General features: G+C 62.1%; 46 protein-coding genes and 3 tRNA genes (1 of these 49 cut by a window edge). 19 read left to right on the forward strand and 30 right to left on the reverse strand.

Going from position 1 to position 53,067, the window contains the following annotated elements; translation table 11 throughout:
- The 8 genes from ccoG to queG all read right to left on the reverse strand — a co-directional run.
- Positions 1 to 1,294 carry the 5' portion of a cytochrome c oxidase accessory protein CcoG gene (gene ccoG / locus ACDA63_RS12755; RefSeq protein ID WP_373663637.1) on the reverse strand. 173 nt of this gene lie to the left of the window's left edge, so 1,294 of the gene's 1,467 nt are visible here — the first part of the coding sequence; its start codon is at positions 1,292 to 1,294; the stop codon falls past the left edge of the window.
- Positions 1,295 to 1,403: 109 nt separating this feature from the next.
- Positions 1,404 to 2,300: a cytochrome-c oxidase, cbb3-type subunit III gene (gene ccoP / locus ACDA63_RS12760; protein ID WP_373663638.1), complete on the reverse strand. Its 897-nt coding sequence runs from the start codon at positions 2,298 to 2,300 to the stop codon at positions 1,404 to 1,406.
- Between the two features lie 6 nt (positions 2,301 to 2,306).
- Entirely contained in the window at positions 2,307 to 2,486 is a 180-nt protein-coding gene (locus ACDA63_RS12765; protein ID WP_373663639.1) for a cbb3-type cytochrome oxidase subunit 3, read from the reverse strand.
- A 1-nt stretch (position 2,487) separates the two neighbouring features.
- Positions 2,488 to 3,093 carry a cytochrome-c oxidase, cbb3-type subunit II gene (gene ccoO, locus ACDA63_RS12770; RefSeq protein ID WP_373663683.1) on the reverse strand — a complete coding sequence of 202 codons (606 nt, stop codon included), beginning with the start codon at positions 3,091 to 3,093 and terminating at the stop codon, positions 2,488 to 2,490.
- A gap of 19 nt (positions 3,094 to 3,112) precedes the next feature.
- On the reverse strand, positions 3,113 to 4,534 hold the full coding sequence (gene ccoN / locus ACDA63_RS12775; protein WP_373663641.1) for a cytochrome-c oxidase, cbb3-type subunit I: 1,422 nt from the start codon (positions 4,532 to 4,534) through the stop codon (positions 3,113 to 3,115).
- A 449-nt stretch (positions 4,535 to 4,983) separates the two neighbouring features.
- Entirely contained in the window at positions 4,984 to 5,181 is a 198-nt protein-coding gene (gene ccoS, locus ACDA63_RS12780) for a cbb3-type cytochrome oxidase assembly protein CcoS (protein ID WP_373663642.1), read from the reverse strand.
- A gap of 17 nt (positions 5,182 to 5,198) precedes the next feature.
- Entirely contained in the window at positions 5,199 to 5,516 is a 318-nt protein-coding gene (locus tag ACDA63_RS12785; protein WP_373663643.1) for a DUF2322 family protein, read from the reverse strand.
- Between the two features lie 39 nt (positions 5,517 to 5,555).
- Complete coding sequence (gene queG, locus ACDA63_RS12790) at positions 5,556 to 6,641, reverse strand: tRNA epoxyqueuosine(34) reductase QueG (RefSeq protein WP_373663644.1); 1,086 nt, start codon at positions 6,639 to 6,641, stop codon at positions 5,556 to 5,558.
- Between queG and tsaE the strand changes: the two genes are divergently transcribed.
- From tsaE to ACDA63_RS12825, 7 genes are all read left to right on the forward strand, one after another.
- Entirely contained in the window at positions 6,627 to 7,142 is a 516-nt protein-coding gene (tsaE, locus tag ACDA63_RS12795) for a tRNA (adenosine(37)-N6)-threonylcarbamoyltransferase complex ATPase subunit type 1 TsaE (protein ID WP_373663645.1), read from the forward strand. The genes queG and tsaE overlap by 15 nt on opposite strands.
- A complete protein-coding gene (locus ACDA63_RS12800; protein WP_373663646.1) occupies positions 7,088 to 8,461 on the forward strand; it encodes an N-acetylmuramoyl-L-alanine amidase in 1,374 nt (457 codons plus the stop codon). The genes tsaE and ACDA63_RS12800 overlap by 55 nt, the downstream gene beginning before the upstream one ends.
- A 110-nt stretch (positions 8,462 to 8,571) precedes the next feature.
- A complete protein-coding gene (locus ACDA63_RS12805; RefSeq protein WP_373663647.1) occupies positions 8,572 to 8,778 on the forward strand; it encodes a hypothetical protein in 207 nt (68 codons plus the stop codon).
- Positions 8,779 to 8,861: 83 nt separating this feature from the next.
- Positions 8,862 to 10,676, forward strand: coding sequence for a DNA mismatch repair endonuclease MutL (gene mutL, locus ACDA63_RS12810; RefSeq protein WP_373663648.1), 1,815 nt, complete (start codon positions 8,862 to 8,864; stop codon positions 10,674 to 10,676).
- 52 nt (positions 10,677 to 10,728) lie between these two features.
- A complete protein-coding gene (locus ACDA63_RS12815) occupies positions 10,729 to 11,472 on the forward strand; it encodes a pseudouridine synthase (RefSeq protein WP_373663649.1) in 744 nt (247 codons plus the stop codon).
- The gene (locus ACDA63_RS12820; protein WP_373663650.1) at positions 11,472 to 12,428 is read left to right on the forward strand and encodes a pseudouridine synthase; all 957 of its coding nucleotides are present in this window, start codon (positions 11,472 to 11,474) and stop codon (positions 12,426 to 12,428) included. Before ACDA63_RS12815 ends, ACDA63_RS12820 begins: the two co-directional genes overlap by 1 nt.
- A gap of 22 nt (positions 12,429 to 12,450) precedes the next feature.
- A complete protein-coding gene (locus tag ACDA63_RS12825) occupies positions 12,451 to 13,104 on the forward strand; it encodes an HAD-IA family hydrolase (RefSeq protein WP_373663651.1) in 654 nt (217 codons plus the stop codon).
- 85 nt (positions 13,105 to 13,189) lie between these two features.
- Here the strand turns inward: ACDA63_RS12825 and ACDA63_RS12830 are convergent.
- From ACDA63_RS12830 to ACDA63_RS12845, 4 genes are all read right to left on the reverse strand, one after another.
- Positions 13,190 to 13,266 (reverse strand) — tRNA-Arg (locus ACDA63_RS12830).
- A 283-nt stretch (positions 13,267 to 13,549) separates the two neighbouring features.
- A tRNA-Arg gene (locus ACDA63_RS12835) sits at positions 13,550 to 13,626 on the reverse strand.
- A 63-nt stretch (positions 13,627 to 13,689) separates the two neighbouring features.
- Positions 13,690 to 13,783, reverse strand: a tRNA-Ser gene (locus ACDA63_RS12840).
- A 47-nt stretch (positions 13,784 to 13,830) separates the two neighbouring features.
- Complete coding sequence (locus ACDA63_RS12845) at positions 13,831 to 15,060, reverse strand: aspartate kinase (protein ID WP_373663652.1); 1,230 nt, start codon at positions 15,058 to 15,060, stop codon at positions 13,831 to 13,833.
- Between the two features lie 589 nt (positions 15,061 to 15,649).
- Between ACDA63_RS12845 and ACDA63_RS12850 the strand changes: the two genes are divergently transcribed.
- On the forward strand, positions 15,650 to 15,940 hold the full coding sequence (locus tag ACDA63_RS12850) for a helix-turn-helix domain-containing protein (RefSeq protein WP_373663653.1): 291 nt from the start codon (positions 15,650 to 15,652) through the stop codon (positions 15,938 to 15,940).
- A 151-nt stretch (positions 15,941 to 16,091) separates the two neighbouring features.
- The gene (locus ACDA63_RS12855; RefSeq protein ID WP_373663684.1) at positions 16,092 to 16,571 is read left to right on the forward strand and encodes a 6-pyruvoyl tetrahydropterin synthase family protein; all 480 of its coding nucleotides are present in this window, start codon (positions 16,092 to 16,094) and stop codon (positions 16,569 to 16,571) included.
- Positions 16,572 to 16,628: 57 nt separating this feature from the next.
- Here the strand turns inward: ACDA63_RS12855 and ACDA63_RS12860 are convergent, their stop codons facing one another.
- Positions 16,629 to 18,032: a hypothetical protein gene (locus ACDA63_RS12860; RefSeq protein ID WP_373663654.1), complete on the reverse strand. Its 1,404-nt coding sequence runs from the start codon at positions 18,030 to 18,032 to the stop codon at positions 16,629 to 16,631.
- A 249-nt stretch (positions 18,033 to 18,281) separates the two neighbouring features.
- Between ACDA63_RS12860 and icd the strand changes: the two genes are divergently transcribed.
- Both icd and ACDA63_RS12870 read left to right on the forward strand, forming a co-directional pair.
- Positions 18,282 to 19,523 carry an NADP-dependent isocitrate dehydrogenase gene (icd, locus tag ACDA63_RS12865; protein ID WP_373663655.1) on the forward strand — a complete coding sequence of 414 codons (1,242 nt, stop codon included), beginning with the start codon at positions 18,282 to 18,284 and terminating at the stop codon, positions 19,521 to 19,523.
- Positions 19,524 to 19,663: 140 nt separating this feature from the next.
- Entirely contained in the window at positions 19,664 to 20,425 is a 762-nt protein-coding gene (locus tag ACDA63_RS12870; RefSeq protein ID WP_373663656.1) for a hypothetical protein, read from the forward strand.
- A 225-nt stretch (positions 20,426 to 20,650) separates the two neighbouring features.
- Here the strand turns inward: ACDA63_RS12870 and ACDA63_RS12875 are convergent, their stop codons facing one another.
- The 8 genes from ACDA63_RS12875 to rpe all read right to left on the reverse strand — a co-directional run bounded on the left by ACDA63_RS12875 (position 20,651) and on the right by rpe (position 33,808).
- Positions 20,651 to 23,161 (reverse strand): hypothetical protein, encoded by a 2,511-nt coding sequence (locus ACDA63_RS12875; protein ID WP_373663657.1) that lies wholly within the window; start codon positions 23,159 to 23,161, stop codon positions 20,651 to 20,653.
- Between the two features lie 965 nt (positions 23,162 to 24,126).
- A complete protein-coding gene (locus ACDA63_RS12880; RefSeq protein WP_373663658.1) occupies positions 24,127 to 28,149 on the reverse strand; it encodes a translocation/assembly module TamB domain-containing protein in 4,023 nt (1,340 codons plus the stop codon).
- A gap of 79 nt (positions 28,150 to 28,228) precedes the next feature.
- Positions 28,229 to 29,059: an indole-3-glycerol phosphate synthase TrpC gene (gene trpC, locus ACDA63_RS12885; protein WP_373663659.1), complete on the reverse strand. Its 831-nt coding sequence runs from the start codon at positions 29,057 to 29,059 to the stop codon at positions 28,229 to 28,231.
- 17 nt (positions 29,060 to 29,076) lie between these two features.
- Complete coding sequence (trpD, locus tag ACDA63_RS12890; protein ID WP_373663660.1) at positions 29,077 to 30,111, reverse strand: anthranilate phosphoribosyltransferase; 1,035 nt, start codon at positions 30,109 to 30,111, stop codon at positions 29,077 to 29,079.
- 10 nt (positions 30,112 to 30,121) lie between these two features.
- The gene (locus tag ACDA63_RS12895) at positions 30,122 to 30,685 is read right to left on the reverse strand and encodes an aminodeoxychorismate/anthranilate synthase component II (RefSeq protein WP_373663661.1); all 564 of its coding nucleotides are present in this window, start codon (positions 30,683 to 30,685) and stop codon (positions 30,122 to 30,124) included.
- Positions 30,686 to 30,711: 26 nt separating this feature from the next.
- Positions 30,712 to 32,217, reverse strand: a complete 1,506-nt coding sequence (gene trpE / locus ACDA63_RS12900; protein ID WP_373663662.1) for an anthranilate synthase component I — start codon at positions 32,215 to 32,217, stop codon at positions 30,712 to 30,714.
- A 187-nt stretch (positions 32,218 to 32,404) separates the two neighbouring features.
- Positions 32,405 to 33,073 carry a phosphoglycolate phosphatase gene (locus tag ACDA63_RS12905; protein WP_373663663.1) on the reverse strand — a complete coding sequence of 223 codons (669 nt, stop codon included), beginning with the start codon at positions 33,071 to 33,073 and terminating at the stop codon, positions 32,405 to 32,407.
- A 33-nt stretch (positions 33,074 to 33,106) separates the two neighbouring features.
- The gene (rpe, locus tag ACDA63_RS12910) at positions 33,107 to 33,808 is read right to left on the reverse strand and encodes a ribulose-phosphate 3-epimerase (RefSeq protein ID WP_373663664.1); all 702 of its coding nucleotides are present in this window, start codon (positions 33,806 to 33,808) and stop codon (positions 33,107 to 33,109) included.
- Positions 33,809 to 33,935: 127 nt separating this feature from the next.
- Between rpe and apaG the strand changes: the two genes are divergently transcribed.
- Entirely contained in the window at positions 33,936 to 34,319 is a 384-nt protein-coding gene (gene apaG, locus ACDA63_RS12915) for a Co2+/Mg2+ efflux protein ApaG (protein WP_373663665.1), read from the forward strand.
- A gap of 14 nt (positions 34,320 to 34,333) precedes the next feature.
- Here apaG and tal read toward each other — a convergent pair whose 3' ends face one another.
- Complete coding sequence (gene tal / locus ACDA63_RS12920; protein WP_373663666.1) at positions 34,334 to 35,398, reverse strand: transaldolase; 1,065 nt, start codon at positions 35,396 to 35,398, stop codon at positions 34,334 to 34,336.
- Between the two features lie 169 nt (positions 35,399 to 35,567).
- On the opposite strand from tal, the gene ACDA63_RS12925 reads away from it, so the two are divergent.
- A complete protein-coding gene (locus ACDA63_RS12925; RefSeq protein ID WP_373663667.1) occupies positions 35,568 to 36,260 on the forward strand; it encodes a Bax inhibitor-1/YccA family protein in 693 nt (230 codons plus the stop codon).
- A 63-nt stretch (positions 36,261 to 36,323) separates the two neighbouring features.
- On the opposite strand, the gene rlmD is transcribed toward ACDA63_RS12925, so the two are convergent.
- A complete protein-coding gene (rlmD, locus tag ACDA63_RS12930; protein WP_373663668.1) occupies positions 36,324 to 37,622 on the reverse strand; it encodes a 23S rRNA (uracil(1939)-C(5))-methyltransferase RlmD in 1,299 nt (432 codons plus the stop codon).
- Positions 37,623 to 37,712: 90 nt separating this feature from the next.
- On the opposite strand from rlmD, the gene ACDA63_RS12935 reads away from it, so the two are divergent.
- The 3 genes from ACDA63_RS12935 (at position 37,713) to ACDA63_RS12945 (ending at position 40,858) form a co-directional block, all read left to right on the forward strand.
- Positions 37,713 to 38,837 carry a JmjC domain-containing protein gene (locus tag ACDA63_RS12935; protein ID WP_373663669.1) on the forward strand — a complete coding sequence of 375 codons (1,125 nt, stop codon included), beginning with the start codon at positions 37,713 to 37,715 and terminating at the stop codon, positions 38,835 to 38,837.
- A gap of 120 nt (positions 38,838 to 38,957) precedes the next feature.
- A complete protein-coding gene (locus ACDA63_RS12940) occupies positions 38,958 to 39,185 on the forward strand; it encodes a hypothetical protein (RefSeq protein ID WP_373663670.1) in 228 nt (75 codons plus the stop codon).
- Positions 39,186 to 39,391: 206 nt separating this feature from the next.
- Positions 39,392 to 40,858: an NAD-dependent succinate-semialdehyde dehydrogenase gene (locus tag ACDA63_RS12945; RefSeq protein WP_373663671.1), complete on the forward strand. Its 1,467-nt coding sequence runs from the start codon at positions 39,392 to 39,394 to the stop codon at positions 40,856 to 40,858.
- A 33-nt stretch (positions 40,859 to 40,891) separates the two neighbouring features.
- On the opposite strand, the gene ACDA63_RS12950 is transcribed toward ACDA63_RS12945, so the two are convergent.
- The gene (locus ACDA63_RS12950; protein WP_373663672.1) at positions 40,892 to 42,022 is read right to left on the reverse strand and encodes a diguanylate cyclase; all 1,131 of its coding nucleotides are present in this window, start codon (positions 42,020 to 42,022) and stop codon (positions 40,892 to 40,894) included.
- A gap of 50 nt (positions 42,023 to 42,072) precedes the next feature.
- Complete coding sequence (locus ACDA63_RS12955; protein ID WP_373663673.1) at positions 42,073 to 43,080, reverse strand: oxidoreductase; 1,008 nt, start codon at positions 43,078 to 43,080, stop codon at positions 42,073 to 42,075.
- Between the two features lie 165 nt (positions 43,081 to 43,245).
- Between ACDA63_RS12955 and ACDA63_RS12960 the strand changes: the two genes are divergently transcribed.
- On the forward strand, positions 43,246 to 44,124 hold the full coding sequence (locus ACDA63_RS12960; protein WP_373663674.1) for an HDOD domain-containing protein: 879 nt from the start codon (positions 43,246 to 43,248) through the stop codon (positions 44,122 to 44,124).
- 51 nt (positions 44,125 to 44,175) lie between these two features.
- On the opposite strand, the gene ACDA63_RS12965 is transcribed toward ACDA63_RS12960, so the two are convergent.
- Positions 44,176 to 45,666, reverse strand: a complete 1,491-nt coding sequence (locus tag ACDA63_RS12965; protein WP_373663675.1) for a phospholipid carrier-dependent glycosyltransferase — start codon at positions 45,664 to 45,666, stop codon at positions 44,176 to 44,178.
- Between the two features lie 857 nt (positions 45,667 to 46,523).
- Between ACDA63_RS12965 and ACDA63_RS12970 the strand changes: the two genes are divergently transcribed.
- Positions 46,524 to 47,603 carry a pectate lyase gene (locus ACDA63_RS12970; RefSeq protein ID WP_373663676.1) on the forward strand — a complete coding sequence of 360 codons (1,080 nt, stop codon included), beginning with the start codon at positions 46,524 to 46,526 and terminating at the stop codon, positions 47,601 to 47,603.
- A gap of 118 nt (positions 47,604 to 47,721) precedes the next feature.
- Positions 47,722 to 48,948, forward strand: a complete 1,227-nt coding sequence (locus ACDA63_RS12975) for a pectate lyase (RefSeq protein WP_373663677.1) — start codon at positions 47,722 to 47,724, stop codon at positions 48,946 to 48,948.
- 36 nt (positions 48,949 to 48,984) lie between these two features.
- Here ACDA63_RS12975 and ACDA63_RS12980 read toward each other — a convergent pair whose 3' ends face one another.
- From ACDA63_RS12980 to ACDA63_RS12995, 4 genes are all read right to left on the reverse strand, one after another.
- Complete coding sequence (locus tag ACDA63_RS12980; protein WP_373663678.1) at positions 48,985 to 49,797, reverse strand: DUF2272 domain-containing protein; 813 nt, start codon at positions 49,795 to 49,797, stop codon at positions 48,985 to 48,987.
- A 237-nt stretch (positions 49,798 to 50,034) separates the two neighbouring features.
- Entirely contained in the window at positions 50,035 to 51,114 is a 1,080-nt protein-coding gene (locus tag ACDA63_RS12985; protein WP_373663679.1) for a WD40/YVTN/BNR-like repeat-containing protein, read from the reverse strand.
- A gap of 19 nt (positions 51,115 to 51,133) precedes the next feature.
- A complete protein-coding gene (locus tag ACDA63_RS12990) occupies positions 51,134 to 51,325 on the reverse strand; it encodes a hypothetical protein (protein ID WP_373663680.1) in 192 nt (63 codons plus the stop codon).
- Between the two features lie 217 nt (positions 51,326 to 51,542).
- Positions 51,543 to 52,382, reverse strand: a complete 840-nt coding sequence (locus ACDA63_RS12995; protein ID WP_373663681.1) for a THxN family PEP-CTERM protein — start codon at positions 52,380 to 52,382, stop codon at positions 51,543 to 51,545.
- Positions 52,383 to 53,067 lie beyond the last annotated feature (685 nt).

The raw sequence follows: 53,067 nt of genomic DNA on the forward strand, positions 1-53,067 counted from the left end.
CGATGCGTATGCCGTCCAGGCCGGTTGCCGAGACATTCAACGTGCGTGGCGCCTCGGACATGTTCATGAGATGCAGGATGTAGACATTCTCGATGAGACCATCCTCGACTTCGCGCGTCAGCGTCGTCCGATCCTTGATGACATCGACCCGGATATCCTCGCGGCTGACCAGCGCATAGGCAAATGCGAGCACGATGGCCGCGAGCACGCCGGCATATACAAGAACGCGCGGGCGTAGCACGTGACTGACGATCTCCTTGCGTCCCCAGCGTTTCTCGATGGCGTTCTCGGTCGAGTAGCGGATCAGCCCCGGCGCATAGCCCATCTTGTCCATGACTTGGTCGCAGGCGTCTATGCACGCTGCGCAACCGATGCATTCGTACTGGAGCCCCTGGCGGATGTCGATCCCGGTTGGGCACACCTGAACGCAAATGCCGCAATCGACGCAATCGCCCTTGCCGATGCTGCGCGGCTCCACACCACGTTTGCGTGACCCTCGCGGCTCACCCCGGGCGGTGTCATACGTAATCACCAGCGTATCGGGGTCGAACATGACGCTCTGGAATCGCGCGTACGGACACATGTACTTGCAGACCTGCTCGCGCATCACCCCGGCCATGAGGTAGGTGAAACCGCCGTAGAACAGAATCCAGAACGCCGACCATCCGCTCACGCCGAAGGCGGCGATATCAGAAACCAGCGGCTTGATCGGTGTGAAATAGCCCACGAACGTGATGCCGGTCCACAACGCGATCGCAGCCCACGCGAGGTACTTTGCGCCCTTGACCAGGACCTTGTGCCCGCCCCAGGGCATCTGATCGAGCTTCATCTGGCGCTGCCGATTGCCCTCGATCTTCTGCTCGATCCACATGAAGATTTCGGTATAAACCGTCTGTGGACAGGTGAAACCACACCATAGCCGTCCGGCCACGGCGGTGAACAGAAACAGGGACAGCGCGCTGATAATCAACAGCACCGCCAGATAGAAGACGTCCTGCGGCCAGAAGACCCAGCCAAAGATGTAGAACTTGCGCTCGACCAGGTCGAACAACACCGACTGCCGTCCGTTCCAGGGCACCCAGCACAATCCATAGAAGAGAAGCTGTGTTGCCCACACCATGATCCAGCGCCACGTCGCAAAGCGTCCCGTGACGGCACGCGGATAGACCTTCTTGCGGACCTCATAGAGATCATCGCCTTCCGCTGGCTGAATGGGGATTACATGGGCCTTCGCGCGGATCTTCGGCTTGCCGACTGCGTTGAAGGCTGATGAGGGATCGTCGGGTGCTGGCATTTCGCTGGCCTGGAATCATGCAAGAAAGGCCGTGCGGCGGCCCGAATAAGCGCCAACGGTGGGCGGCGCTTGCCGGCGGACCTCGGCCCGCCAGCAAATATACCTGTGCTTACTGCTTGCGAGGCAGGCTCAGCACATAGGCTGCAAGCAGATGCACCTTGCTCTCGCCGAGCAGCTCCTTGAAGGACGGCATCTGGTTGTCGCGGCCCTTGCTCACCGTTTCGATGATGGTCGCTTCGGACGAACCATACAACCACACCTTGTCGGTCAGGTTCGGGGCGCCAAGCGCCGTGTTGCCCTTGCCGTCCGGCCCATGGCAGGCCACGCAGGTCGTCTGGAAAATCTGGCGACCGCGGGCGGAACGCACGGAGTCGTTGGCCAGGCCAGACAACGAGCGCACGTAGTTCGCGACATCCTTCACGCCGTCACCGCCGAGTACCGCCCCCCAGGGCGGCATGGTGCCATGGCGCCCGCCCAGGATCGTCGTCTGAATGGTTTCGGGCTCGCCGCCATACAGCCAGTCGCTATCGGTCAGGTTGGGGAAGCCCTTCGCACCGCGCGCATCTGCTCCATGGCACTGCGCGCAATAGGTCAGGAACAAACGTTGGCCCATGGCGTTGGCCTCGGCATCGTTCGACAATGCCACGAGATCCTGCTTCGCGAACTTGTCAAAGATCGGGTCATAGCGCTTGTGAGCCACGTCCATTTCGGAGTCGTACTGCCCCACCGAGGTCCAGCCCAGTTGCCCCTTGAAGCCGGCAAAGCCATACAGCGCGAGGTAGCCGACGGCAAAGATGATGGTCATCCAGAACAGGTACATCCACCACCGCGGCAAGGGATTGTTGTACTCCTGCAGGTCACCATCCCAGACGTGCCCCTGTAATTCGGCCGGCCCCGCCTTGCGCTTGGTGTTGTTGGCAGCCAGCACGACAGCGCAGAAAAGCAGGCTCAGGGCAACGAGCCCAACCACGTAGTACACCCAGAAATCGCTGACGAAATCACTCATGATGGGTTATCCATGATTTTGGGGCCCGGCCTTGTCGTCGGCGGGTGCCTCATCTTCAGTAAACGGCGCTTTTTCCGCCTCATCGAAACGACGCTTGGCCGGCTTGCTGTACGCCCACACGGCAATGCCGATGAAGCACAGCAAGCCGAGCACGGTGAGCATGGAGCGGAAGAAATCCAGATCCATGTCAGCGGATACCCTTGATCGTCGTGCCCATGCCTTGCAGGTAGGCGATGAGCGCATCCAGCTCGGTCTTGCCTTCCAGTTGCTTGCGGGCTCCGGCGATCTCGGCATCGGTATAGGGCACGCCAACCGTGCGCAGCGCAGACATCTTCTTCTCGATGTCGTCCGCCTTGACCGGGCGATCCAGCCACGGGAAAGCCGGCATGTTCGACTCGGGAACCACGTCGCGCGGATTGATCAGGTGCGCGCGATGCCACAGGTCGGAGTAGCGCCCCCCAACGCGAGCCAGATCCGGGCCGGTCCGTTTGGAGCCCCACTGGAACGGGTGGTCATACACGAACTCGCCCGCGACTGAGTAATGCCCATAGCGCTCGGTCTCGGCGCGGAACGGGCGGATCATCTGCGAATGGCAGTTATAGCAGCCTTCACGCAGATAGATGTCCCGACCGACCAGACGCACCGGATCGTAGGGCTGGAGGCCCTGCACCGGCGTCGTCGTCGAGTGCTGGAAAAACAGCGGCACGATTTCTACGAGCCCGCCAACGCTGATCACGATCAAGGTCAGGATGATCAGCCAGGAGACGTTCTTTTCGACGATTTCGTTGTTCATCTTCATGTTCGGGGTCCCGTCAATGAGCCGCCACCGGCGTCAGCACCGGCGCATCGACAGCTTTGTTGCCCGCAATCGTGCGGATCATGTTGTAGGCCATGAGGAACATGCCCGCCAGGAACAACACGCCACCAGCCAAGCGCACCGTCCAGAACGGGTAGCTGGCCTTGACGCTCTCCACGAACGAATAGGTCAGCGTGCCGTCAACGTTGGTCGCGCGCCACATCAAGCCTTGCATGACGCCAGCAATCCACATCGAGGCGATGTACAGGACGACACCGATCGTGGCAATCCAGAAGTGTGCGGTGACCAGGCGCGGCGAATACATCTCGGTGCGGCCCCACAGGCGCGGCAGCAGGTAGTACACCGAACCGATCGAAATCATCGCCACCCAACCCAACGCGCCTGAGTGGACATGGCCGATCGTCCAGTCCGTGTAGTGCGACAGCGCATTGACGGTCTTGATGGACATCATCGGCCCCTCGAACGTCGACATGCCGTAGAACGACAACGAGGTGATCAGAAACTTGAGGATCGGATCGGTGCGCAACTTATGCCAGGCGCCGGACAAAGTCATGATCCCGTTGATCATGCCGCCCCAGCTTGGCGCCAGCAGAATCAGCGAGAACACCATGCCAAGCGACTGTGCCCAGTCAGGCAGGGCGGTGTAATGCAGGTGGTGAGGACCTGCCCACATATAGGTGAAGATCAGCGCCCAGAAGTGCACCACCGACAGGCGATACGAATACACGGGACGCCCGGCCTGCTTGGGCACGAAGTAGTACATCATCCCGAGGAAGCCCGCCGTCAGGAAGAAACCCACGGCGTTGTGGCCATACCACCACTGCACCATCGCATCCTGCACGCCGGAATATGCCGAATAGGACTTCCACAGCGAAACAGGGATTTCTGCAGAATTGACGATATGCAGGATCGCCACGGCAAGAATGAAGGCGCCGTAGAACCAGTTGGCGACATAGATGTAGGGCACCTTGCGCTTGGCGAGCGTTCCGAAAAACACGACGGCGTATGCGACCCAGACCACGGCAATCAAGATGTCGATGGGCCACTCCAGTTCTGCGTACTCCTTGCCCGACGTGAAGCCCAGGGGCAAGGTAATGGCGGCAGCAACGATCACCAGTTGCCAGCCCCAGAACACGAACGAAGCCAGGGCGGGTGCGAACAGACCCGTGTGGCAGGTGCGCTGCACGACGTAGAACGACGTCCCCATCAGCGCGCAGCCGCCGAAGGCAAAAATGACAGCGTTGGTATGCAAGGGGCGCAGGCGGCCGAAATGGAACCACTCTGCGAAATTCAGCTGGGGCCAGACAAGCTGTGCTGCGATGACGACGCCGACAAGCATGCCGACAATGCCCCAAACAACTGTCATCACCGCGAACTGGCGAACGACCTGATCGTCATAAGTCGCCTGAGTCTGCATGTGCGCTACCTCAATATTGGAGAACAGGGATACAAATGCTTTTCTTCCGTCTGCCAGCCACATCAGGATCGATGAACCGACACGAGCGGCGACGGCCTCTACGACAGCTCTCAAGATAGACGAGCCGCGTGATAGCGCGATAGCCGGAAGTTAATGAAGCGTGAAAGCCGGCACTTGATCTAAATCAAATGCCAAAAGTTCTGTGAAATTTGTGGGGATTTGCTGCGGTGCGGAGTGTAGCATCGGCGCCGAAAGCGCAGCGCCAAAAAAAAGGGTGCGACAAGCGCACCCCCAACCCCAACAGAGAGACTTAGCGGATCGAAAGCTGCATTGAAACTTGCTTCTGAGCGAAGCGCTTTCTTCACCGGCGCCGATGTGTGATCGGCATAGGTCGCAGTATCCCGATATCGGGGTTGGTATGCATTGATAGGGATCAACCCAAACAAGCGTCAGTTTTTCCGTTTGTCTTCGCCCTGCTCGATCTCATCCGTATCGGGCATCGGCCGCTCATCGTCCAGCAGCACTTTCCACGCAGGCCCTTCGAGATCATCGAACTGTCCGCTGCGCACCGACCACCAGAATATCCCGGCAATGATGAAAACCAGGACGATCGAGAGCGGCACGAGAATGTAAAGACTGCTTTCCATGAGGGCGGTGTCGCACCTTAGGCGGCGAACTGATGCTTGACGCGCAGCGTCTGGCCACGCTCGATCAATCCCTGCAGACGGTCGATGTTTGGATGCTTGCCTGGGTTCTCTTTTGCGTCTTCGGCATGCTCGGCATACAGCTCAAGACCCTTGCGCGCGGCGTCCGGCGAGATTGCCCCGAAAGTCTGCGCGAGATGGTTGTAGACGGCCAGCGACCCCGCCTGCCCCGGCTTGTTCTCGATCGTTGCCACGACTTCTCCTTCGGCATCGATCAACTGGATTGCGTCGAGGTGCGATACGCCGGGAAGTTGCTTGAGAGTGTCCGCAAACGCCATGGGCCTGTTCCTGTTCGTTCGTGATAGAAGGGCGCCATTCTAGTCTGTTCGCACCGCGTGCTGCGCCAGGGCCCAGGCCACATGCTCGCGCACCAGCGGTGACGGATCCTCGCGGCGGGCCTGCAGCGCCTGTATCACCTCGGTGGAACGTGGAGCGTTGCCGAGCGCGACCGCAATATTGCGAAGCCATCGCTCGTGGCCGATACGAAGAATCGGAGACCCCGCCATGCGCTCGCGGAACTCCGCCTCTGTCCAGGCGAACAAATCCGCCAACCGGGAGCCGTCCAATCCATTGCGGATATCAAAATCAGCCTCACCCGTATGACGGGCGAACCGATTCCATGGACAGACGAGCTGGCAGTCGTCGCAACCATAGATGCGGCTTCCCATCTGGCTGCGCAGCGCCTCCGGAATCGAACCCTGCAGTTCGATCGTGAGGTAAGAAATGCACCGCCGCGCATCCAGCTTGTATGGGCCGATGATCGCGCCGGTCGGGCAAGCGTCGATGCATCGGCTGCAGCGGCCACAGTGCTCTCCAATCGGTTCATCGACCGGCAGCGCCAGATCCACGTAGATTTCGCCCAGAAAAAAATACGAACCGGCCTCTCGATGCAGCAGCAAAGTGTGCTTGCCTCGCCAACCGATACCGGCCTTCTGTGCAAGAGCGACCTCCATGACAGGAGCAGAGTCTACGAACACGCGATGGCCGAATGGCCCCACGGCATCGGCAATCCGGTCGGCCAGCTTTTGCAGCCGGGCACGCAAAACCTTGTGATAATCGCGCCCCAGCGCGTAGCGGGCGACGTAGCCACGCCCTTTGTCTGCCAGGACAGCCTCGGCCTGCCCCTGTCCCGCCTCGGGCCAGTAATTCATGCGGGCGCTGATGACGCTGATCGTTCCAGGCACTAAGTCGGCCGGCCGCGTTCGTTTGCTGCCATGGCGGACCATATAATCCATGTCGCCATGAAAGCCGGCCCTCAACCATGCCTCCAGACCGGCTTCTGCCTCGGGCAAATCAATGCCCGCGAAGCCAAGCGCATCGAAGCCTAATTCCATGCCCCATCGGCGGATATCGTCCGCCAACGAGACACCATCGAGAGGTTGTTCTACATGTCTGCCATTCACGCCCCGGATGATAGTGCCAAGGTTCTCTACTTGCAGGACGAAAGTGCGACTGAGGCGCTTGGTGCCTGGCTGGCGGACGTGGTCGAACCGGGCTTGGTGATCTGGCTGTCAGGCGACCTCGGAGCGGGCAAAACAACGCTGACACGAGGGCTGTTGCGCGCTCTCGGACACGCCGGCAGCGTAAAAAGTCCAACCTACACCTTGATCGAACCTTACGTAGTTTCTAAAATCCCGCTGTATCACTTTGATTTTTATCGCTTCAGCGACCCGGAAGAATTTCTCGATGCCGGACTGGAAGAATATTTCGCTGGTGACGCAGTGTGTCTCGTTGAATGGGCCGATAAAGCAGGCCCTTACGTGCCGCGCCCGGACATCGAAATCCGCCTTGTCGTTGAAGGGAATGGGCGCCGCGCCGAATGCCGCGGGGTGTCGGAACGAGGGCGCGCATGTCTGAACACAAGCAAATCAATCCCTGCATCTATTCGAGGCGAGCCTTCCTGAAGGCCGGCAGCGCGGTGATGACCTTGATGGTCACGCCGCTGGCGCTTGGCGCAGAAGCCCGGATTCTCGCCGTACGGGTATGGCCGGCGCAGGACTACACCCGCATCACGCTCGAGGGCAAGGACGTCCTCAAGTACACACAGCAGATCGTCAAAGATCCCGAACGCCTCGTGCTGGACCTTGAAGGCGTAGAACTGAATAGCGTGATCGAGAGTCTTCCGTCCAAGATCACGGCAGACGATCCCTATATCAAGCTCATCCGTGCCGGGCGCAACCGTCCGGGCGTCGTGCGCCTGGTCGTCGAGCTCAAATCCGAGGTCAAGCCGCAGACCTTCACGCTCCCGCCCATTGGCGAATACGGCAACCGGCTGGTTGTGGACCTTTACCCCGCCGAGCCACTCGATCCATTGATGGCGCTGATCGAAAAGTCCAGCCCGCAGGCCGCGGCCTCCGGCGACCCTGGCCCGCACGACAAGACGATCGATATCACGCGCGCCACGCCGCAACCGGACAAGACGATTCCGGATTTCGCCGAACCCGCGAAGACAGTCGCAGACGCCCCTTCTGCCAAGGTCCCGGGGACCAAGAGCAACGTAGACCGGCTCATCACCATTGCAGTCGATCCCGGCCACGGGGGCGAAGACCCAGGAGCCGTGGGTGCCGCCGGCAACTACGAAAAACACGTCACGCTGCAGATTGCCAAGCGGCTCAAAGCAAAGATCGATGCCGAGCCCAACATGCGCTGCATGCTGACGCGCGATGCTGACTTCTTCGTGCCTCTGGGCATGCGTGTGCAAAAGGCGCGCAGGGTACAGGCCGACCTCTTCATGTCGATCCACGCCGATGCCTTCATCCGCCCCGATGCACGGGGTAGTTCGGTGTTCATGCTGTCCGAGCGCGGCGCATCGAGCACGGCGGCAAAATGGCTGGCAACCAAGGAGAATGCTTCCGATTTGATCGGTGGCGTCAACATTGCCACCAAGGACAGCCATCTGGCCAAGACGCTGCTCGATCTCTCGCAAACGGCAACGCTCAACGACAGCGCCAAACTCGCAAGAGCGGTGTTGACCGAAGTCGGCGGCATCAACAAGCTGCACAAGGGCGAAGTCGAGCAAGCCGGTTTTGCTGTGCTGAAGGCGCCCGATATTCCTTCGATCCTGGTCGAGACGGCATTCATTTCGAACCCGGAAGAAGAAAAGCGCCTGATTGACGATGCCTACCAGGACAAGATGGCCGACGCGCTACTGCGTGGGATCAAGCAGTACTTCTCCAAGAACCCACCACTATCCAAGTCACGGATGGCAATGCTTGACCGCTGACGGTCGCCAACATGTAAACCCGCATTAGCTGATCTGACTCAACTGCATTCCCGCCCCCTCGGGCGGGCAAGCGCTAGACTCAGGAATCGCTGGACACAGAAGATTCCGACATGAGTACTACACCAAAACATATCGACCCCCTCTACCCGGCGGCAAGCCGCCAGCAGCGGTTTACGCAGATGGGCCAAACGGGCGTCCGTCGCGGCTCCGGTACCTCCACAGTGCGTCCCTTGCAGGATCGTATCGGCCTGTGGGGCGACGTCGACCGGCAGGATCTCGATTCCCTCCTTCGCCAGTTGCGCGAACCCTCGTTCTGACCGAAGTCGTCGCGCGATCGCACGATCGCCCCAACAAGTCGCACGATTAGGGATAATGGCGGGATTCCGAATGCCAGCCCGCCATGCCCGTCATCCATCGCCTTCCTGAAGTTCTCATCAATCAGATCGCAGCGGGCGAGGTCGTCGAACGGCCTGCCTCCGTGCTCAAAGAGCTGATGGAAAACAGCCTCGACGCAGGCAGCCAGGCGATTGAGGTGCATCTTATGCAGGGCGGCATCAAACAGATCCGCATCGTCGACGACGGCTGCGGCATCGATCGCGAAGACCTTTCTCTGGCGCTCGAACGCCACGCCACCAGCAAGATCGCCAGTCTCGAAGACCTCGAGGCGGTCGGCACGATGGGCTTTCGGGGAGAGGCGCTGGCGGCGATTTCTTCAGTGGCGCGCACTCGCGTCACCAGTCGTGCCACCGACGCAGCGCACGCATGGCGAGTCACCGAACGCGAGCGCGAGCCGATACCCGCGGCGCTCAACCAGGGCACGGTGATCGAGGTCGAAGATCTCTACTACAACACGCCTGCGCGCCGGAAGTTTCTCAAGTCCGACAGCACCGAATTCGGCCACTGCGACGATGTGTTCCGTCGTATCGCATTGGCTCGCCCCGACGTTGGCTTTCTGCTGACCCACAACGGGCGCGTGAGTCTGCGACTGGCCGCTGGTAACGCAGAACGACGCACGCGCGAGTTGCTGGGCGACGATTTCATGGCGCATGCGCGCGCGGTCGATGTCGCCTCCGGAGCTTTGCGCCTGAGCGGATTCGCCGCCCTGCCCGCGTATGCACGCGCCACCCGCGACGCACAGTACTTCTACGTGAACGGCCGTTTCGTGCGCGACAAGCTCATCCAACACGCCCTGCGCGAATCGTATGCCGACATCCTGCACGGCAGCCGCTATCCAGTATTCGCCCTTTTCCTCGAACTCGATCCAACCGGCGTGGACGTCAACGTGCATCCGGCGAAGACCGAAGTCCGCTTCCGCGAAGGACGAGCGATCCACCAGTTCGTCTATCACGGCGTCAGCCGCACACTGGCAGTGCCGGTGCAGAGCGCGGCGGCACCGTCGAATTTCGCTGCCGCACCCGATGAGCAGGGTCTGCCCGTCGCGCAACAACAATCCATCGACCGGCCGTACGCCGTGCGCAGCCCTACCGAGCAGGTCGCCCTGGCGGTCGAAGAGCCTTCGCTTTCACGCTACTTCGCGCCATCAGCACCCGCGCAACGCATGCCGAGCCTCGACGCCATTGCGGCAGTCGGGCGAATCTCCGTCACGCCGACGAGCCTGCCGCAGACTTCGCAAGGAGCGCCGCTCGGCTACGCCGTCGCACAACTGCACGGGGTTTACGTGCTTGCGCAGAACGAAGCCGGCCTCGTCCTGGTCGACATGCACGCGGCGCACGAACGCATCCTGTATGAACAGCTCAAGCATGTACTGGATGGCAATCCCGGTATTCAGCGACTGCTGATTCCGGCGGTGTTCAACGCCAGCAAGGTCGAAATGGCAACAGCCGAAGAGCATGCCGATACCTTGCAGCAAATGGGCTTCGACGTGTCCCCGGCGGGTCCCAGCGAGCTGGCGGCGCGCAGCGTGCCGGCGCTTCTGGCCCGCGCTTCGATTGCCGACCTGCTTCGCGCCCTATTGGCCGAGTTGCGCGACTATCCGGCTTCCGACGTCATGTCGGCTCGGCGCAACGAATTGCTGGCGACCATGGCATGTCACGGCGCAGTGCGCGCCAATCGGCAACTGACGATCCCGGAGATGAACGCGCTGTTGCGCGATATGGAAAACACCGAGCGCTCGGACCAGTGCAATCACGGCCGACCGACATGGGTCCAGTTGTCGATGAACGATCTGGACAAACTCTTCATGCGCGGCCAGTAAGCGGCTCGCATGACTCACCTGCGCCACACGCGCAGCCAAGCAAGACGAAAATATGCAACTTGATCGAATCCTCCAGAGCCAGGGTTTTGGCTCGCGCCGCGAATGCCGGGCGCTCGTCCGTGATGGCGAAGTAAAGATCGGCGGTGAAGTCATCACCGACCCGTTCGGCGAATACGACACCGATGGCTTTACGTTCGAGATCGGCGAATGGGAATGGCGCTATGCCGAGAAGGTCTACATCGCGCTGAACAAACCGCTCGATGTTGAGTGTTCGCGCAAGCCCAAACACAATCCCAGCGTATACAACCTGCTGCCCGAACCCGTCGTTGGGCGCGATGTACAAAGCGTCGGGCGACTCGACGTCGACACCTCCGGCTTGCTGCTTTTCTCTGACGACGGCCAGTTCATTCACGCGCTGTCGTCGCCAAAGCGCCACGTCACCAAGAGCTATCGCGCGACCATCAAGCATGTCATCGATGACTCGCTCATCGAGGCGCTGCTTGGCGGGGTGCAGTTGCTGGACGAACCCAAACCTGTCAGTGCGATCTCCGCCAAACGTGTCGACGCGCACACGCTCGAGCTGGTGGTGGACCAGGGCAAATACCATCTGGTCCGTCGCATGGTGGCGGCGGCGGGCAACCGCGTTGAAGCGCTGCATCGCTTCGCAGTTGGCGAACTTTCGCTTGAATCCGGCGTGCTACCGCAGCTCGACACCGAAGACTGGTGTTACCTCACCGACAAGCACCTGGCATTGCTTGGCTACACACCATCCGCCGACGGAAAGGCAGGCAAGTGATGGCCGACGATCGCGCTCGCAAGACGCTATCCCTGCCGCAAAAGGCGGCACAGTCTGCACAGGACATGCCGCGCAAGCGCCCTGCTCGCGTCAACCCGACCTTGCGTGATGCCGAACGCAGGGATTTGACGCGCGCTCGTCCGCAGAGTCCCGGCCCGTCCGCCAAGACTGAAGCCGCACCGACCAGGCAGCCGCGACAGCGCCCTGCCGCAATCATCGACCCAAACGCGCCTTTGCGGCTTTCCAAACGCATGGCGGAACTCGGTCTGTGTTCACGGCGAGAGGCGGACGATTACATCGCCCGCGGCTGGGTAAAAGTCGACGGCGTCATCGTCAATGAGCTCGGCAGCAAGGTGCTTCCGCAGCAGAAGATCGAACTCGCCCGCGAAGCCTCCGCCGTGCAGAACCGCCGCGTGACGATCCTGCTGCATAAGCCGATCGGCTACGTGTCAGGGCAGGCCGAAGACGGTTATCAACCTGCGAGCGTACTGATCTCCCGCGAGAATCAATGGGACCAGGACCCTGTTCGGCGGGAACTCAACGCATCGCTCCTCATCGGGCTGGCGCCCGCAGGCCGACTCGACATCGACTCGACCGGCCTGCTGATCCTCACCCAGGACGGGCGCGTCGCCAAGAAACTGATCGGCGAAGACAGCCAGATCGAGAAAGAGTATCTGGTACGGGTGCACGGCGAACTCTCGCCGGAAGGTCTTCGCCTGCTCAATCACGGTCTTTCGCTCGACGGCGTCCAGCTTCGCCCGGCCAAGGTCAGTTGGGCCAATGAAGATCAACTCAGGTTCGTCCTGCGAGAAGGCCGCAAGCGTCAGATCCGTCGCATGTGCGAACTCGTCGGACTACGCGTAGTCGGTCTCAAGCGCGTGCGCATCGGTCGTGTGCCGCTGGGCAAGTTGCCACAAGGTCAGTGGCGTTATCTCGGCGAAACCGAGGACTTCTGATCCACATTTGGCAGGAATGTGCATGAGTAGCCTGTGCATCATCTTCGACAACGACGGCACCTTGGTGGACAGCGAGCGCCTGGGCTGCCAAGCGTTCGCCGAACTGCTGCCGGAGCTTGGCGAGCCGGTCGACGTACTAGTCGAACGTTATCGCGGCAAACGCTTGGCCCACGTGCTCGATGATATGGGGCAGCGCATTGGCCGCACGCTGAGCGTCGCGGAATTCGAACCCGCATTCCGCGCTCGGACGGCGGAACTTTTCCGTACCGAACTCGCATGCATGCCTGGCGTGCGCGAGATGCTGCCGCGCCTGCGATATCCCTACTGCCTGGCCTCGAATGGCCCACGCATCAAGATCGAACAGACACTGCACGCCACAGGGCTGACCAATTTTTTCGGCGACCGGATATTCAGCGCCTATGAAGTCGGCCATTGGAAGCCCGACCCGGGTCTGTTCTTGCACGCTGCGCGCGCAATGGGCTTCACGCCAGATCAATGCCTTGTCGTCGAAGACAGCCCGACCGGCCTGCTGGCAGCGCAGGCCGCAGGAATGACCGGCCTTTTCTACACGAATGGCGAGCCCTACGATGGCACAGGAATTCGGTTCGACCACATGGACGAACTGCCGGGGTTGATCGACCGTATTGCCGCAGAACGCGACCGCGCGCAGAAATAACCGGCAACGACCAGCGATGGCGCCGCCCGAAGGTGCGTCGAAAAAAACAAAGGGCCAAATCACAAGACTTGGCCCTTTGCGGTATTGGCGCACCCGGAGCGATTCGAACGCCCGACCGCCCGGTTCGTAGCCGGGTACTCTATCCAGCTGAGCTACGGGTGCAGAGCCAATGATTATAGGCGATATTCCGTATTAAGCAAGCCTTTTCTCACAGCAGCACCGATCTCGTCGGGAAAAAGGTGCTGAATGGCGTGGGTCGCAACGGTAAGGCGATCACCTTCCCCATTCACACGGCTGAATGATGGCGACCCAGTTGCTGTCGTGCGTGGCCTGCCTGGCAGCGCAACACAATGAACACGGTCGATGCACCTGAAATCGGCGGACAACACAGGTTCGCGCCGCCAGAAAGCAAAAAGGCTCGACCTTTCGGTCGAGCCTCGGAATATGGCGCACTCGGAGCGATTCGAACGCCCGACCGCCCGGTTCGTAGCCGGGTACTCTATCCAGCTGAGCTACGAGTGCATAGTGCGATTATATCGCAAGCGGCTCCGGGATAGAACCCATCACCTTCTTCTTGTTGCTCTTTGGCGGAGAGAGAGGGATTCGAACCCTCGATACGAGTTTTAGCCCGTATGCTCCCTTAGCAGGGGAGTGCCTTCGACCTCTCGGCCATCTCTCCAAAAGAGCGCGCATGTTAGCCGCAGCGCGCCCTATCGTCAATGCCAATCAGGAGCCGACCTGATCCAATTCGAACGCCTTGTGCAGAACGCGCACGGCCAGTTCGAGATACTTCTCGTCGATGGCAACCGAGATCTTGATTTCGGACGTCGAAATCATCTGGATGTTGATGCCTTCTTCTGCCAGCGTGCGGAACATCTTGCTGGCGATACCCACATGCGAACGCATGCCGACGCCGACCACCGAGACCTTGGCCATCGAGCGATCACCACGGATTTCGCGCGCGCCGACGTGCTTCTTGACGTTCTCGAGGATCGCCACCGCACGCTCCATGTCGTTGCGATTGACGGTGAAGGAGAAGTCCGTCGTGCCATCCACGCCGACGTTCTGGATGATCATGTCGACGTCGATGTTGGCTTCGGCCACCGGACCGAGAATCTGGTAGGCGATGCCCGGACGATCTGGCACGCCCAGCACCGTCAGCTTGGCCTCGTCGCGGTTGAACGCGATGCCGGAAATGATCGGTTGTTCCATCTTGATGTCATCCTCAAAAGTGATCAGCGTGCCTTCACCCCCATCCTGGAAGCTGGACAGCACGCGCAGCCGGACCTTGTACTTGCCGGCGAATTCGACTGAACGGATCTGCAGCACCTTGGAGCCGAGACTGGCCATCTCGAGCATTTCTTCAAAGGTGATGTAGTCGAGTTTGCGGGCTTCCGGCACGACGCGCGGGTCGGTCGTGTAGACGCCGTCGACGTCGGTGTAGATCTGGCATTCGTCGGCACGCAGGGCTGCGGCGAGCGCCACACCCGTCGTATCGGAACCCCCACGGCCGAGCGTCGTGATGTTGCCCGCCTCGTCCACGCCCTGGAAACCAGCGACCACCACGACGCAACCGTCGTCCAGATCCTTGCGCATGCGTTCTTCGTCAATCTTGAGAATGCGTGCACGGGTAAACGAGCTGTCAGTCAGGATACGGACCTGGGCGCCGGTGTAGCTGCGAGCGGGTACGCCCTGCTCCTTGAGCGCCATGCACAGCAGGCCGATCGTGACCTGCTCACCCGTCGACACCACCACGTCCAGCTCGCGCGGGTCGGGTTGGGGCTGGACTTCCTTGGCCAGCGCAATCAGCCGATTGGTCTCGCCACTCATGGCCGACACGACAATCACCAGTTGATGCCCCTGCTCGCGCGCCTGGGCCACACGCCGGGCGACGTTCTTGATGCGCTCCGGGTTGCCGACCGAGGTGCCGCCGTACTTCTGAACTATCAGCGCCATCTTGCGTTCGATTACATCTAAGTAGGACAAACCGCCATTTTACCGCATTACGGGTGCGCTTTCCGAGCCGCCATTCCGTCTGGGCGTCCGCAAAGTGCTTGAATTGCAAATGGATGTTTCCGAGAGACCATTTCCACAGACTGAGGAAACGGCTGAAGGAACGATTTGCGATAGCAGCCTGTCGGTGCATGTACACCATTGCGATAGAACAATCGCAGTGCTTCGCCTCAGTAATCTGGCTATGCCACACGGGCGAAGTCGTGACATTGGCATACCTTTGGACGACATGACGTTTGGTAAAAATTGGCAACTTGCAGCAACTGCCGGGGCGGACTAAAACCCTCATGGGAGAAGACTTCCGATGGGTATCAGGACTGACCGGGGAGCGCCCGGGCTTGTCTTGTATGTTGCTCAAATATTGATCTATACTGAATCGTTTCTATAACTAAAGTTATAGTCTTCATGCTCCGACAACGGCATGCCGTTCGGATGCCAGAATACGTAACAGCGCCCCTCAGCGTCAGCGGGGGCAGATGTGGTGTTTGGCAAGGAGTGTTCAACGCATACTATGTAAAAAGGGCAGACAACCATGAAAACAGTCGACGTCGATGTCCGCGAGATCCGTCGCAAGCTCGGGATGAACCAGTCCCAGTTCTGGTCAAAAATCGGTGTAACGCAGAGCGGTGGCTCGCGTTATGAAAGTGGCCGCAATATCCCGCGCCCCGTTCAAGCGTTGCTACGCCTTGTCCACATTGAGCAGATCGATATCAGCAAGCTGCGTAAGGACGACTTTGAAATCCTCGACTACCTGAAGAGCCATAACTCCGAGCTCTACAAGTCGCTGAAAAAAGAAGCCAAGGCAAAAAAGAAAGAGAAGTAACCAGTCTGCCCTGCAGGCCCGGCTCAGCCGGGCCTGTTCGTTTCTATCGGTATCTTTGTGGCGGATTGGTGCCCGTGCCCTGCTGTTCGCGCGCAGGGGCGCGTAGAATGTGCCACCCCGGGCAGCCGCCCAGACCGACGCCATCTTCCCCGTGCTGATTACCCGCCGCCTCGAATTCGATGCAGGACATCGGATTCCCGATCACCGTAGCCTGTGCCGCCACATGCACGGGCACCGTTACGTCCTTGAAGCGACTGTCGCGGGCGATGTGACTTTGCGCGATGGCGATCCGCGCAATGGCATGGTGGTCGACTTTTCCGAGGTGAAGTCAGTCCTCAAGGATTACGTCGTCGGCGTATGGGATCACGCGTTTCTCGTGTACGAAGGCGACACGGTCGTGCGTGAGATGCTCAAGGCGCTCCCCGATCACCGTACCGTCGTGTTACCGGTGGTGCCCACGGCGGAAAACCTGGCAGCCGAGGCGTTCCGAATTCTGGCGCCCCGCATTGCCGAACTCTGCGACAAGCGCCTCACGCTAGAGAGCATCCGTCTGTACGAAACGCCCAACTGCTGGGCCGACGCCACCCGGGCGCAATTTGAATCCCCGCCGGGCGCAACCATTAACGATTGATGTCCGGATCGGCGTAACAGGCCAACCCGGTGCGCTCCGTACGTTCGGCCCTTCCGCTCACGGCTTGAGTGCCTCGCACTGACTCTGGATGGCGTCGCAGCGCGCGCAACTATCCTGCGCCTGCTGATTGATCTGGTTAAGTCCCGCCATATTTACCGAACTCGGTTTGATCAGGCCGGCGATGCCGCCGATCAAGCCTCCGCCCGCCTTGGTCAGGCAATCCGTCGAGCACTGCTCGTAGCGCGCTGTGCATTGGTCGTACGCGACCTGGCGCTGCTGACGCTGACGGTCCTGCTCGGCCTGGTAGCGCTGGTTCTGATCCTGTTGGCGCTGCTGTTCGAGCTTGAGCCGCTGAGCGTCGTTCTCGGCCTTGCGGACCTCTGCCTCGGCACGGGCCCGGTCCTGCTCTGCCTGCATCGCATCGACCTTCTGCTGCTCGATCTGACGGTCAAGTTTGTCCTGCACGGCGGGCATGCGCGCGGCAGCCAGATCGAAGAATTTGCTCTTCGGGAATTTCTCGACGATGGTGCGATAGGCATCCAGGGCCCAGTCATAGCGGCGGGCCTGCTCCTGGCGGCTGGCGTATGTAAACAGCTTGTCGGCCGGCGCCCCCGCCACCATGCGAACGTGTTCCTCCTTCGCACGAGCAGCGTCGGCGCGCGCTTTATCGCGCTCGGCCCAGGCCGCTACGATTTCCGCACGCCGGGCATTCCAGTCCGCATCGATCCGCCCCATGCGTGTGTCTGGCCATTCCGCATAACCGAATTCGGTGAGCTTCTGGCGGAACACAGCCACGCAGTCTTCGTAATTCGCGCAATTGGCGAGCGACCACCGGCCGTCGTCGCCCGAGACAACGACGTAGTCACTGAAGCCCCGGACCTGCCGGGTCTCGGCGTCCGGCCACGATGACCATCCGCGGGTCGTCGGGTTGTAGCGCGCAAGGTATACAGCGCGAATGCGCCTGTTGCGATCGCCGTCGGCAACCAGGTATGCCGCACGCTCGCGGTTATCGGTCTGGTTCTGGCGATAGATGCCGCGAAGCGCGCCCCCTTCGTAGTAACTGACCGAGAAAGCATCGTCCGACGTGAAGCTCTTGTTGTAGAACTCGCCTAGCACTGCCTGCTCGACGCTGTAGCCCACCGTACCACCGGGCGCCGCATTGCCGGCGGCATCGAACGAGCGGGACTCAAAACGCCCCGCCATCCGCCCCGCCACCCAAAAGCCCGTGTACTCAGAGCGGCCTTTGGGCGTGACGTAGCTGAGCGTGCCGGCGCCTTCCGCCAAGCCCCCTTCGCACTTGCCAGCCCATCGGATGGTCTCTTCGGGCGCCGGATACGGATTCCAGGCCTTGCAGCCGGTCAAGGGATCGACACTGAAAACCCCGGCGGCATTGGCCACGGGCGATGAAGCGGCAAATACCAGGCCGCAGACAGCAACGGCGAGCAGGTGCTTCGAGTACATGGCGAGTTCTCTTCATGGGTATAACGGCGCGATCCTGAACAATGCCGCGCCTGCGCACTTTAGCGGCGCGGGCGGGGATTTTCTTGAAGGCTGATCGCTGCCGCTGCCAACCCGATCACGGTCGCGGACGTTTGGACGGACGAAGCCATTTGGGCGATAATTGCAAACTTTGCGATCCAGCTTGACCCGGATCAATATCAGTTGGCGCCGCTCCCGCGGCACTGCTTCGACATATCTAGAGGAAACACCATGACTTCGCTGATCAAGGTTCCCGCCGGCGGCCAGAAAATCATTCCCGGCCAGTCGCTCCCCGACAACCCCATCATTCCGTTCATCGAGGGCGACGGTATCGGCGTGGACATCACCCCGGTGATGATCAAGGTGATCGACGCAGCCGTGGAAAAGGCCTACGGCGGTAAAAAGAAGATCCACTGGATGGAAGTCTACGCGGGCGAGAAGTCGGTCAAGCTGTACGGCGAAAACGAATGGTTCCCGGCCGAGACCTTCCAGGCACTGAAGGACTACTCCATCTCGATCAAGGGCCCGATGACCACGCCGGTTGGCGGCGGCATCCGTTCGCTGAACGTCGCCCTGCGCCAGGAACTGGACCTGTACCAATGCGTGCGCCCGGTGCGTTACTTCACCGGCGTGCCCTCGCCGCTCAAGCGCCCGGACCTGGTCGACATGGTGATCTTCCGTGAGAACACCGAAGACATCTACGCCGGGGTGGAATGGCAAGCCGGCTCCGAGCAGGCCAACAAGGTAATCGCCTTCCTCAAGAACGAAATGGGCGTGAAGAAAATCCGCTTCACCGAAGACTGCGGCATCGGCGTCAAGCCGGTTTCCAAGCAAGGTACGGAGCGCCTGGTCCGCGCGGCCATCCAGTACGCCATCGACAACGATCGCAAGAGCGTGACGATCGTGCACAAGGGCAACATCATGAAGTTCACCGAAGGCGCCTTCCGCGACTTCGGCTATGCCCTGGCCAAGAACGAATTCGGCGCAGTCGAGATCGACGGCGGCCCGTGGTGCAAGTTCACGAACCCCAAGACGGGTCGTGAAATCATCGTCAAGGACGCCATCGCCGACGCATTCCTGCAGCAGATCCTGCTGCGTCCGGCCGAATACGACGTCATCGCCACGCTGAACCTGAACGGCGACTACATCTCCGACGCACTGGCCGCGCAGGTCGGCGGCATCGGCATCGCCCCGGGCGCGAACATCTCCGACCAGTACGCCTGCTTCGAAGCCACTCACGGCACGGCGCCGAAGTACGCTGGCAAGGACTACGTGAACCCCGGTTCGCTGATCCTGTCGGCCGAAATGATGCTGCGTCACATGGGCTGGACCGAAGCCGCCGACCTCGTCATCAAGGGTATGGAAAAGGCCATCGCCGCCAAGACCGTGACCTACGACTTTGCCCGCCTGATGGACGGTGCGACCGAAGTGAAGTGCTCTGCCTTCGGCGACGCGATGATCTCGCACATGTAATACCGCAGCGAGCCTGCCGAAAAGAAATGGCCTCCTTCGGGAGGCCATTTTTCTTGTGTGCGTGCCAGTCGATGTCCGACAAGAGCGGGGCAATCGGGTGACTATACTCTACGGGGCTTATCACCCCGGAAGACTCGCCCATGGCAGCACATTCCTCGCAGGGTCTGTCACGATTGCCGGCGCGCGCCGCGTGCATCGCGGCACTCTTCTGCATGCTGGCAGGCTGCTCCAGCGAGCCTAGGCAGAAAGAAATCCACGGCGAGCCGTTCTCTTCCGGCGAACTCGTACAAAGCGACTCCAACCGCGTGGCCAACCTCGCCATGCGCGACAACCTCGCAAGCCTTTCACTGATCCTCGAAAAGCTCTATCGACGCAACCCGGCCCAATGGCGAAAAACGGGGGCAACTTCGCTCGAAGAATCGCGCAATCGGGTAATGACGGCGATCCTGTCAAATGCCGCATTGCCCGGCGTGGACAAGCGTTCGGTTGCAGCGCTCCCGCTGGCTTTCGACCCGGCATTCGCGGGCGACCGGCCCGGCACGCTGATCTATGCGCTCGGCACCATGCTCGTCGAGCTATACGGCGGGCGGACTGAGCTCTATCTGATCCACGGACTGGACGCACAGCAGTTGGCGAATGCGTCGCACAACATCGAAGTCGCCGTATGGATGCTGTCCACCAAGCGAGACCCTCAAGGCAACCTGTTACTGCTGTCGAACGAAATCGGCCCGGATGCACGCAATCTGTCGTTCGAGCGGGAGTTCGGCCGCATCATGGGCCGGCTCGAACTTCTGGCCGCCATGACGGATGAAAAATACCGCCGCTCAGCGATCGACTACGTACAAGGCCTGCTCGGCGCACCGCTCATGCAGTTCATACCGCTGGGGGCGGTGGCACAGTAGCGTTGGAGCGCTCGACTCAAATGCTCTCAGCAGACAGGGACCCAGTAACAGTCCGTGCCGTCGCAATACCAAACAAGTATGCAATCGTTAGATGCCGCCGTGAGCACAGATTCTGCAGCCACCGCGGTAGGGGCGGACGACGCAACGAATGCAAGGAACAGCGAGGCAGCAATGGAACGGATAGCCGTCATGTGAAGATCCTTCGGTTAATGACTATACAGAGCCCTACCAGCGGGCGCTGACGCGCAACGAATAGCTGCGTCCCGGTAGAAACTCGGGGGGATGAGTACTTCCGGTCGCAGTACTGTCCTGAAACTGGAAGTCACGATCGAACAGATTGTTGATGGCAAACTCCCACCAGTAACGATCACCATCAATGCTCTGGCGCACACTCACATTGGTCACCCAGAAATTGTCGGACCATAGCGAATTGGAGTAATTGGACCATCCGAGAACATCCTGTCGCACCTGACGCACTTCAACCGAAGACGAAAATCCCGCCCCCAAACGAACCCACGCTCTGAGCGGGATCTGCTGTGTCCTGATGCGCATCGGCGTGGCGACACCATTGGTTGCTTTTTCGTCAAACGCAAGCGGCCTGTGCACTGAGTCGTAACGCCATTCTGCCGTCAACGCCAGCCACTCCAACGGCGCCCACGACGCATAGGCGCGATGCGCTCGCTCCGGCCAATATGCCGTGCATTCCGCACCTGGGCATCCCATTCCTGGCACGTGCACACTGCGCGCCGACAATTCGACGCCCGCCTTGGCCGTAGTTCCGAAACGTTGGTCTGCGGCGATCACATACCGCGTCGAGACGGTCCCCGAAGAATCCTCCGGCGCGTCGGTAAAGCCATTAAATGTCGCCGGACGCAGGCTTTGCTGAAGCGTGGAGAAAGAGGCCACGCTTCGATAGCCGGCCGCTCTCAATGTCAGCCCCGACGGCATGGCGTACGAAACACCAAGCTTGGGGCTCCATTTCCCCAGTCGGAAATTGCCGCTCGACTCCATCTGGTCGTACGAGGCGCCACCAAAAAGCGTCCAACCATCGCCATAGCGGCCCTGCCAAATTGCATAGGCATTATCGTGTCGCCCAAACCCCATGGAAGACGACGACGTCAGCAGGCGATGGCCGGGATTAATGTAGATGACGTAGCCCTGTGACCCGGTTTCGTTGTAGGTGCCGCCGCCGGCTTGAACGCTTTGCGTTTCCCATGCGTGCAGATACTGCAACTCGGCGACCCGGGCGTTGGTGCGCCCCTCCCCTTCGGACTGGAAAGTGGTCACTTTGTTTATTGGCTGCACCTTGATGAAGTCTGACGGCGCATGTGTGAAAGCAGCATTCCCGAGCCATTGTTCATTGGGCGACACGTCATACCGGAAGCCGGCCTGACCTACGTCGTAGGTGGTATTCCGGTGTGTTTGCGTCGAACCTGCCAGATTCGGCGCAAGCGCCTGGATCAGATCGCCGCTGCTGCGCTCCTGCTGCCGGATCTGACCGTAGATGGTCAGCTTGGACGTGAGCTGCTGCTGGATGTCGATCTGTGCCGCGCGTGTGCGGAAGTCGCTCCCCTCGCGCCAGCCGTCCGTGCGATAGTCAAAATAGCCCGCCGATATCTGGCCTGTCTGCCACGCGTGCGAAGCGAGGAGGCTGCCGCCAATGGTGCCGTTGTTGCCACCAATGGCTGACACGGAGAAGTGATTCGGCTGACGTTCGAACAGATCCGAGGTCTCTTCCGTCGACAGCGCGCGGGGCCCATCCAGGATCGGCAGGCCGGGAACGTAATACTGCGGCGGTAGTGGCCATTGGCCAGGACGCTGGCGCAACTGCGCCTGCAGCAGCGAGGACATGCGCGCGAATTCAGACTGTCCTTCATTGGCCAACGCGCTTGCGAGGAAGTGATGCGCAGCACCACTTTGCGGGTCCCGCGTCACGGCGTCCGCCGCTGCGCGCTGCATCGCCCCGTACCAGCCCATCATCTCGTACGATCTGGACATGTTCGCTTCGCGCGTTGCGCTGTCCTGGCCAATCAACGAGGCCGGTCGCAGCACCGTACGGTTGCCGTTGCGGCGTTGGGCCTCCTCGGCCGCCTGGATGGCGCCCACGGGGTCGTTGGCGTCCTGCCGGCGCAATGCTTCGAAATACCAGGGCGTCGGACTGAGCGGATCAAGCCTGCGTGCCAGATCGTTCTGCGCGACGGCTTCATCCATGCGATCGGCGTCGGCGTATGAGCGCGCCAGATAGGCACGCAGTTCCGCGTTGCCAGGATCGAGCGTCACGGCCACTTCGAGATCACGGCGCCCGTCGTCGTTCTGGCCAAGGCGGATACGCGCCATGGCTCGTCCATACCAGGCCAGCGGTTCAGCGGCGTTATGTTCGATTGCAGTATTGAAGAGCGCCAGCGCCGCATCGGCGTCACCCTTGGCCAGCGCAATAAATCCCTTCAAGGCCTGGGCGCGGGGCAGGTCCGGCTCCAGCGCGATGGCCTTGTCGAGCGATGCCTGGGCCTCGTCCGGCGCGGACATGACAACCTCGATTTCTGCACGGCGCGCCCAGGCCAGAGCGTCCGACGGATTCAGTTCGGTTGCCAGACGCGCTTCAGTCAGCGCCTTCGACAGATCGCGCTGCGACTGCCATGCGTACGAAAGCGCCAAGCGTGCCGTTGACGACTTCGCATCCAGCGCGACGGCGCGGCTTGCGTACTCCATGGCCTCCGCAGCCTGATTGCGCGCCACACTGATGATCGCCATGAGTGCTGCGGCGTTGGCGTCCTTCTGTGGATCGAGCACGCTGATGATGTCGCGCGCTTCGTCAAAGCGGCCGATGGCCAACAGCATGTTGGCTCGATATGCGCGCGCTGCAGGCGAAGCAACCGACCCCGCCGGCTCGAGAACGGCGGCAGCCATCTGATAATTGCCGGTCAGACCCTGGGACTGGGCCAGTTGGGCGTCCTCTCGCTGCGCTGCAGGCATTGCATCCAGCGCTGCGGGTGAGATCGACACGATCTGCGGATAGTGGATCGCCCACCGAACCGATTGGTCGGGTCGGATTTCGATTGGCAGCGGCGCCATGTCGCGCGCGCCGTCGGCACCCACACCGGCAGCGACGAGCGCTTCGCCGGTTGAGGACAATGCCTGCACACGGCCTTCTGTGACACTCACCTGGCAGACATCCTGGATGAGGGAAGAACCCTGTTGCGGCGGCCCCGAAGAAATCGGCGGAACCGTGTACGACGAATTTTCGCCAACGCAGACTGGTGCGGCATTCGTCAACGCAACGGTGGCGCGGCTCCCGTCACGGGTGGCAATCACATCACCGGCACACAGCGTCGTCTGCGGTGAGATCTGCAACCATTCGGTACTACCCGCGCGTAACAGGACGACGTGCCCCTGCATGGCGGCGAGTCTTCCTGCCGCCGTGACACAAGCGTCTGCCGCAAATGCGCCAGAAGAACAAACCATCAGTACCGCAACAGCGATACGACGGGCCGGCCATTGGGGGCCACCCGGAAAAAAGAGATTCAACATCAATGTCCCGCGCTACGCTGCAGAGCAGCAAGCGCAAACTTTGTAAGTATTATTGACCAAGGACCGCATGGCACCAGAAGCCCCTGTAACAGTCAAGGTCCGTGAAGAAAGTGTTGAATTTTCAATACGGCCAGACGGGCAGAATCTTGAACCCAAAATGGCCGGGCCTTGCGCTAGCGGAAGACAATTGTGTAATTGAGATCCAGAGCGTTGTCTGTGCCGGCGCGCGCGATCAGCGACAGATAGCGCGTGAGCGTGTAGGTCAGCCGCACCACACTCTCGGTACCGATGAAATTCTGCTCGAACGACAGATGCGCACGTGGCGAAATACGCTTGCCCAGCACCAGGACCTGGTTGGCCGAGTCGGTAGAGGCGCCGACACTGGAGCCCAGTCCGGTCGCGTTGCTCGCCACCTGGCTCTGCAACGGCCGCTCCGTACTCGAAGACTGCGACAAATTGATGTCGTCCAGTCCCAGACCATGAAGAATCTTCTCGATTGGCCCCTCGCCGCCTTCCCCGCCCATTGCCGCGCCCGCGACCGAGAGCAGCAAGCCGGCGTCGCCGGTGCCCGGATCGCTGGCGCGTCCGAGTAGCATCCAGGAGAGTTTTTCCGATTCCGGCACGTTGGGACGGGACACCAGCCGCACGCGCGGCGAACGCGCAGTCCCCGTGATCTCGACGCCCGCTTCCACCTGCAAGCCCGTACGAAGTGCCACCACGTTCAAGCCCGGATTGTCGATCGGCCCCTGGAAGTTCACCACCCCGCGGTCAATGGCAAGGCGCTGCCCGAAGCCTTCGTAGACGCCATCGCGCGCTCGGATCGACCCGGTTGCGCGCATCGGCTCCCCTGCGACCAGCCGCAGGCGCAGGACGCCGTCAAGGAACGTGTTGATGCCATAGGCCCGCAAGATGAACTGGTCGCCAAAGTCGAACGCCACCTCGGCATTGAGCCTCATCCCGCGTTCCTCGCGCTGGCGACCGCGCACGACCACATCGTCCGACAAAGACGGCGCATTAGCCCGGGGCGCTCCCACGAAACCGCCGTCCGCCCGCAGTTTTGCATTGAGGTTGAAGCTGTCCCAGCCCGTATCGATGGTCGTCGTTCCGGACAACAGAATCCATTGGTTCGGCTGTTGTGCCACGCCGACCCGATCGACGTCGATCCGGAATGCGCCTTTGCCGGTCGCCAGTTGCAGCGCGCCGGTGCCGTTGATGCCGCCGGGCCGATTGAGGTTCAACACGCGCAACCGCGCGTCCGGTGCCGGAACCTGGTTCTGCGACGTAAAACGAAGGCTCTCCAGCTTGACCTGACTGGCGTCGAACGAGAGCAGCAGCGAACCGTCGGTCAAGCGCATGCCCTGATCCGCAAGGCCGATCTCCAGCTTGTCGCCCTTGAGATTGCCTTCACCCCTCGGCTCGGCCGGCGTACCCAGCACGTTGAATTGCCCGTTCAGGCTGCCGGCCGTGCGCAGGTTCGGATCGATGAAGGGTCCGACCCAGTCGAGCGCCGGGATGGTCACATGGCCCACGCCGACCAGTGGCATCTGGTCGTCGAGCTGAATACGGCTTCCGCTGCCACGTGTCGCCGCCGACCCGACCAGCGTGATGTTTCCCAATCGCGTGCCGTTGGCCAGCGCATTGAAAGTGAGCCGATTGTCCTGCAGGGCAAGCGTCGCCTCGAGGGAATCTACGCCCAGGGCCACCGGGGTATCCCCCTGGAGAATGATGTCGCCCCCTTCGCGGAACACTTTGATCAATCCCGTCGAGTTGTCGCTCAGAGACACGTCCCAACTGCCGCCGAGCTTGAGCGTGCGTGCGCGTCGTCGTTCGGAGCGCGGTGTGCGCGAGCCATCATCCGGCTCGACCAGACCGATCTCGACTCCCGAGATACTGCCCCGCGCGATGACCTTGTGGGGACTCCATTCCGTCTGAGTCAGTTGGACACTGCCGTTCTGAGCCTTCAGCCGTGCCGCGGCCAGCACGACATGCGTTGCCGATGCCGTCAGATCGACGGGCCCTGCCAGCGCGAACGTCACCGGGCCGCTCGCTTCGAACTGTTCGAGCTTTCCCTTGAACATGCCATCCACAAAGCCGCCGCGCGTGCGCAACTGCATCTTCTCGTCGCGCATCAGGTCGGCAGCAAGGCTGAAAGTGTGCGCCTTGCGCAGGCCGTCGATGCTGGCCGTGGCGCTCCGCAGATAGGGCTCATCATTGGCGCCCACGCGTACCGAGCCGACATCGAGCTTGCCCTGGAAGATGCCATCGAGCCCGTCCTGCATGCTCGCCGTCAACGTACCGCGATCAATGCGTACCGCGCCCGGCAGCACGAGGTTCTGGACCTGTGCCTGAACCTTCCCGGATGGATTTTCCAACGAACCGCCAAGCGTTCCCTCGATGGTCGCCACACCGCCCAGACCTTCGCCGAGGCGATTGAGATGGCGCGCGTCGAGGCTGTACTGCAGCAAGTCTCCGGCACGGCCGAAAGCGCCCTTCAGGAGCAGCGTGTTTTCCAGCACATTGATATTGAGGTCGGCATCGACGATGCGCCCTGGCGCAGCGGCCACACGACCACCACCACTCAGCGCTCGACCTGCAAGGCGGCTGTCGCCCAGATCGATCTCCGCCCTGGCCTGCCACGTCGGCGAGACTTGCCCGTTCAGCGCAAACTTGATGTTCAGGTCGCCCTGCGGCGCCGTCGTCACCCATTGCCGGGGATCGAAATGCGCCGTTGTCCCCTGCACCGAGAACTGTTGCGTACCACGCAGAGCCATCTGCCCACTGACGGCAACGGCCGACGTACCGTGCGCCAGTTCCGCACGCGACAGGCGCAGCACACCGGCACGCTGTTCGCCCTGGGCCGTCAGGCGGAAACGATCGGACGTGAGGCGCACATTGAAGGTCTGGTCGTCGCTGCGCGCCACCGCGCTGGCGTCACCCGACACGCGCATCGGAGCAAGCGTCGAATAAATGCGGCTTGGGTCTACGTTGCTCAATTGGAGGCGACCTTCGATGCGCCCCATGACGTCGTCCTTGGCAGGCCGCCAGGAAACGACGCCGGACACCACGCCCCGGCCCGGCACTTCGATACGCAGGCGATCTGCCGTCAGCAGCCCCGCCGACCATGTCAGCGCGCTGGTCAGCCGCTCGACGGGAATGCGCCCATGATCGGCGCCGCCCGGCTCTTTGTTCGCGATGTCGATCGGCCCCGCAACCCGCCACGCCGCTACCCCCGTCGCCGTGGCGGCCGGATCGATGCTCGGCGTCAGATCGGCGGAGATATCGAGCCGTGCGTGCGGAGCCTGCGGGTGGAATGAAGCCGGATCGAGATTGCGGAACGACAGACGGGCACGTTGCAGCGGCACAGGTTCGAAGGGCTGCGCGGCGATATCGGCATCGCCTTCGACACCGTCGCCTTCGACGCGGGCGACCACGTGCGGCTGCAGAAGCGTCCCCTCTGCCCTGGCGTTGACCGTCATCGCTCGGGCGTCGAGCGTACCGGCGAGCGTCGCCTGAACCAGCAGCGGAAATGGCGACACGGTCCCCATGCGCGCATTGCCGGTCACGCGCCCGGCCGGCGTCGTGACGGCAAGCTGGTCCACGATGTGACGCTCGGCGTCGCTATCCACCTGCCCGACGATGTCGGTCAACTTGAGATAGGGGTCGGGCTGCGTTTGCGTATCGACAAGCTGACCAATGGTGAGCGTGCCGACTTTGACTTCCTGCGCGTGAATGGCGACCGGCAACAGCACGTCGCGCGGCGCGCCGGTGGACGGCGTCGCTGGCTCGCTCGGCGCGGTCCGGATATCGAGGCTGCCCACACGCAACCATTGCAGCTGGATGTCGGCAGACAACAGGGGCGGCAGTCGCCAACTGACGTCAGCGTTCGTCGCAACGAGCCGGAAATGCGCCAGCCTCAGTTCGAAACGGTCGACCTGCCACTGGTCCAGCAAGCGCCCTTTCCAGCCGTCGACCTTGAAGATGCCGCCCAAGACATTCGACGCCATGTTGAGCCCGACACGACCGCCGGTCTCGGTGCCAACCACCCATGCGAGTGCAGCGCAGGCGAGCAATACGATCGCCACGCAGGTGACGAGCGCATGACGAAGCCAGCGCCACGGTCGGAATCGCCGGGGCGCTGGCGTGGGGGTTTTTGGCGTTTCTTCTTGCGAGGGTTCGGTCGAGGGCTCTTCGCTCACCCGCGGCCTCCATCCATGTTGGGGCTGTCGAGCGAGTATGGCGCAAAACGCGCGCGGCGCCGATGCCTGGCGTCAGCCCTCAACCAAACAACGCGGCCAGTTGAGCACCGGGATCTTCGGCGCGCATGAAGGCTTCGCCGACCAGGAAGGCATTGACGCCGTTCCCGCGCATGCGCTGCACGTCTTCGCGGCCGAGAATGCCGCTTTCCGTCACCACCACACGATCATCCGGGATGCGCGAAAGCTGGCCAAGCGTGGTATCGAGCGTAACTTCGAATGTGCGCAGGTTACGGTTGTTGATGCCCACCAATGGCGTGGCCAGCTCCAGCGCAATATCCAGTTCGTCGGCGTCATGCACTTCCACCAGTACGGCCATACCCAGGTCGTGAGCCAGCGACTCCAGATCGCGCAGACCCGCCTGCGCGGCGCGTGCCGCGGACAGGCCCACCACGCCTTCGGGCGGCAGGAATGCGGCAACGATCAGCAGGATGCAATCAGCCCCCATCGCACGCGCTTCAAAGACCTGATAGCCGTCGACCAGAAAGTCCTTGCGCAGCACCGGCAATGCGCAGGCATCGCGCGCAGCACGCAGGTAGTCCGGCGAGCCCTGGAAGTAATCGCGATCGGTGAGCACCGACAAGCAGGCTGCGCCGCCACGCTCGTACGACGCGGCAATGTCGGCAGGACGGAAGTCTTCGCGCAGGACGCCCTTGGACGGGCTGGCCTTTTTGACTTCGGCGATCACCGCTGCGCAGTCCGCGTCGATCTTGCTGCGGATGGCGCCGACGAAATCGCGCGGCGCGGCACCGCCTCGCGCACGTTTGACGATGGCTTCGCGCGAAATCTCGCGCTCGGCGATCTCGATCTCGCGACGCTTGGTGGCGAGGATTTTTTGCAGGATGTCAGACATGTCTATTCCCTCGCCCCTTACGCCCTGGCGAACGATTGCGTCTTGGCGACGAACTGTTCGAGCTTGGCCCGTGCCGCGCCCGAGGCGATGACTTCGCGTGCGCGCGCCACACCGTCGCCGATACTGTCCGCCACATTGGCGGCATACAGCGCCGTGCCCGCATTGAGCACAACGATTTCGCGCGCCGTGCCGGCCACGTTGTCGAGCGCCCCGATGAGCAGGCCCTTGGACTCATTGGCATCGGCCACACGGATCTGGCGCGTAGAGGCCATCTGGATACCGAAGTCTTCCGGGTGCACTTCATATTCGCGCACCTCCCCGTCCTTCAGTTCTCCGACCATCGTGCCGGCGCCGAGCGACACTTCGTCGAGTCCGTCCCGGCCATACACAACGATGGCATGCTGCGCGCCCATGCGCTGCATGACGCGCACCTGGATGCCGACGAGGTCTTCGTGGAACACGCCCATCAGAATGTTCGGCGCGCCCGCCGGATTGGTGAGCGGACCAAGAATGTTGAACATGGTGCGCACGCCCATTTCGCGACGCACCGGGGCCACGTTCTTCATGGCCGGATGATGATTGGGCGCGAACATGAAACCGATGCCGACTTCTTCAATGCATTCGGCCACCTGCTCCGGCGACAGCATGATATTGACGCCGAGCGCTTCGAGTACATCGGCGCTGCCCGACTTGGAGCTGACGCTGCGGCCACCGTGCTTGGCGATGCGCGCTCCGGCTGCTGCGGCAACGAACATCGACGCAGTCGAAATATTGAAAGTCTGCGCGCCGTCACCACCCGTGCCGACGATGTCGACAAAGTTGGACAACTTGTCAGCGGGCACGTCGACCTTGTTGGCGAAAGCGCGCATCACACCGGCGGCGGCGGCGATCTCACCGATGGTTTCTTTCTTCACGCGCAGGCCGGTCAGGATGGCGGCAGTCAGCGTGGGCGAGACCTCGCCCGACATGATCTGTCGCATCAGATCGGTCATCTCTTCGTGAAAAATCTCGCGGTGTTCGATCACGCGCTGCAATGCTTCTTGGGGAGTCATGTCCGGCGCCTCAGTTATTCAGGAAGTTACGCAGCAAATCGTGACCACCTTCGGTCATGATCGATTCGGGATGGAACTGCACCCCCTCGATGGCCAGCGTCTTGTGGCGCACGCCCATGATCTCGCCGTCTTCGGTCCAGGCCGTGACTTCGAGGCAATCCGGCAAAGTCTCGCGGCGGATAGCGAGCGAGTGGTAGCGCGTCGCCGTAAATGGGTTGGGCAGACCCTTGAATATGCCGACATCATGGTGATGAATCGGCGAAGTCTTGCCGTGCATGAGCTGCTTGGCGTGCACGATCTCGCCGCCAAACGCCGCACCGATACTCTGATGCCCAAGGCAGACGCCGAGGATCGGCAGCTTGCCGGCAAAGTGGCGAATCAGTTCGATCGAAATGCCGGCTTCGGCCGGCGAGCACGGTCCGGGCGACACCACGATCCGCTCGGGGCGCATGGCCTCGATCTGCTCGATGGTGATCTGGTCGTTGCGATGCACACGTACATCGGCCCCCAGCTCGCCGAGGTATTGCACGATGTTGTAGGTAAAACTGTCGTAGTTATCCAGCATGAACAGCATGGCGCGATTCCTTTTCAGTATCCGGATCAAACGGCGAAGCGGGTATCGAGCCCGCGCTCTGCAAGCTCGGCGGCGCGCATCTGTGCGCGGGCCTTGCTGAGCGTTTCCTGCCATTCGGTTTCGGGATCGGAATCGGCCACGATGCCGGCGCCTGCCTGCACGTGGAGCTCGCCGTTCTTGATGACGGCCGTGCGGATCGCGATGGCCACATCGAGATCGCCATCGAATCCAAGGTAGCCGACCGCGCCGGCGTACACACCACGCTTGAGCGGTTCGAGTTCATCGATGATCTGCATGGCGCGCACCTTCGGCGCGCCGGACACCGTGCCGGCCGGGAACGCGGCGCGCAGCACCTGCAGGGCGGCCGCGCGCTTGTCGGTGGACTCGGGCAGCACACCTTCAACGTTCGACACGATGTGCATGACGTGTGAATAGCGTTCAATGGTGAAGCGTTCGGTCACCTTGACGGTACCCGTGGCGGCCACGCGACCGACGTCGTTGCGGCCAAGGTCGAGCAGTTGCAGGTGCTCGGCGAGCTCCTTGCGATCAGCCAGCAGTTCGCGCTCGAGTGCCAGGTCTTCGTCATGCGTCGCACCGCGGCGGCGGGTGCCGGCGATGGGGCGTACGGTGACTTTCTGCTGTCCACCTTCTTCTTCCAGCTTGACGAGGATTTCGGGCGAAGCGCCGACGACGTGGAAGTCCTCGAAGTTGAAGAAGAACATGTACGGCGACGGGTTGAGCGCCCGCAGCGTGCGGTACAGCGCCATCGGGCTCGCCGCGAACGGCTTCTTCATGCGCTGCGAGAGCACGACCTGCATGATGTCGCCATCGACGATGTATTGCTTGGCGCGGCGGACGGCGTTCTTGAATTCTTCTTCGCCCGTGACCGACACCGCCGGTTGCGGCTCGACACTCACATCCTGCGGAATCTGCACCGGCTCGCGCAACTTGGCGACGAGCTCCTTGAGGCGACGTTGCGCGCGCTTGTAGGCGCCAGGCACTTCGGGCTCGGCGTATACCACCAGCGTCAGCTTGCCGGAGAGGTTGTCGACGATAGCGATCTCTTCGGACAGCAGGAGCAGCATGTCCGGCGTTTCGAGCGGGTCTTGCTCCGGCTGCGAGGCCGCCAGCTTGGGCTCGATGTAACGCACGGTGTCGTAGCCGAAGTAGCCAACCAGGCCACCACAGTAACGCGGCAGTCCGGCGCGCGGCGGAACCTTGATGCGCTGGGTGAATTCGCCGACGTAGGCCAGCGGATCGCCGTAGTCGCGACGCTCGACCAGACGATCGTTGGATACCAGCAATACCGAACGGCCGCGCACTTCGATCCGGGTATGCGCGCGCAGGCCGATGATGGAATAGCGCCCGAACTTCTCACCCCCCTGCACGGATTCGAGCAGGTACGTGTACGGTTCGTTGGCGAGCTTGAGGTAGATCGACAGCGGGGTGTCGAGGTCGGCGAAGGTTTCCAGCGTCAGGGGGATACGGTTGTAACCCTGCGCGGCCAGCGCCAGGAATTCGGCTTCGGTCATCGTGACTCCAATTGCTTGTTCGGGTGTGCAGGCGAACCTGCGGGGCGGCTGCTTAGCCGCGTGTGCGTTCAGTGGCGGACACGCCACGAGTACCCGATGCGCTGCCACGACACGGTGGCGCGATTCGGGAGGCACTCCTTCACGCGGAACAAGCTTGGTTGGGTCACGAATATCTCGGAATGATCTGTCAGCCTGCCAAACCTAGTCTGGCAGGCAATTCGACGACGGAGGATAGTAACCCGTCGCAATCGATAGTGTCCACCGGCACGCCTTCGCTATACCCATAGGTCACGAGGAATACACGGATGCCGGCGTTGCGGGCCGCCAGGGCGTCGTTGACCGAGTCGCCCACCATCAGCGCCTCGCCACGCTCCACGCCCAATTGTTCGCAGGCATGCCACAGTTGGTGCGGTTCGGGCTTCTTTTGCGGCAGCGTGTCGCCGCTGACGACGGCGCCGAAGTATTGCGCCAGTCCCAACTGGCGCAGCAGCGCCTGCGTGAAAGCCGCGTCCTTGTTGGTGATGCAGCCCATGCGCACGCCGAGCTTGTGCAACGCCGACAAGCCCGACAACACGCCGGGGTAGATGGTCGTCTTGCGTCCGTTGGTCACGGCGTAGTGACGCGAGAACACCGAGATTGCACGACGTACTTCGTCATCGTTGCGCGGTGCGCGACCGGCCGCCAGCGCACTGCGCACCAGGTGCGGAATGCCCTTGCCGACGAAGCCACGTGTCTCTTGCTCGCTGCGCGAAGGCTCCCCGAGTTCGGCCAGCATCAGGCGAACCGCCTCGGCCAGATCAGGGATCGAATCAACCAGCGTACCGTCCAGATCGAAGAGCACTGCGCGCGTTGTCATGGGTTCATGCCACCTGCAAGTAAGACGTTGGGCTCAGACCGCTGCCAGCGCTGTGCGCATGGCCGCGATCACCGTATCGTAACCGTGCGGATCTTCCGCACGGCGTGCGCCGAAGACAGCCGAGCCGGCCACGAACGTGTCGGCGCCAGCGGCTGCAATTTCGGCGATGTTGGCGGGCTTCACCCCGCCGTCGATCTCGAGCAGGATGCGGCGTCCGGTTTGGCGCTCGTACGCATCCAGCCGCGCACGCGCCGCCCCGAGTTTGGCCAGGGTTTCGGGGATGAACTGCTGGCCGCCGAACCCCGGGTTTACCGACATCAGCATGATCAGGTCGATCTTGTCCATGACGTGATCGAGCCAGTTCAGCGGCGTGGCCGGATTGAAGACCAGGCCGGCCTGGCAGCCGTTGTCGCGGATGAGCTGCAGGGTGCGATCGACGTGGCGCGACGCTTCGGGGTGGAAAGTAATGATGTTGGCGCCAGCCTTGGCGAACATCGGGACCAGCGCATCGACCGGCTCGACCATCAGGTGCACGTCGATCGGGGCCTGCGTAACCGGGCGAATGGCCTCGCACACCAGCGGACCGATGGTGAGGTTCGGCACGTAGTGGTTGTCCATTACATCGAAGTGCAGCCAGTCTGCGCCAGAGGCGACGACATCGGTCACTTCGGCGCCCAGGCGGGCGAAATCGGCGGAAAGCAGGCTGGGGGCAATGCGATAGCTGGGGTTGCTCATGTTCGTATTCTTGGGGATGCGGGCGTCGGCTGGCGCGCTATAACGTTGGAAATCTGGTCTACTAACGAGGATTATGGCTTGACCGCGCCTGGACGCGGGAAGCTTTACTTCGCACACCCTGCCAATCATGAGCAAAGAACGCAAATATCAAATCGATGTGCAGGCTCAATCGACTTTCCTGCCCGAGCAGTCGGACCCGGACGACGACACGTTCGTGTTCTCGTACCGCATCGTGATCCGCAATAGCGGCGATGTGGCAGCCCGGCTCGTCAGCCGACACTGGATCATAACCGACGCCAACGGCAAGGTGCAGGAAGTGCGCGGGCTCGGCGTGGTCGGCGAGCAGCCGGTCATCGAGCCGGGCCAGAGCTTCGAGTACAGCAGCGGCTGCACGCTGGAGACCGCTTTCGGCACCATGAGCGGCAGCTATCAGATGGAAGCCTCCGACGGCGCGCACTTCGACGCTCCGATCCCGGAGTTCATCCTCAGCGGCCCGCGCGTGCTCCACTGAGGCACCGGCGCTGCTCAGGCGGCGCGCTCGAGCAAGGCGGAAAACGCCTTGGCGAAAGACGCCAGACCTTCTTCCTGCAATGCATCGGCGTGCGCTTCGAGATCGATGCCGATACGCGCAAGATGATCAATCACCGCCGACGCATCTTCTACACCCTGCTCAAGCTGTGATGAGGCCTCGCCATGGTCCCGAAAGGCCTCCAGCGTGGACTCGGGCACGGTGTCGACAGTGTGCGGGCCGATCAGGCTTTCGACATAGAGCGTATCCCGATACGCCGGGTTCTTTACCCCGGTACTGGCCCAGAGCAGTCGCTGCGGCTGCGCACCTCGCGCCGCCAGGGCGGCGAAGCTGCTGCCGGGACCGAAACGATGCTTCCAGAACTGGTAGGCCCGCCGCGCAAGGGAGATTGCCACCTTGCCGGCCAGCTCGGGCGCGCGCGTTGCGAGCAGCGGATCGAGTAGCGTATCCCAGCGCGACACGAACACGCTCGCCACCGAGCGTATGCGGTCGATCGGCAACCCGGCCGCGCTGCGTCTCTGCAGGCCCAGGCAATAGGCCTCGAATACGTCCCGCACATGTCGGTGCGAGAACATCAAAGTAACGTTTACATTGATGCCGGCGGCGATGCTCTCTTCGATCGCCACCAGGCCGGCACCTGTTGCGGGAATCTTGATCATGGCGTTGGGCCGGCCAATGGCCGCCCACAGGCGCCTGGCCGCGGCGATAGTCCCGTCCGCATCGTGCGCCAGCCGGGGCGAGACTTCAAAGCTGACAAAGCCGGCCTCTCCGCCGGAGGTGTCGTACAAGGGGCGGAATATGTCGCACGCCGCCTGGATGTCAGGGATTGCCACTGCTTCGAAACGGACCTCGGGCTCGCCCGCGGGCAACGCGGCGAGCGCGTCGCGATAACTTGCGTCGTGCGTCAGCGCATGCTCGAAGATGGCCGGGTTCGAGGTCACTCCGGCGATGCCATCCTCGTCGATGAGGCGCCTCAGGCGGCCAGAGGCAATCAGTTGCCGTGACAGGGAATCCAGCCAGACCTGCTGCCCGAAGCGGGCGATGTCCTTGACGCGGTTCATGCTTGCTCCATCCATACGGGCCGTCCAGTATGCCGCAAGGCGCCACGACGGGCATTTTTCCGCTATCGTGTCTGGTCGGCGGGGAACCGCATTTGCACGCAAGTGTCTACGAGGCTTGAGCGGACACCTGCAGAACGCGCCGCCTTACTTGAACCCTGGAGAATCTTCGATGGAACAACGCATGATCAACGTTTCGACGACGAGCGACGTCGGCGCGGCGCGCAATCGCGTCCTGCGCAATACGTACGCGCTGCTCGGCCTGTCGATGGTCCCGACGCTTCTGGGCGCCTGGCTGGGCATCCAGATGCACTTTTCCGCGCTCTTCGCCGGCAGCCCGGCAATGAGCTTTGTCATCTTCCTGGCAGTGGCCTTCGGCTTCTTCTTTGCCATCGAACGCTTCAAGAACAGCCCGATCGGCGTTGCCTTGCTGCTGGCGTTCACGTTCTTCATGGGCCTGATGCTGTCGCGCATCCTGCAATTCACACTGGGCTTTTCGAACGGCGGGCAACTCATCGCACTTGCCGCGGGCGGTACCGGCGTGATCTTCCTCGGCATGGCGACACTGGCCACCACGATCAAGCGCGACCTGTCGGGCATGGGCAAGTTCCTGTTCATCGGCGTGCTGCTCCTGCTGGCCGCGAGCTTTGCCAACATCTTCCTGCAGGTTCCGGCGATGTTCCTGACCATCTCGGTACTGGTCTGCGCGGTATTCACGGCCTACCTGATGTACGACATCAACCGCGTCGTGACGGGCGGTGAAACCAACTACATCACGGCAACGCTGGCCATCTACCTGGATCTGTACAACATCTTCCAGAGCCTGCTGTCGATTCTCGGTTTCCTCGGTGGCAATCGCGACTGAAAACCGACGGCCCACAAAAAAGCCCGCATCAGCGGGCTTTTTTTCGTCCTGCGAACGCTGCAATCAATCGCGCTCGAACAGAGCAATCGATTCAACGTGCGACGTGTGCGGGAACATGTTGGCAACACCCGCCCCCTTGAGACGGTAGCCCTTCGTCTGCGTCAGGACCTCGGCGTCGCGCGCCAGCGTCGCCGGGTTGCACGACACGTACACGATACGGCGTGGCGCGTTCTCGTCCAGCGCCTTGCAGACGGCGATCGCACCTTCGCGCGGCGGGTCGATCAGCATCTTGTCGAGCTTGCCCAGTGCAGCGAAGCTTTCCGGCGTAGCCTCGAACAGGTTGGCCACGTGGAATTCCGAGCGCTCCGACAGACCATTGGCCGCAGCATTTTCGGCCGCGCGCCGGGTCAACGTGGCGCTACCTTCGACACCAACGACGTGGGCGCCACGGCGGGCGATCGGCAAGCTGAAGTTGCCGAGGCCGCAGAACAGGTCGGCGATGCGTTCGCCCGGCTGCGGATCGAGCAATTGCATCGAACGACGGATCAGCAGGCGATTGATCGCCACGTTCACCTGCGTGAAATCGGTCGGTTTGAACTTGAGCGCCAGATCGAACTCGGGCAGCGTGTACTGCAGGAATTCCGATTCGCCGGCCTTCAACGGCTTGACCGTATCCGGGCCACCCGGCTGCTGCCACATGCTGACGCCATGAGCTTCGCCAAAGGCCAGCAGACGCGCTTCGTCCTGCGTGGTGAAGGGAAGCAGGTTGCGCAGGACGAGCACCGTACGGTCGTCGCCGACGGCGATTTCGACCTGCGGAATGCGATCCGGCGTCGACAGGCCCGACACCAGCTCGCGCAGGGGCAGGAGCAGATCGGAGATATGGCGCGGCAGGATTTCGCAGCTCGTCATGTCGGCGATGTAGCTGCTCTTCTTTTCATGGAAGCCAACCAGCACGCCGCCCTTCTTGGGGACCAGACGCACGCCGATGCGGGCGCGATAGCGGTAGCCCCAGCCCGGGCCATAGATGGCAGGAAACAGCGTTTCGGCCTTGGTGCGGCCGATGTGGGCCAGCGCATCTTCGAGCACGCGCTGCTTGGCAGCCACCTGCGCGCCCAGTTCCATGTGCTGCATGCTGCACCCGCCACACACGCCGAAGAAACGGCACCGCGGCGCCGTGCGCTGCGAGGACGGTTTGATGATGCGAGTCGTGGTCGCCTGTTCGAACGTCGGGCGCTTGCGATAGCTGGAATACTCGACGCGTTCGCGCGGCAGCGCGCCCTCGACAAAGATCGCCTTGCCCTCGAAGTGCGCGACACCCCGCCCTTCGTGGTCCAGCGATTCGATGGTGACTACCGGCATCGGCCCAAGCTCCGCAAAAAGGGCTGGATTTTACGCTGCCAAGCCCCGTTTGTGCCGTCTGGCGCACAAACAAGCGTTACACTGCGCGCCATGATCGAACCCCTTCTCGGCGGCATTACGCCGCGCCAGTTTCTCGCTGAATACTGGCAGAAAAAGCCCCTGCTCGTCCGTCAGGCGGTACCCGGCTTCACTGGACTGGTCTCGGCGGAAGAGGTGCGTGAGCTGGCTGCGGACGAGGACGTCGAATCACGCCTAGTCAGTCGCGATGGACACGGCCGTTGGCAAATCGCGCGCGGTCCGCTCGGTCGCCGCGACATTCCGCGCCGCGGGCCATGGACGGTGCTCGTACAAGGCCTGAATCTCGTCGTGCCGGAAGCCGACGCGCTGCTGCGCCGATTCAACTTCCTGCCCTACACGCGGCTGGACGATCTGATGGTCTCGCATGCCAGCGATGGCGGCGGCGTGGGCCCGCACTTCGATTCATACGACGTATTTCTATTGCAGGGCATGGGCAAGCGTCATTGGCGCATCAGTGCGCAACGCGACCTCAGCCTGGTCGAAGACGCACCGCTGAAGATTCTTCGTCACTTCAAGCCGAGCCAGGAATGGGTGCTTGAACCGGGTGACATGCTGTATTTGCCGCCGCGCTATGCGCACGACGGTATTGCGATCGGCGAATGCCAGACTTACTCGATTGGATTCAGGGCGCCTTCGGCCCAGGAAATTGTCACCGAGTTCTTGGCTTTTTTGCAAGAAGATGTAAATGAAAAAGGCATGTATACCGATCCGGACCAAGCGCCAGTGAAACATCCGGCTCAGATCCAGACCAATATGATCGGGCAAGTTTCTGACATGCTGGCCAGCATTCGGTGGAACGACGAAAAAGTCGCGCGTTTTATCGGGCGATATATGTCGGAGCCCAAACCGCATGTCTATTTCGATCCGCTCGAGACACCCGACAGCCTGGCGCGATTCGTTCGAAAAGCCCGCCAGTCGGGGCTTTCGCTCGATCTGCGCAGCCAGTTCCTTTATCGCGGAAAACGCCTTTTCATGAATGGCGAGGAGTCTGTCGTGCGACACGATTCCGCACTGTTATGCCAATTGGCTGACGAACGGAAAATCGGAAAAATCGAAACGGCCCATGACGAAACCTGGCAATTGTTACATGAGTGGTATTGCGCCGGATTTGTGCATTTGAATGTAACAGCGCGATGATGCATTGCGACATGAGGTTCGCAATTTTGCGTTCCCCATGGATATAATTGCGGAATCGGCCGCCATCGAGGTCGATCAAGATATCTAGCTTATTGCACATCTTTGCAAGGGAAACCAACAATGAACAAGTCTCTCCTCGTTGCTGCTCTGATCGCGCTGGCCGCTGTTGCCTGTGGCAAGAAGGAAGAAGCTCCGGCTGAGCCGGCACCGGCTGTTGAACAATCCGCTCCGGAAGCCGCTCCGGCTGCTGAAGCCCCGGCTGCCGACGCTTCGGCTCCGGCTGCTGACGCCTCCGCTCCGGCCGATGCTTCGGCTCCGGCTGACGCTTCCGCCCCGGCTGCCAAGTAATCAGGCATCCGCTGCGACGAAAAGCCGACCCGTGGGTCGGCTTTTTTGTTGCCTGCGCACCGCGCGCATCTCCTCCGGCACGCGCTTTGCGCGCCAATCCGTACCGCCCCGCCTCACCCGCTCCAGGTCCGCATGCCAGAATGGACCGAACGATCCATTGGGGGCCTCCTCGCCCCGTACCAAGTCCCGACACAGGAGAGAACACCATGCCCGACAGCATCTCCGCACGCCTTCGCGACGCCAGTTTGTTTCGTGAACAGGCGTTCATCGCAGGTCAGTGGTCCTCAGGCGCAAGTACGTTCGACGTGGAAGATCCCGCCACCGGCGCGGTCATCGCCCGGGTGGCCAATCTGGGACCGGATGAAGCCGAGCGCGCCATCATCGCGGCGGAGGACGCATTTCCCGGCTGGCGCGACCGGCCGGCGAAAGAGCGCGCCCAGTTGATGCGCCGCTGGTTCGAACTGCTGATGGAGCACAAGGAAGACCTCGCCGCCCTGATGACGCTGGAGCAAGGCAAGCCGCTGAGTGAATCACGCGGCGAAGTGGCCTACGGTGCTTCCTTTATTGAATGGTTCGGCGAGGAAGCCAAGCGCGTCTACGGCGACGTGATCCCCTCGCCCGCCAATGACCGGCGCCTGGTCGTCATCCGGCAGGCGATCGGCGTGTGCGCCGCCATCACGCCCTGGAACTTTCCCATCGCGATGATCACCCGCAAGGTATCGCCCACCATGGCGGCAGGCTGCACGATCGTCGTGAAACCCGCCGAACAGACGCCGCTGTGCGCGCTGGCGATGGCTGAACTGGCTCGGCGCGCAGGCATTCCTGACGGCGTGTTCAACGTCGTGACGGCGGACGGCCGCAATTCCATCGAAGTCGGCAAGACACTCTGCGCCAGCCATCGCGTGCGTCATCTGTCCTTCACAGGATCGACCGAAGTCGGCCGCATCCTCATGGCGCAGTGCGCACCAACAGTCAAGAAGCTCGCCATGGAGCTTGGCGGCCATGCGCCCTTCCTGGTGTTCGACGATGCCGACGTCGATGCCGCGGTCGACGGCGCCATGGTCTCGAAGTACCGCAACGCAGGGCAAACCTGCGTGTGCACCAACCGCTTTCTCGTACAGGAAGGCGTATATGACGCGTTCCTCCAGCGGCTGGCGGCGCGCTCGGCCGCCCTCAAAGTCGGCAACGGCTTCGAGCCCGGTGTGGAGCAAGGTCCGCTGATCGATGACGTCGCCATCGCCAAGGTACGCCGCCACATCGATGACGCGACCGGTAAGGGCGCCCGCATCGTCACCGGCGGTAAGGTGCGCGACGGCCGCTTCGTCGAGCCGACCGTGCTGGAAGGCGTGACGAACGACATGCTGATCACGCAGGAAGAGACCTTCGGCCCGGTCGCCGCCGTCATGAAATTCCGCGATGAAGCCGAAGGCATCCGGGTGGCCAATGACACGCCCTACGGACTCGCGGCGTACTTCTACAGCCGCGACATCGGACGCGTGTGGCGCGTGGCCGAAGCGCTGGAATACGGCATGGTGGGGATCAACGCCGGCCTCATCTCGTATGAGACGGTGCCGTTCGGCGGCGTGAAGCAATCTGGCTTCGGCCGCGAAGGCTCGCGTTACGGGATCGATGAATACATCGAGATGAAATACCTCTGCATGGCCGGGATGTAGCCAGCCACGGGGCCGCATCGATGCGGCTCGCTTTCAGGTGCGCCAGACGGTACGCGCGCCGAGCGTCGAGGTGGCGTGCAGGTCGGTCGCGCTCTGCGCTTTTTCGCCCAGTTCCTGCAGCGGCAGGCCGACGCGGTATTCCGATTCGATGAGTTCGAGCAGCGGCAGCAGCGTCTGCGTCAACTCGCGCAGGCGGCGGCGTGCCTCGTCGGTGCTGCCGTTGCGGATCTGCGTCAGCGCATGGTCGACGCTCACCGCCAGACGGCTGAAGCGGCCGACGTTGTCCGGCGTGACCTCGCCCGAATCGGACACCACGCGATTGCCGCCCATCGCACGCCCTTCGGCGACGCGCTGCGCAGCGAGTTGCAGGAGTTGTTCAAGCGTGATGCGATCGTCCCCGTGGGCACTGGCCAATCCCACCGTCAGGCTGACGCGGATGCGATGCTCCTTGTACGTCATGACGATGGTTTCGATGGCACGGCGCAAGCGCAGCGCGAAGGCGCCGCAGGCATCGAGATCGGCGGTCGGCGAGATCACCGCGAACTGCCCTTCGGCCAGATGCGCGATGGTGTCTTCTTTCCTCACCTTGGCGGAGAGCAGCTTGGAGAGCTTGCGGTGCACCAGTTGGCCGACGCTGTGGCCGTAGGTTTCGCATAGGCGATCGTAGTGATCGACTTCGATGACCATGACCGATACGTCGCCGCGATTGCGGCGCACCAGTTGTTCGCGGCTCTGCTCGAGCTCGCGCCGGGTCTGGGCCAGCTTGGCGAGTGCTTCGAGACGTGCGACGAGCTCGACCCGCGGTGTGCCCTTGGTGATGAAATCCGTGGCGCCGAGCTGCTGGGCGCGCAAGCGCGCTTCATTTTCGTCTTCACCCGAAATGATGAGCACCGGCAGCGCATTGACGCGCGACAGGCGCGAGGCGCGAATGCGTTCCAGCAGGCCAAAGCCGTCCAGCCGCGGCATGCCGATATCGGAGATCACCACTTCGATGGTCGGATCGAGCAAGAGCGCTTGCCAGCCGGCCTCGCCGTCGCCTTCTTCGCGCACGTCGAACTTGTCGCGAATCTGCTTGATCAGCGATGCACGCACCATGCGCGAGTCGTCCACGATCAGCACGCGTGGCAGTTGTGTTCCGACCTCGGACATCACTTGCTCGGCCATTGACAGCTTTTCCGTAGTTGATCCGTCGTGCGGGCCGCGCCCGCTCCCTGTTACAGCTCGCTGTTGATGCGTACTACCGTGCGCCCGTGCGCGCGGTCGGACATCAGTTGTTCGAATACTTCTGGCAAGGCCTCGAAAGGTACCTCGCGGACCACGTCAGCAAGATGACGCGGGCGCAGATCGGTTGCCAGGCGCGCCCACGCGCGCTCGCGCACGGCAAACCCGGCGTAGCCCGAGTCGATACCGATCAGTGCCACGCCACGCAACACGAACGGCATGACCGTCGTGTTCAGATCGGTCCCGCCCGCCAGCCCGATGCTGGTGATCACGCCCTGCGGCTTGGTCGTGCTCGCAATCCACGCCAGCGTGCTGCCACCGACACTGTCCACGGCACCCGCCCACAAACCTTTGTCCAGCGGCTTGATGTCCGCCGGTACTTCGCTGCGCGCCATCACGCGAGCAGCGCCGAGGTGTCGCAGCCAATCGGCCTGATCAGCCTTGCCGCTGAGCGCGACTACTTCATAACCTCGTCCGGCCAGCATGTCGATAGCCAGGGAACCGACGCCGCCCGTCGCCCCGGTCACCAGAACCGGGCCGCTCTCGGGCTTGAGCCCGTTATCTTCCATGCGATTGATGGCCATGGCCGCCGTCAGGCCCGCCGTGCCGATCGCCATGGCCTCGCGCGCATCCATGCCCTCGGGCATCGGCAACACCCAGCCTCCCGGCACCAGCGCGTACTCGGCATAACCGCCATGGTGCGCCACCCCCAGGTCGTAACTGGTGGCGATGACCTTGTCGCCCGGCGCGAATCGCGGCGCGGCGCTTTCAACTACCGTTCCGGCCAGATCGATACCGCCCACGCACGGAAAACGCTTGACGATGCGGCCCTTGCCGGTCGCTGCCAGCGCGTCCTTGTAGTTGACGCTGGAATAGTCGACGCGAATGAGCACGTCGCCGGCATCCAGATTGCCTTCGTTGAGCGTGACGAAGCCACTCTTGATGCCGCGCCGGCCTTCGGTCGTGACTTCTTCGATCAGCAGGGCTTTGAATGGCGTCATGGCGGTTCTCCTGTGGACCGCAAGCAGCGGTCGATTATAGACAGCCGCCAGCTTACCCCTTCGGGCGGCTGACTTGCGGTCGAAGGCGGACGACGGGGCGACGCAGCCTGCGCGCTCAAGTCAGGCGCGAAGCAGTCGTAGTTGAGTCAGACGGGGGAAACCGCGATGACGACACTGATTGCCACACCGCTAAGTAACATCGACCGCTATATCGCGTTCTTTAGCAACAACGACCTGCCGGTACTGCGCCGTAGCACGCGCATGCTTGCCGAACTGCGCGCCGACGAAGACTCCGTGAGCGCGCGGCGCATCGCCGCCGTCGTGCTGCAGGATCCGCTGCTGGCCATGCGCTTGCTGGCCTATCTCGAAGCGCGGCGACGCAGCAGCCAGAACCACGATGTGACGACCATAGACCGAGCCATCCTGATGCTCGGCATTACGCCGTTCTTCAACAAGTTCTCGGACCTGCCGACGGTGGAAGACACGCTGTCCACACAGCCACGTGCATTGGTGGGCGTGCTGCGCGTCATCGCACGAGCGCGCACGGCCACCCGGCATGCGCGCGACTGGGCGATACAGCGCCACGACATCGAGGTCGACGAAATCACCGTTGCCGCCCTGCTCCACGACGCAGCGGAAATTCTGTGCTGGTGTTTCGCACCCACGCTGATGCTGCGTGTGAGCCAGCTTCTGCAAGACACGCCGGGCCTGCGCAGCGCGCACGCGCAGCAGGCAATCCTGGGTGTAGCGATCCACGATCTCCAGGTCGCATTGGCTCGGGCCTGGGGCCTGCCGCAATTGCTTGTCACGCTGATGGATCCGTCGCACGCCGACAACGTGCGCGTGCGCAATGTTCTACTCGCCAACGACCTGGCACGTCACGCCGCCAATGGCTGGTCCGATCCGGCGCTGCCGGATGACTACGCGGGCATCGCGTCGCTGCTGCGTCTCTCGGTGCAGACGGTACTGGAACGGTTGGGGGTGCCGCCGGAACATTGGCCGGCGATCGAGGGCGTCAATCCGCCCGGTCAAGGCGCGGATTGAAGATTCGTGACAGCGGCCGACGGCCGCCGTCTTCGCAAGGATGAAAGCAACTCAGCCCTGGCACTCCACCGTCTGGTGGAGCCAGTTTTCGCGTTCGCACTGTTGCTTGCTGAGCGGCCAATGGTAGGTCAGCGGTGAGACATAGGCGTAGGACACGAAGATCACCGCCGCCAACGACCCCAGCAACGCCAGGCGATGGCGTTTCACGAAGGGTTTGACCGCTTCGAGGTACATCCACAGCAGCACCACCAGCACATAGCTGATGAGCAGGCCGAGGAAGTAGTGATACAGGTACATCACGCGCTGCGAGCCCAGATAGATATGCAAGGCCATGAACACCACGTACAGGCCGCCGAACACTTCGATCAGCCCATAGATGCGCGTGTCGGCCACCGGCATGCCGAATATGCGCCGCGCCATCATCAGACCTAACGCCAGCACAACGGCGGCAAGCCCCAGCAACCAGCTCAGGTGATTGCCGGCCAATTGCACGTAGCTCGTCTTGCCGTTGTTCGAATCCCAGCGATAGTTGATGTTCTTGTTCTCGACCACCCACGACAGCGGATACGAGCCGTTTTCGCCCGGCTTGCAGACATCGAGCTTGGGCACGCCCAAGTGATCCTTGTCCATGAACTTGAAGTAGTCGCGTGCAATGCCAGCCACCAGCCAGGGCGTGACGGCGCCGCTGGTTTCGAGTTGGTTGCGATAGGCCGGCGACATGTTCTGGATGTCCTGACGCCCTGCCTCGCCCGCCATGCTCGGCACGCGATTGCCGATCAACGCATGGACGTAGAACACCGCCCACACGACCAGCAGCAGCGCGGCCACGGCTGAACCGCTCTTGAGTGCGAAGTCGCGCCCCAGCTTGCCCCAGGCACGCCACGACAGGTGGCGGGCATCGCGGAAATACAGCGGCACGAACAAGGCCAGCAACAGCACGCCGTTGACCTTGACCATGAGCGCCAGAGCGGCCACGGCCCCCATGGCTGCGTAGGTCTGCCAGCGCAATGGCGTCTCACTGCGCCAGGCACGCACGAACTGCCAAAAGAAGAGGATCGCAAAGAGCATCTGGAAGCTGTCCAGATGGATGGCGCGAAAGTGCACGATGAAAGCGTTCTCGAACATGTAGATGCTCGACAACAGCAGCGCCGCCGCTCGGCTTCGCGTCAGCTCCAGCGCGAGCCCGAAGAACGCGATGGCCGCCAGCGCGGCGAAAATCGTCGGCATGAGGCGCATGCCCCAGGGCTGAAAGCCCTCGGGCAGGTCGTTGCCGCCGATGTACTTCACCAGCGTCATCTTGTTCTTGTCGAGGCTGCTGTTCGCGCCGGAGAGCTTTTCCCCCGCCGCGATCAGCATCAACGCCAAGGGCGGATGCGGCTCAAACTGGGCGATGCCTTCGATATAGCGCTGCGCGGATGTGCTGTGATAGTTCTCGTCCCAGAAGAGGTGCCGGGGCTGCCCGTAATCCACGAAGTACACCGCCAACGCCACTACGCTCACCAGCAGCCAGCTTGCCCACGCCCGTTGCCACCAGGGCCGCACGACAGCGACCTCCTCGGTTGCTTGCTGAGTCTCGTGGCCGTCGTTTGTTCTTGTCGCCCGCCCCATCTCGTCTCCATCCACACCGCGTGTCCAAAGTGCGGGAATTTAACAAACTTCGCAGATGCCCGTGGTGACGTTTTGGTGTTCGGGTCGATTGGCTTCCTGCACTTTCGTCGGCGAGATGCGACCGGGCACATCGATTACCGACCGTTCGTCGGCTGCCACGGTCGCGCCTCTTTTCGGGCGCCGCCGGAACCGGTCACCGCTTGTTGCACAGCACACCTTGCTCAGGCTTTTCCGTACAACAAAGTTCGCCCCCCACGACCGCAATGCAGCACATTCATTTGGCATACAACTCGGAACCGGTCCCAACGCGATAAGCCCATCGCCTTGATTTAGCCCTGCCACTTGCTAGTTTTTGAACATCGCGCGTTCGACCAGCATTGCGCGCGAGCATGAGTGGACCGGATGACTCCCGCCGAGAGAGGACGGCTGCGACGCTACGCGTCAGCACAGGAGCGCCGGAAGACTTCATGAGCGCTGGCAACGACATGCCAAAACGGCAGCGGCCACGCTGACATCCCAGAGGAGGAGATGCAGCCATGAGACGTCCGCCGTCCGGGGCCGGCATTGCTTTTGCCCGCCCGCCCATCATCCGTACCTGCCTGCCCATCTTCCGCGTCCACGCGGATCGACCGCGCGCGCCGAGCTGAGCGCGCCCCACGCCTTTATCGCCTTTCATCCGACGCACGGGCCTTGCCGTGCGCCGGCAGGTTCGTTGCGCTCGCGCGCGGCGAGGGCAGCCCTGTCGCGCTGCCTCGGCAGTTCATCCAGATCCATCGCACCAGGAGGCCAATATGAATCTGAAACACCTGCTGTTCGGCGTCATCGCCGGCATCGCGGTAAGCGGCGCACATGCCGCGAACCGGCCGGCCAATTACAAGACGATATGCAATGAGGGCAAGACATGTACCGTTGCCGGTCCGATCGACGTCGCATTCGGACGGGCGGACCAATTCCTCCACAAGACGCTCGATGGCACGTTCGTTTGCTCGGAAGCGACCTTTGGCGGCCGCATTGGCGGAGGCGTCAATGAGTGCTCGATTCCAATCAGCGGATCGGGCGGCTCATCGTCGTCGAGTTCATCTTCGTCCAGTTCGTCATCCGGCGGCTCATCCAGTTCAACGTCGAGCTCGTCCTCGAGTTCCGGCCCGATCGGCAGTTGCCCGGTACAAGGCACGCCGAACGAGACCGTGCAGTTGTCGGCGACCATCGTGGTGCCCGCCGGGCAAACATATGACGGCGGCGGCAAGCGATTCAACCTTTCGGGCGGCTCTCAATCCGAAGGACAGCCTCCGGTCTTTGAGCTGCAGGACGGTGCCACGCTCAGGAACGTCGTCATCGGCACGCTCGCTGCAGACGGCGTCCATTGCCTGGGTAATTGCACGATCAATAACGTGTGGTGGGAGGACGTCGGCGAAGATGCCGCCACGGGTCTCGGGCCCGTCGGCTCGGTCATGACGGTGAACTGCGGCGGCGCTTACAGCGCATCGGACAAGACATTCCAGCACAACGGTCGTGGCGAGGTGCGCATCAGCAATTTCTACCTCGAGAACGCCGGCAAGCTGTATCGCTCGTGCGGCGACTGCACCGGCAATGGTGGCCCACGTAAGGTCACCGTCACGAATGTACGTGCACGCGACGTCAGCACCATCGTCGGCATCAACAAGAACTTTGGTGACGTCGCCACCATCCGCAGCCTCACGCTCAACAACACAGGCACGTCCAAAACCAAGATCTGCCAGGTGTACCAAGGCGTAGTCAAGGGCCAGGGCAGCACGAGCGCCCTCGGCGTGGAGTTCAACACGGTCAACTGCGACGTGAGCATTTCCGATGTGACGCTCATTCCGCCCAGTCAGCTCAACACCGGGCAATGAGCACGATGCGGCGGGCCATGCCCGCCGCCGCACCGCATTCCAATGACATTGACGACTTACGGCAGCATCGACGCCCGACGTCGCCGATAGCGCACCGCGCCGCTTGCGCGGATATTCCATGAGGGGACACAAGATGATCTGTAGCAGCAAACGCCTCCACTCCGCACGCCTGATCCGCCTCGCCATCGGGGCGGTGGTCGCGGCCGCTTTGTCCACCGGAGCCTGGGCACAGAACCTGGCCATCGGCGCAACGGCGACGGCATCGACGCAATCGGGCAGCAGCTACACGCCCGCCAAGGCCAACGATGGCGACGTCAATACGCGTTGGCAAGCCAGCAACAGCAGCAGCGGTACGTGGTTGCAGATTACATTTGCTTCGGCGAAGACGGTGTCGTCGGTGACGTTGCGCGAATATGCGTCCCGCATCACAGGCCATCAGTTGCAGTATCTGAACGGCTCGACCTGGACGACGCTGGCGACGGGTACGTCGGTGGGGGCCGCAAAGACGTATTCATTCGGCGCCGTCAGTACGACCGCCGTGCGGCTCTACGTCACCTCGGCTTCCTCGCAGCCGTCCATCACGGAATTCGAGGTATACGGCGGAGGCTCAAGTTCAAGCAGTTCGTCGTCGAGCACATCGTCGAGTACGTCCTCGAGCAGTTCGAGTTCGTCCAGTTCGAGCGTGCCAAGCGCGTGCGCACCGGGTTCCACGATAACCGGGACGGTCGATTGCGGGGGTGCAACCGTCGGTACTGCGTGCAATGGTCAATCGGAGAGCCAACAGCCGGTATTCACCCTGGCTGACGGGGCGACGATTAGGAATGTGCGTATCAATGCCAACGCAGCCGATGGCATCCATTGCCTGGGCAACTGCACTTTGCAGAATGTGGTGTGGGAAGACGTGTGCGAAGACGCCGCGACGATGCTCGGCGGTGCCGGCAAGACGATGACCGTGGCCGGCGGCTCGGCGGCCAATGCCGGCGACAAGGTGTTCCAGCACAACGGCATTGGCTCGACGATCGCGATCAGCGACTTCCAGACGCTTGGTACCATCGGCAAGCTGTACCGGTCCTGCGGCGACTGCAATGGCAATGGCGGTCCCCGCTACGTGACGGTCAACAACGTCAGGATCGAAAAGTCGGGCGACCTGATCGGTGTGAACAAGAACTACGGCGACAAGGCCACGGTACGCAATCTGCAGGTGAAGGGTTACGTGTCCGGAGGGCCGAAGATCTGCATGACTTTCCAGGGTGTGACGGACCACAACGGTGAGTCGACCAAGCTTGGAGAAGAGTGGAACACCGCCACCTGCGACATCAGCCGAACGGACGTGACCGCGTATTGATCCGGCGCGTGGCGGCTCGCCCGCCACGCCTTGTGATCATTTCAACTGGTTGCGCATCACCAGCAACCACGGCATCCCGGGCCGGGCGAGTTCCTCGCTCTCGCTCGGGGCCGCCGAGATGAACTGGAACGCGTCCTGCGGTTGAGGCATGGTGGCCGGCGGGGGCGATGCTGGGTCCCATTCGAATTCGCTCATCGACACCGATTGCTGGATATTGCCGCCGATGGCCTTGACCACGCGCGCGGCCGGATCGACTTCGATGACGATGTCACAATGCATGGGCGTACGACCGAACGTGATCTGTTCCACAGATACGATGCCCTGCGAAGGGTCGCGGGCTGAACAAATCATGTCACCCGGCTGCGGCACAGCTGGATAGGCCTCGACGCGAAATGCCGGCTGGGTGAGGATGCCGTCTCGCGCATCGGTAACGTACATGCTGTGCGCCTCACCGGTGAGGAACTGATCGTCGTTCAACCCCGCCTGCCGCATCACCCACGAAATGAAGGCGGCGGACCAGGCCCAGCGCGCGGTGGTGATTTCCTGGCAATCCGGCTCTCTGCCCAACACGTGCCAGTACCGCAATGCCAGCTCGCAGCCGTCCTCGGTGGCTTCCATGCCCGTACCGTCCGGGTATCGCAGACACGGCGAAATGGCCGCCGCGAGACCTGACGTGCCGGCCTCGGCCGCGGCGCGGGCGGCCAGGTATTCCGGGGGTGGCGGCAACGCGCTCTCGCTCACGCACCCGCGCCCCGCACGATCGATCTTCACGACCTGAGCCCCCCAGCGCAACCACTCCTGCATGGCGATATCAATGATGCGTTCTCGCTGAGTGGCTTCCGGCGGCACGACAGGCAGGCGCGAATCGTCCGGAATCGGCACGGGTTGGGGACGTGCGGTCGGTGGTGGGGCGGGTGGAGTAACCGGGGCCGTACTACACGCGGCGAGCAACGCACTCAACAATACTGAGAGGGTCAGGCGACAGGCAGCGAATCGGGAAGAGAGGATCGGCATCGGGGATGGGAGACATGTTGCACAACAGCGAGCCTCATTCTGGCCGCAGCGCGATAGCTACCGCAAGCGCCGTCAGCCGAATCGGACAGCGTAGATGGGCGGCAGATGCGCAGACAGGCAACGCCAATGCAGCCCGCCGTCTTCGGTCAACCACAGCGCTCCGGTCGTCGAACCCATCGCGAGACACTCGCCAGTTTCGTCGACGTCCAGCCCATGGCGGTATACGAGGTCATAGGCGTGGCCTTCCGGCAGGCCGTTCGACAGCGTGGCGAAACTCGCGCCGCTATCATCTGTGCGGGTGACGACAAAGCGGTCGTCGACGGGTACGCGGCATTCATCCTTGACGCTCGGCACGAACCAGGTGGTATCCGGCAAATGAGGATGCACCGCCACGGCAAAGCCGAAACTTGAAGGCTGCGCGAAGACGCGCATCCACCTCGCCCCGCCGTCGATGGAGCGATAGATGCCGCAGTGGTGCTGAACCCACAGCGTATCGGGGTCGGACGGGCACTGGACCATGCGGTGCGGATCCTGAACGACGGGGTCTTCGCGACGCTCCGGCGGCATGTAATCGGCATACATTCCCTGGCACGTGGGGGCCCATTCATTGCCGCCGTCATGTGTCTGCCACACGCCGCCGCAAGACACGGCGATGCTCAGGTGCCGACTGTCGCGCGGATCAACACAGATTGAATGGATACCAGGTTGGTCGTATCCGCCACCGAACCATTCGGCGCGTTCGGGGCGCGCCCAGAGCGGCACATTCAGCGCCCATGACTCGCCTTTGTCATTCGATCGAAAAAGCCCACCCGGAATGGTGCCGGCCCATAGCACGCCCGGCTCCTCAGGCCCTCCTGCCTCGAGAGACCAGATCAGTTGCAAGGACTTGCCGTGCTCGCCTTCGGGCTGGGGAGGATATACCGGCACGCCACACGCAGACCATTCCGAAGCACCGGACTCGCGACGCCACAGCTTGGCACCGAAGTGCCCCAGGTTGAGCGCCGCATAGACGGTGTCGTCGCGTGGATCGACCATCACCATGCTCACGGGTTCGCCCAGGAAATGTCGGGTAGTGACGCGCCACCCTTCATTGCGGCGCAACTCGAACAAGCCTTTGCGCGTGCCGACCATGATTCTGTCTGCGTTCGCCATCTCCCGCACTCCTCAAGGATTACCCACCCGACAAGGCCTGAACGACATAGATTTCGCTGCCGGAGGTCACCGCATCCGACAGGCAGACACGATCGCGCGCCATGGCGCCATCAACGAAGACCGCGACGTGGCGCCTCAGATTTCCCTGATCATCAAGAACATACCCGCGCATCGCCGGACAGCCGTCCAGCGCTTGCAGCAGCGCCTGCATGGCCGACGCCCCATCGACGGTACAGGGCTCACAGGCGACATGGCGTTGCAGAGCGGGGGCAAAAACGACTCGGACCATGAAGCCTCACGCAGAACGAGAACTTCAGTCTAGCAACGGGCCCATGCGCGTCCACATGGCTCGCCTGCGCTTCGCGCAACGCCAAAAAGAAAAGCCCCGATCTGAGTCGGGGCGGTCATCGCTGAAATGGTCCTCCGCTTTACTTGCGCACTGAGTGGCGACGACGGGCCATCGCAAATGCGAGCAGTGCCGCTGCGAGCAGTGCCGCCATGGCAGGCTCAGGCACGCGCGTGACGGTAAGCGGCTGCGTCGAGATCGTAAAGCCGAATTGCAGAGTGTTCGTCTGCCCCTCGATCGTCGTAAAGCCAAGGCAGCCATTCGCAGCGCCGGCGGCCGCGCAGACAGCGTTGCTCAGGATGTTCAGAGCCCCCCCGGCGATGGGGAAGATGTTCACGTAGTAGGTCAACAGACCATCGGCGTCGCCGGCGTTGAACTGGAATGTCTGATTCAGGAGTCCCGACTGCAGGACAAAGATGTCATTGCAGGGATTACCCGGGGGACTGGCTGCAACGCAAGGCGTTTCGTTCGGCGTTTCAGAGAACAGGATGTTGAAAGACGCCAACTGATTCGGCAGCGCCGGCAGATTCGGAACGAGCGGATCAAGCGTGATCGTGCTGGTCAGAACGGCCGTCTTCAGTGACTCGCCCTGGATCGGCTCGTTCTTGTGCGTCAACGAAATGTCCGTCGCGAGATAGGGCGGAGACTGCGGCGGCACCCCACCACCCAGATATGTCGACAGGGTTCCCGCAGCAGGATTGTTGCCGATGCTGAGTGAGCTCTGCCCGCCCGGCCCCGTAGGGGTTCCCCAGCTCAATGTGGTTGATGGCACCGAGATCGAACCGGCCGTCAGCGTCGCGGCGGTGAAAGTGCTCGATACGCTGTAGTTCCACTGGAGCACTGCGCCATGAGCACCCGACGCCAGCAAGAGCAACGCCGCGAATGCTCCACATGTTTTGAAATATGAGAACCACTCTCTCATCACAGCACCTCGGTTCTTTGAAAGGACGTTTTAGGGGGCTTGCGCCAAGGGTCGGAGCCCTTTAAGCATCGGCTGTGCCCGAGGAGATTTTATTTTTATTTTCAATAACCTAATGGCAGCAACAATCCCCTTCCAGCTGTAGGTGTAAGACGTGCCGACAAGAAATGTGCCCAAACAGGCCGTGACTTTCAGGTACGCGTATCGGCGTGTGACAGGCTTTACGAATGAGGCAAATTTGTCTTGGCGTGATGTCTTGGACTGCGGGCCGTGCACATGACGATTGTTCGCGGGTGGGCCAGGACCTGCGACTTTTGGCGCGCTTTGAGCGGGGCTAGGGCCTCAGAAACAGAAGAAAGGCGCGCATGGCCACGGCGACCGCGAAGCGGTGGCTGGAGCGCGGCAGCGCGCGAGATGCGATTGGTGGTGGCTGCCCCCTGGCGCGGGATTGGGCGTAACGTTTCGGCCCGACGTTCTGGCGGAGGTCAGTATGCGGCGGAGCCGTCAGCGGTGCGGGCTGAGGGCGGGCTTGGAGCCGGGGGTTTGGGCAGGCGGGTCGCTCGCGCCACAACGACGAGCGCGCCCGCAATCACGGCCCCCCTGCGGGGCCAATCCAAAGACAAAGCCCCGATCAGCGGTGTCGCTGTCGGGGCTTTGCGGTATAGGTAGTCTGACGATGACCTACTTT

It is taken from the genome of Uliginosibacterium sp. sgz301328 (assembly GCF_041807905.1).
Lineage (GTDB): Bacteria > Pseudomonadota > Gammaproteobacteria > Burkholderiales > Rhodocyclaceae > JBGVSA01.

What these genes read in the sequence shown, in the direction of transcription:
- ccoP (WP_373663638.1), bottom strand. Translation starts at nt 2,300, where the DNA reads ATGAGTGATTTCGTCAGCGATTTCTGGGTGTACTACGTGGTTGGGCTC.
- ACDA63_RS12765 (WP_373663639.1), bottom strand. Translation starts at nt 2,486, where the DNA reads ATGGATCTGGATTTCTTCCGCTCCATGCTCACCGTGCTCGGCTTGCTG.
- ccoO (WP_373663683.1), bottom strand. Translation starts at nt 3,093, where the DNA reads ATGAACAACGAAATCGTCGAAAAGAACGTCTCCTGGCTGATCATCCTG.
- ccoN (WP_373663641.1), bottom strand. Translation starts at nt 4,534, where the DNA reads ATGCAGACTCAGGCGACTTATGACGATCAGGTCGTTCGCCAGTTCGCG.
- ccoS (WP_373663642.1), bottom strand. Translation starts at nt 5,181, where the DNA reads ATGGAAAGCAGTCTTTACATTCTCGTGCCGCTCTCGATCGTCCTGGTT.
- ACDA63_RS12785 (WP_373663643.1), bottom strand. Translation starts at nt 5,516, where the DNA reads ATGGCGTTTGCGGACACTCTCAAGCAACTTCCCGGCGTATCGCACCTC.
- tsaE (WP_373663645.1), top strand. Translation starts at nt 6,627, where the DNA reads ATGTCTGCCATTCACGCCCCGGATGATAGTGCCAAGGTTCTCTACTTG.
- ACDA63_RS12800 (WP_373663646.1), top strand. Translation starts at nt 7,088, where the DNA reads ATGTCTGAACACAAGCAAATCAATCCCTGCATCTATTCGAGGCGAGCC.
- ACDA63_RS12805 (WP_373663647.1), top strand. Translation starts at nt 8,572, where the DNA reads ATGAGTACTACACCAAAACATATCGACCCCCTCTACCCGGCGGCAAGC.
- mutL (WP_373663648.1), top strand. Translation starts at nt 8,862, where the DNA reads ATGCCCGTCATCCATCGCCTTCCTGAAGTTCTCATCAATCAGATCGCA.
- ACDA63_RS12815 (WP_373663649.1), top strand. Translation starts at nt 10,729, where the DNA reads ATGCAACTTGATCGAATCCTCCAGAGCCAGGGTTTTGGCTCGCGCCGC.
- ACDA63_RS12820 (WP_373663650.1), top strand. Translation starts at nt 11,472, where the DNA reads ATGGCCGACGATCGCGCTCGCAAGACGCTATCCCTGCCGCAAAAGGCG.
- ACDA63_RS12825 (WP_373663651.1), top strand. Translation starts at nt 12,451, where the DNA reads ATGAGTAGCCTGTGCATCATCTTCGACAACGACGGCACCTTGGTGGAC.
- ACDA63_RS12845 (WP_373663652.1), bottom strand. Translation starts at nt 15,060, where the DNA reads ATGGCGCTGATAGTTCAGAAGTACGGCGGCACCTCGGTCGGCAACCCG.
- ACDA63_RS12850 (WP_373663653.1), top strand. Translation starts at nt 15,650, where the DNA reads ATGAAAACAGTCGACGTCGATGTCCGCGAGATCCGTCGCAAGCTCGGG.
- ACDA63_RS12860 (WP_373663654.1), bottom strand. Translation starts at nt 18,032, where the DNA reads ATGTACTCGAAGCACCTGCTCGCCGTTGCTGTCTGCGGCCTGGTATTT.
- icd (WP_373663655.1), top strand. Translation starts at nt 18,282, where the DNA reads ATGACTTCGCTGATCAAGGTTCCCGCCGGCGGCCAGAAAATCATTCCC.
- ACDA63_RS12870 (WP_373663656.1), top strand. Translation starts at nt 19,664, where the DNA reads ATGGCAGCACATTCCTCGCAGGGTCTGTCACGATTGCCGGCGCGCGCC.
- trpC (WP_373663659.1), bottom strand. Translation starts at nt 29,059, where the DNA reads ATGTCTGACATCCTGCAAAAAATCCTCGCCACCAAGCGTCGCGAGATC.
- trpD (WP_373663660.1), bottom strand. Translation starts at nt 30,111, where the DNA reads ATGACTCCCCAAGAAGCATTGCAGCGCGTGATCGAACACCGCGAGATT.
- ACDA63_RS12895 (WP_373663661.1), bottom strand. Translation starts at nt 30,685, where the DNA reads ATGCTGTTCATGCTGGATAACTACGACAGTTTTACCTACAACATCGTG.
- trpE (WP_373663662.1), bottom strand. Translation starts at nt 32,217, where the DNA reads ATGACCGAAGCCGAATTCCTGGCGCTGGCCGCGCAGGGTTACAACCGT.
- ACDA63_RS12905 (WP_373663663.1), bottom strand. Translation starts at nt 33,073, where the DNA reads ATGACAACGCGCGCAGTGCTCTTCGATCTGGACGGTACGCTGGTTGAT.
- rpe (WP_373663664.1), bottom strand. Translation starts at nt 33,808, where the DNA reads ATGAGCAACCCCAGCTATCGCATTGCCCCCAGCCTGCTTTCCGCCGAT.
- apaG (WP_373663665.1), top strand. Translation starts at nt 33,936, where the DNA reads ATGAGCAAAGAACGCAAATATCAAATCGATGTGCAGGCTCAATCGACT.
- tal (WP_373663666.1), bottom strand. Translation starts at nt 35,398, where the DNA reads ATGAACCGCGTCAAGGACATCGCCCGCTTCGGGCAGCAGGTCTGGCTG.
- ACDA63_RS12925 (WP_373663667.1), top strand. Translation starts at nt 35,568, where the DNA reads ATGGAACAACGCATGATCAACGTTTCGACGACGAGCGACGTCGGCGCG.
- rlmD (WP_373663668.1), bottom strand. Translation starts at nt 37,622, where the DNA reads ATGCCGGTAGTCACCATCGAATCGCTGGACCACGAAGGGCGGGGTGTC.
- ACDA63_RS12935 (WP_373663669.1), top strand. Translation starts at nt 37,713, where the DNA reads ATGATCGAACCCCTTCTCGGCGGCATTACGCCGCGCCAGTTTCTCGCT.
- ACDA63_RS12940 (WP_373663670.1), top strand. Translation starts at nt 38,958, where the DNA reads ATGAACAAGTCTCTCCTCGTTGCTGCTCTGATCGCGCTGGCCGCTGTT.
- ACDA63_RS12945 (WP_373663671.1), top strand. Translation starts at nt 39,392, where the DNA reads ATGCCCGACAGCATCTCCGCACGCCTTCGCGACGCCAGTTTGTTTCGT.
- ACDA63_RS12950 (WP_373663672.1), bottom strand. Translation starts at nt 42,022, where the DNA reads ATGGCCGAGCAAGTGATGTCCGAGGTCGGAACACAACTGCCACGCGTG.
- ACDA63_RS12955 (WP_373663673.1), bottom strand. Translation starts at nt 43,080, where the DNA reads ATGACGCCATTCAAAGCCCTGCTGATCGAAGAAGTCACGACCGAAGGC.
- ACDA63_RS12960 (WP_373663674.1), top strand. Translation starts at nt 43,246, where the DNA reads ATGACGACACTGATTGCCACACCGCTAAGTAACATCGACCGCTATATC.
- ACDA63_RS12970 (WP_373663676.1), top strand. Translation starts at nt 46,524, where the DNA reads ATGAATCTGAAACACCTGCTGTTCGGCGTCATCGCCGGCATCGCGGTA.
- ACDA63_RS12975 (WP_373663677.1), top strand. Translation starts at nt 47,722, where the DNA reads ATGAGGGGACACAAGATGATCTGTAGCAGCAAACGCCTCCACTCCGCA.
- ACDA63_RS12985 (WP_373663679.1), bottom strand. Translation starts at nt 51,114, where the DNA reads ATGGCGAACGCAGACAGAATCATGGTCGGCACGCGCAAAGGCTTGTTC.
- ACDA63_RS12990 (WP_373663680.1), bottom strand. Translation starts at nt 51,325, where the DNA reads ATGCAGGCGCTGCTGCAAGCGCTGGACGGCTGTCCGGCGATGCGCGGG.
- ACDA63_RS12995 (WP_373663681.1), bottom strand. Translation starts at nt 52,382, where the DNA reads ATGAGAGAGTGGTTCTCATATTTCAAAACATGTGGAGCATTCGCGGCG.